This is a genomic window from Rhizobium zaerense, assembly GCF_051810725.1.
GTDB classification, from domain to species: Bacteria; Pseudomonadota; Alphaproteobacteria; order Rhizobiales; family Rhizobiaceae; genus Rhizobium; species Rhizobium leguminosarum_I.
The window spans coordinates 1-55783 of record NZ_JBPWQY020000003.1; the positions used below are offsets into that span (position 1 = coordinate 1).

Below are 55783 nucleotides of genomic sequence, written 5' to 3' on the forward strand. Positions count from 1 at the left end.
ATGCCGACCAAGGCCGCGATTGTTGAGAAAGCCAAGAGAGCGAGTCGAGTTTCGATCGACGAGACGATCGCGCAGGACTCGACGATGCTCAGCAGTCAATTGCAGGTGTTGTTCGAGCGGTTGTTTTCGCCCGATGCCCGCAAATCGCTGCGGCGGTTCAGCAGCACAGAGACTGCCAAGCTGCTCGGCGTTACCGACAGCTATGTTCGCCACCTCGCCGCCCAAGTGGAAAACATCAATCCGGAAAAGACGGCGGCCGGTCGACGGGTGTTCTCGCTTGAGGAAATCCATGCAATGCGCCACCATCTCGGGCGCACCAAACCTTCCTATCTGCCCATGCGCAGGCCGGGGGACCATCTCCAGGTGATCGCCGTCACCAATTTCAAGGGCGGTTCCGGCAAGACGACGACATCAATTCACCTCGCGCAGTTCCTGGCTCTTCGCGGCTACCGCGTGCTCGCCGTCGACCTCGATCCGCAGGCGTCGATGTCGGCGATGCTCGGGTACCAGCCCGAATTCGATGTCGGCGAAAACGAGACGCTTTACGGTGCCATCAAATATGACGAAACGCGCCGCGACGTAGCCGACATCGTCCGCCAGACCTATTTTCCGGGGCTCGATCTCATCCCCGGCAATCTCGAACTGCACGAGTTCGAGCACGATACTCCAAAGGCGCTCGCCGACACCAATCGCGACGACAAGGACATGTTCTTCATGCGGGTCGGCAATGCGCTGCATTCGCTGGAGCAGAGCTATGACGTCGTCATCATCGATTGCCCGCCGACCCTCGGCTTCCTGACGCTGTCTGCTCTCTGCGCTGCCACCTCCGTCCTCATCACCGTCCATCCGCAGATGCTCGACGTCGCGTCGATGAACCAGTTCCTGACGATGACTTCCGACCTTCTGGCCGTGGTGAAGCAGGCAGGCGGCAATCTCGATTATGATTGGATGCGCTATCTGATCACCCGCTATGAGTCCAATGATGGACCGCAGGCGCAGATCGTCGCCTTCCTGCGCAGTCTGTTCGGCGAGCGCGTGCTGACCTCGATGATGGTCAAGTCCACAGCGGTCTCGGACGCGGGCCTGTCCAAGCAGACAATCTACGAGGCGGGACGCGAGACGATGCATCGCCAAACCTATGACCGCGGGGTGGAATCCGTCGACAGCGTCAATGCCGAGGTCGAGCAACTCATTCGCAGCGCATGGAGCAGGACATGAGCCCAAAAGGACGCGACATCCTGAAGAGCATGGTCGGTGCGGTCGAGCCGACACGGCCGGAGGTGCCGAGCGTTCAACAGCCGCATCGGCCATCGGGAGCAGTCAAGGCGATGAACCTGTCGCTCGGACGGCTGGGAGAGGAAGCAGCGGCCGCCAAGGCGCTGCGCGAATCGCTGGCCTCCGGCGACAAGGTGCTGGAGATCGATCCGGCTGCCGTCGAAATGTCCTTCATCCGCGACCGTATCCCGGTCGACAAGGATGCCGAGTTCGAGCGATTGAAGCAGTCCATCCAGGAAAGCGGACAGCAGGTTCCGATCCTGGTGCGGCCGGACCCGGGAAGGGCCGGGCGCTACCAGGCCGCCTATGGCCACAGGCGCCTGCGGGCCGCCGCAGAGATCGGGCTTCCTGTTAAGGCCGTCGTGCGAAAGCTCACAGATGAAGAGCTGATCCTTGCACAGGGTCAGGAAAATGGCCCCCGTGTCGACTTAAGTTTTATCGAACGGGCATTGTTTGCTCGTCGCATGGATGAACATGGCTTCAGCCGCGACATGATTGCCAAGGCGCTGGCGACGGACAAGCCGGAAACGTCAAGGCTCCTGCAGGTGGCACAGACGATCGACCCCGAGATCATTCTCGCCATCGGCCCGACCCCCAAGGTCGGTCGTCCACGCTGGTTGGCGTTTGCCGAGAAATTCAGAGAGACGGGCGGACAGAAGAAGGCGCGGGCTGCAATCAGTGCCGCCGGTTTTGACGCGTTGGAGACCAACAGCCGCTTCGATGTCATCTGGAAGGCACTGGAGGAGAAGAGCGCACCGCAGCGGGCCGAGCAGACGCTCCGGACCCAAGGCGGCGCGCCGCTTGCTTTGGTAGCCCGTTCCGGCAAAACCTTTCGCATCACCGCCAGATCGGCGGCGTTTTCGGAATTCCTGGCTCAGCGGTTGGTAGGCCTCGCCGCCGAGTTCGAAGAGGAAAATGAGGGAAAATGAGGCAGTTAGACCGGTTGTCAGCTGACAATCCGAATAGGAGATAACGCGCAAAAGAAAAAAGCCCCCGAACGTCACCGTCACGGAAGCTTTCCTCGTAGTCTTGAACACCTCCGAGAATCGCACTTCCGAGAATCGCTGTCAAGAGTATTTGGCGCCGTTTTGGTGAGTGGATTTCTTTTGCCTCGTTGAGGTGGAAGATATGGAAACCGGGAATGTGACGACGCCTTTCGGGCGGCGGTCGATGACGCTTGGCATGCTTGCAAATCAAGTCATGGCCGGGGAGATCAAGCCGGATCAGTCGGTCGATAAGTGGAAATTGTTTCGCGCGCTATGCGAAGCAAAGCCGCTGCTCGGCATCGGCGATCGAGCGCTTGCCGTGCTCAACGCTCTTTTGAGCTTTTATCCGAAGAATGAGCTGGCCCAGGGAAACGGTTTGATCGTCTTCCCGTCGAATATCCAGCTTTCGCTCAGAACGCATGGCATGGCCGAACAGACTGTGCGGCGTCATCTCGCCGCGCTCGTCGAGGCAGGTCTTCTGCTGCGCAAGGATAGTCCCAATGGCAAGCGTTATGTCCGCAGAGACAGGACAGGGGAGGTCAACGAGGCTTTCGGTTTCTCGCTTGCGCCGCTGCTTGCCCGTGCCGAGGAGATCGAACGGCTTGCGGCCGAGGTGATGGCTGAGCGGCTGCATGTCCAGCGTCTGCGTGAACGCATCACTCTTTGCCGCCGTGACATTGCAAAACTGATCGAAGCGGCAGTTGAAGAAGACATCCCTGGGGATTGGCAAAGCCTATACCGCGAATTCCGGGACCTGATCGAAGGCCTGCCGCGATCGCCGACAACAGCGCAGCTTGAACTGATGCTGGGTGAATTGACGGGCCTGCGCACAGACGTTCTTAACCAGCTGGAAATTCGAGTTAAATCAACAAAACAACGCGGCAATGCCGATTATATCGAGCGTCACATACAGAATTCAAATCCCGACTCCATCTCTGAACTTGAACCACGCTTCGAAACGAAGCAGGGCGCGACAGCTGAGCAAGACAACGACCGAGGGGCCGTGACGCCAAAGAAGGGTGGGGGTGAGACTGCCCATCCGCACGGTCAGAAGAAGGAGGAAGAGCAAAGTCGACGGGCGGGCGTCCGCAATGATGGTGGCGGACTGAAATCCTTCCCACTCGGCCTGGTTCTGCAGGCCTGCCCGGAAATCCTTACCTATGGGCCGGCTGGCGTAATCCGCAACTGGCGTGATCTGATGGCCGCGGCCGTCATCGTTCGATCGATGCTGGGCGTCAGTCCGTCGGCCTACGAAGAGGCGGCCAATGTGATGGGTCCGGAAAACGCCGCGACCGTGATGGCATGCATCCTGGAGCGCGGCGGCCACATCAATTCGGCCGGTGGCTATCTTCGTGGCCTGACGCGGCGAACCGAAAAGGGCGAATTCGCGATCGGGCCGATGCTGATGGCGCTTCTGCGGGCAAATGTGCCGGCCGGGCGGAAAGTTGGATAGGTCTTCGGCTCCGTGCGGCGGGCGCCCGTAGCTCGCGGCTTTGAGCGGCCGGGTAGCGATGTCGATCTTAATCTTAAAACGCCATCGGAATGGCAGGCGCTCGCAGGCGACCGGATGATCGGAGCGATCATGAAAGAGGAGAGGAGGGGCCTTGATCCTAAAACGCTACTCGTCTGACGTTTGAAGATACGGAATCCGCACCCCGCATCGATCGCCTACCGTACCATTCATGCGTTCGCACCCCATCGCTAAATGACGACTCGATCTTGCGAAGCTCGCTCCCGCTCATGGTAGCCGTCCAAGGGGCGGGCGTCTTCGTAGTGATCGGGTTAGGAGGCCTCCTGGAAATGTTGGCGGAACCGGGCCGACGTTGAGGTAAGTTGTGACGAGACGACGGAGAATCTCGCTCTACCGCGCCCGGCGAGAAACACGTGCCAAGCCGCGTCTTTGGCAACCTGACGTTGTGAAGGCGTGATCGATGCCATCCTTTTGTGCAGTCGTCAAAGACGGGGCCAGGTCTGCGACTCACAGACGACCTTAAGGACGCAGCCCTTCATCTTCAGCGCGTCGCCGGAGACCGTCAGGGAGCCGTCGTAAGTCTTTTTCGCATCTGGATCGGTGATCTTGCCCTCGTAGCTTCCGTCCTTGCCATTGAAGTTCCCGATCTGCTCGCCGGCATGCTTGCCGGATTTCAACGTGATGCAGTAGCCACTGCCACAGGGAGCGATCGCGGCGGTATCGCCAAGTTCGGTCTTCCAGTTCCCGACGATCGGGTCTTGTGCATAGGCGATGGCTGCGGAGGCTGCGAGTGCGGCGGCAGCGAAAATTATGCGGTTCATGATGTGCTCCTCGGTTGAATTGGCCCGGAGTCTACGGCTTTGCGCCATGCGAGGCTCGTAGCTTCTGGTATGCTCTGTCCGATTGGGACCTGCACTTTTGCGGAACTACTGATCGTAAGAAAAGAACGCCCAAAGCCAATCCGGAGAGGCATTGCCGGTTCGTCTCGAATACCACGACGTTCCTTTACGATGAGGGACGTTCACTTCGGGAAGAGGAACGTCAGCGCCACGCGGCAGCCGAGCCCTTGAGGTCCGTCCGTTCACGGGGGCATCCGCCCGATACCGGATCCCGGCCACGCGGCTGATTGGCTGCTGCAGATTGAAAGTCATTATTGCCGTCCGCAGTTCGGCGTCGGTCGTCCTTCCTCGCAGTGTTTGACTGCTGGCTGCGCCCCATTCGTGCCCGCCAGGTTGTTGACGTGGCTCGCATAGTTGTCTCGCGTATCCTGATCGAGCGCGGCAACGGGCGCGGCTAGAACCAGACCAGCGACGTTGCCCGCGGCGGTCGCCGCTCCGGTGGTCGCAACCAAGATCTGATCGCCAAGTCCGACGTGACTGTCGGTCAGCGTCTGCCCCTCCGAAATGCGCTGGCCAATGAGCTGCACGATTTGTGGCGATTCCGCGAACTTGCCGTGGTTCATGCTGTCGCCCGATTTGATCTTGGTAAGGTCGATCACCATGATCTTATTGTCCTCGAGCTCCTTCTTATACGGGGCCTGCTCCGGGTCGATGGCGCCGAGCCGGGAGACGTCGCCCCAGACCCGGCGCGAAAACGCCAGCGCCTTGTCGTCACGGGAGACAAACAGCGTGAACTGTGGGTGCTGCTTTCCCATATCGGCAATCTGCTGCCGGAACACGTCCACGTCGACGTCGGGAGCCGCCAGCATGACGTTCTTGAATTTCTCCGGCAGCCGGCCGTTGCGGATAGCCATCTGGCGCAAGGATTCCAGAGCCAGCCAATTGCCCATCGAATGCGCGAGGATCGAGACTTCCTTCACCTCGGGATCCTTTGCCAGATACTGGAAAAGCGTCTCGAGGGCGTTGCGGGTGTAGTTGGTGCTTTCGCGGTCATAGCCGTAGGCGAGCAGGCTGCCGCGCGACGGCCATGTCACCAGGACGGGCGCGCTATGGACGCCGGAGTCGTGAACGATCTGTGCGAAGCGGTAGACCGCATCCTCGAACCGGTTGTTGAAACCGTGAATGAACACGAGAACGCTGCCGTCAGGAGTTTTCCTGACGGTCGCGCTCAGCCACTTCTTGGCTTCGTCGACGTTAAGATCGTCGGCCTTCACGGTGGCGAAGTCCGTCGCCGGATTGGACGGCAATCTCTTCGGCCAGGCGACCTGTCCTTCCTTGCGAACCTTGCTGGGCGGAATCGAGATCGTCATGTCGGCGAAGGCCGGGGCCAGCGCACGTTCTCCGTTGAACATCTCGCCCGGAACGGTCGACCGGGTGCGGGTCGTCGCGATCAGCATGTCGACCTTCGGCGACTGCGGTGACGTGTCGGCCACGGGTGTCAGCACGTCCTTTGGATGGCCGCCGCATCCGGGTAGTGCCATGATCATTGAACATACAAGAAACCAACGAAGCCAGCTCGTTTGAGCCGATACCGGCGCTACGCCACTTTGACTGCTCACAGATCACCCTCATCAAAAAAATGTCTACAGACAGCCCCTCGATCGCCTCGTCCTAACAGTAGTAGACGCCGACCGCGCAGCGCCTGACGGTGCGCCGTGCCACTCCGGCGACGCTGACCGGCGTCAGCGGTCGGCCGATCCGGGCTTCGGCCGGGGTTACGATGCCGTCTGGCACGGGAATTGAAAATTTCTCAGCGACCTCAAGCCCGGAAATGCCAACGACCGCGGCAATGAGGAGCACTCTCACGCGTCTGAACAGGGTCATTGCTTCGCTCCTTTTGCGAGGTGATCGGGAAGTTCGTCAGTGTCCTTGAGCTTCGACAGATCGATCTTCTTGGCGTCCGTCGTATTTTTGAACGTGTAGTCCGCTGCCAGGACGTCGGCGCCCGTCTTCCAGTCGCTGATCTGGATGCTGTACTGCGGCCCCTGGTCGACCTGGTTCGCGGTGATCACGTAGCGGCAGGGATAGGGATGGTCGCCCTGAGCGATCCAGATCTGCCAGTCCACCTCCTTGGTGCGAAAGGCCAGATGATCGCATTCGACGCCGCCGATGACCCCACTGCCGAGATCCTTCACGTCGGTCACGCCGTCCATCAACGTGCCGTAGACGTCGGGCATTAGGAGGTCTGCACCGGGAACGGGGCGATGCAGTTTGTCCCGCATTTCGTCCACGAGGTGATCGATCGTGCCGGGCACCTCGGCTTGCGCATAGAGATTGGCGTCCTTGCCGAACATGGTCGCCGTCTTGCCATCGAATGTCATCTCGACATTGGCAAACCCGCCATGCCGGGTGACGCGGAGCTTGTCGGGTCGGCCCATCTCCATCTTGCCGGAGCTTGCAAGCAGGATCTTCTGATGGTCGGCGGTTACGACCTCGAGATTGGTGTCGTAGTCGAATGAGATCGTCTTCTGGGAGGCGAGATAGTCCGACATCGCCTTCACCAGCTTCTTGGCATCGGTTTCATCGGCACGGGTTGCCGACAAGGATCCGGACACAAACATGGCGAGCGCCCCCGCCGCGAGTACGGTCGCGAACTGCTGAGATCTTCCTGATGGTCTGGTCATCGATGCATGCCCTCCCGAGCGGATCGTTGCAATCCGGCGAACTCTACAGTCGGGCGACGGCAAACGCCCGTAACATCTGGTAGCATCTGTGCCGAAACGGCTCGGTGCGCTGCCCTCCCGCGGCGCTATCGTGGGACTAGCACAGCCGATCCTTGAGGCCGCCACAGCATCGACGCCTCCACCTCGTCGGACGCGGGAAGGCCAGCCTTTCTTATATCCGCGATCAGTCTTGCCCTGTCAGCGGGTCGGAAGTTTCTTGCCTTGAGTTCGGCCACCACGTTGGGAATGAAATCCGGCCGCATCGCCTCGAAACTGGAAGCCTCGCGGCGCGCGTCGTCCATCATCCCCGCATTCACGTAAATGACCGCGGCGACGGCATGGAAGAGCGGAAACTTCTGCAGATTCGCCTGCTTGATCTCGATGACCGCAGTCTCGTCGTCATGCAGCATATAGGCGGCGAGTGCGCGGGTGCCATGGTAATAGCCGCCGCCGCCTGGGTTGAGGGCAAGAGCGCGGTCGAGCAGTTCGGCACCCCGTTGCCATTCCCCACTCATCGCGACACGCGTACCAAACTCTCCAAGCAGTTCGGTATCGTTTGGATTGGTTGCCAATGCCTGTTCGCCGACGTGGAGGGCTTCGGAAACCTCCTGATGGAAGAACAACGCCGTCATCAGCGCCTGATGGGCGCGCGTGTTGTCCGGATCCAGTTGCACGGCGCGACGAGCCGCCTGCAGGCTGCGATCAATCGGAGCCGACCCGTTGGTGCTCGGATTGAACCGGAACCGGTCCTCGTCGAGATAGATGATGGAAAGCATCGCCCATGCGGTGGCAAAGGATGGATAGCGGGCGACGGCTCTTTCGAGGCACTGCCGCACGTCCAAGTGCCGTGTGGCACTCAATTCCGCACGGTATCCATAGAAGCTCAGCGTGCAGGCGTAGGCGCCAAGATCGTCAGGGGGCGGATTGGAGACGTCAGCCTGAGCCATGATGCCGTAGGGCTGGGCCACTGCGCTCGCCACCTTGTTTGCGACATCAGACTGAATGCCGAACAGATCGCCACTCTTGATGTCGTCGTCGTAGGTCTGCGACCACAGGATTTCGTCATTTTCGGTATCAAGCAGGCGCGCCGTCACGCGAATGCGGTCACCCGAAACACGAACGCCGCCCGCAAGGAGGAAGCGAGCGCCCAGCTCGCCACGCACCTGGGACGCCTCGACGCCGGATGGCAAGGACTTCGATGTCTCACGACCAAAAACCCTGATCTCCTTGAAGCGAGGAAGGGCGGTCAGAAGCTCCTCGGTCAGCCCCGCCGTATAAAGGGCAGCCTGCGGCCCGTCTCCGAGATTGGCGAACGGGGCGACGACGAGCGTCGGGCCTTCCTCGATGGATCCCTGCGATGTAGAGTCCAACCTTATGGGTAGCAAGTAGGCAGAAACGGCCAGCGCCACCATGACTACGCCGAGCATGATGCCAGCTCCAAGACCGAATGGCATCAATTTCTGAAATCGTTGACGCAGTGTCGCAAGCCGGTCGTCAGAAGACGCCGGGACCTCTTCATTCCAGACGAAAGATGGCGCGTAACCGCCTTTGGGGATGTCGATCCTGATCGGATCATTTTGTCCGGCGACCAAATAGTAGCGCTCCAGCGTGCGACGCAGCCGACCAGCCTCTATACGGACTACGGGATCGTCCTGCTTGAACCCTTCGCGCCGCTTGAATACTTCGATGGCAATCGAGTAGCCCTTGATGCGCTCGGCGCGGCCCGCAAGCGCCTCTTCCGTGACATAGGTGAGGAAGGCGGCGCTTCGGCCCACCTTCGGAAACTCATGACTGCAAAGGATACGTTCGAGTTGCGCGCGAATCTCGTCCTGGTTCGGTGGAGCACGAGACAAACACGGCGCTGCATCGCGCGCCGGTGGCGATTGATTCTGCATGGCCTTCTCCTCACCCGCTCTTGAGGCCGCGTATGCACGAAGTGGCTTTATTTTCCCAACGGACTGTAACCTACACTAGAAATTGAATGGCGTCCACAGAGGTAAGACCGTTGGGTTGTAGTCACTCCACGTCGGAACCGAACTATCCAGATTGTGTAGTACTGCCCCGATCACCGCACCATGTGTCCGCGCCGCCCGGCGCCGTACTGGTATGTTACAGTTACATACTTGCGCTTTTACAGTGCCCGGCGACGATCGCGGCCGCAGGCAACTCTGGTTGGATGGGGCGGAAGTGCTGCCGAAGGGGATTCGACAACTCATCGAACAATAGGAGTACGACAAATGTTGACGAAGCGAGATCTACTTCGCTCCGCCGCGGCGATCGCCGCCGGCGCCGCGATTGCAAGGCCAAGCCGGCTGATGGCGCAAAGCTATCCCGGCATCATCGAGGCCAAGAACATCGCTGAGGAAGGCTTCATCTACGGTCTGCCGCTGGTGATGAATTATGCAGTCATGAACGAGTTCGCCGTCGATCCGAAGTCCAGCCAGTTCAAGGCGCCGTTCAATAAGATCGACAACCTCAACCACGTGGCAACCTACGAAGATACGGCGGTCATCACGCCGAACAGCGACACGCCGTACTCCATTCTGTGGCTGGATCTGCGCGCCGAGCCGATGGTGATCTCCGTGTCGGCGGTGGAGAAGGAGCGTTATTATTCGGTGCAGTTGATTGACGGCAACACCTATAACTTTGGCTATATCGGCAGCCGCGCCACGGGCAACGTTCCGGGTTCCTATCTGGTTGTCGGACCCGACTGGAAAGGCGAGAAACCGGCCGGCATCAGCCAAGTCTTTTCCTCGACCACCCCATTCGTGTTCGCCAATTTTCGGACTCAGCTTATCAACGTCGAAGATATGCCGAACGTGGAAAAGGTGCAGGCTGGCTACAAGGCGCAGCCGCTTTCCGCTTTCCTGAAGCAACCCGCCCCGGCGACCGCGCCGAAGATCGATTTCCTGCCGGCCACCACTGCCGGAATCAAGGACAACTTCTTCCAATATCTCGACGCGGCACTGCAATACGTCCCCGAGACGCCAAGGGATAAGGAAATCCGCGCGAAACTGGCGAAGATTGGCATCGGTCCAAGCAAGACCTTCGAGTTGAAGGATCTATCGCTCGAACATAAGGCCGAAATGCTGATAGGCATGAAGCAAGGCGACGATAAAATCAACAAATGGCTCGCCAGCGGAAACAAACCCATCAACGGCTGGAACGTCAGCTCGCTTCTTGGCGACGAAGCCTTCTACAACGGCGATTGGTTGCTGCGAGCCGGAGCTGCAAAGGCAGGCCTCTATGGCAACGATGCAGCAGAGGCCATGTATCCTTTCACCAGAACGGATGCGACCGGGGAGCCGCTCGACGGCAGCAAGCACAACTACACTCTCACCTTTCCGGCCGGGCAGCTCCCGCCGGTGAACTCCTTCTGGTCGGTGACGATGTATGACGGCAAAAGCCAGCTCCTGATCAAGAACCCGATCAATCGCTACCTCATCAACTCTCCGATGTTGCCGGGCATGAAGAAGAACGAGGACGGCTCGCTCACCCTCTATATCCAGAAAGACAGCCCCGGAGCGGACAAGGAAGCCAACTGGCTTCCGGCCCCGGACGGCACGATCTATCTGGTGATGCGCCTGTACTGGCCGAAGACCGAAGCGCCTTCGATACTGCCGGCCGGCGAAGGGACGTGGCAGCCGCCCGGTATCAATGTGGCGTAATATTAGTACAGACCATGAATTATCTCGACCGGCCTGGTGTCGGATGTCGATGAGGGAAAAACAATGATACGCATGACGCGACTGATTTGCGCCACCGCCGCGATGGTGTTGATGGGCCTGGGCACCGCTTCCGCCGATACGGCCGCACGGTCCTACAAGATGACGACGCCTATCGCACCGGGCGTCGCCGTGCCGGACAAGATCGAGTCGTCGATCGGGACGCTGAAGCTCCATTACGGCTACCCATCGGAAGATACGGTCGACAAAATCTACGACAACCTGGACCGTTCGCGTGCGTTGCAGGCTTATCTGCTGGCAATCCCGATCGTCAATCAGGCCGGCATGCGCGACTCGCTGCGCAAGTTCGGACCAGACAACCAGACCAACGTGATCTGGGAAAGTCTGATGGATTCGAAGACCGTCGCGCTGACTGGCAACGACAACACGATCTACAACTTCATGTGGGTCGACACGAGCAAGGGACCGGTGGTGGCCGAGATTCCGCCCAAGGTACTCGGGACGGTCGACGACTTCTGGTACAAGTGGGTGGGCGACATCGGCATCACCGGGGCCGACAAGGGCGAGGGCGGCAAGTACCTCCTGTTGCCGCCTGGATTCAAGGGCGACATACCAGCCGGGTACCACGTTTTGCGGCCGAGCACCTTTGGCAGCTACTTCGTCTTTCGCGCTTTCCTTGTAGACGGCTCCACCCAACCCGCGGTCGATTCGGTCAAGAAGAACCTGCGGATCTATCCCCTGGCCGATGCCGCCAACCCGCCGCCGATGAAATTCGTCAATGCCTCTGGAATTCCTTCGAACTTTGTCTCACCGGGTGACTACTCGTTCTGGACCCTGTTGAACCAGGTCATCCAGGAAGAGCCGGCGGGCGGTTCCGATCCCACCACCTTGGGCCTGTTCGCCTCGATCGGCATCGAAAAGGGCAAACCCTTCGCACCCGACGAGCGGATGAAGAAGATCCTCGCCGACGCCGCCAACATCGGGGCCGTGACGGCACGGACGATCGCCTTCAAGATTCGCCCGAAGGATGCGTATTTTTATCCGGATAGTGCGTGGCGCCTGCCGTTTTTGGGCGGCTACAAGTTCGAGACAGCGCCCGGTGTCAGCAACTTGGACGGTGCCGTCTTCTTTTACTACTTTGCCATTGCGGTGACTCCGGCGATGGAGGAAAAAATGGTGGGCCAGGGCTCGCAGTATCCCTGGTCGGTGCAGGATGCGAGGGGCAATCCCTTCGATGGCGGCAAGAACTATAAGCTACGCCTGCCTCCCAACATCCCGGTCAAGGATTTCTGGTCGGTCATCGTCTACGACAACCAGACCCGCTCGATGGTCCAAACCGACCAGCAAGCCCCGAGCGTCAGCAGCCAGAGCAAAGGCGTCAATGTCAATGCGGATGGCTCGACGGATGTCTACTTCGGACCCAAAGCGCCGGCGGGGATGGAGAACAACTGGGTGGAGACGATTCCGGGCAAGGGCTGGTTCATGCTCCTTCGCCTCTACGGGCCGTTGGAGCCGTGGTTCAACAAGACCTGGAAGCCGGGCGAGATCGAACTGGTGCAATAGGGGAAACAGTCGAATCGAGCGGATGGTTCTCCATCCGCTCGATCTTCAGAAAATAGGCATAATCCAGATTCGGATCCATAACGGTCAGTCGAGCATCACGGCCGACCCGGCCTTGAATGGTCGCCCTGCGCGTTTGGACTGCTGCATGGACTGGGCTTCGCGGGTGCGCTTTCGGCGCTGGCACTTCCGGCTGGAGACATTCCACTCGCCCTGCTGTTCTTCAATGTCGGCGTCGAGGTCGGCCAGTTGATGTTCATTACCGTGGCAATCGGCCTGATCGCAGTTGTGAGGTTGGCGAGATATCCGGCTTGGCTTGGTCGTCATGCCTTCACGACGGCGACCTACGCGATCGGAGCGGTGGCGGCCTTCTGGTTCGTGGAGCGCGCAGCGGCGTTCTAGCAGGTGTGTCGGCCGCGGGGCCGTTGGTTACGGTAACATACGCTCCGATACGAGAGATTTGTATCATCATGTCCTGAGATCGCCTGCAGTCAGACGATCCACGTGAATGGATGAAACCGGATGGCAAACGGTGTTGGTTTCGTAAAGAGCTGCTTCAAGGACCGCGCTGATGCGATCGAGGAGTTCGCTTTGCGCAGCGAGGGGTTTCGCGACCTTTGCGACGACTTCGAGATCGCGAACAACGAGGAGGTGAGATGGCAACAGTCAACCGCTCCAGAGCGCGACGAGCGCCTCGCCGAATATAGGGAGCTAATCGACAGCATGCGGACCGAGATCGAGCAGTCCCTCGATAGAGCCGCAGTCGTCCCATTCAAACCGCGACGACGATAACCGCCACCAAGCATTCGATGTACTTCAGATCAATCGCTTCAGGAGGAACAATGATGATGAACAGACTTGGTATCTTCGCAGGCGCGGCGCTCGCCGGCTTCCTCGCGCTCACCGCGGGCGGGCGCGCCGACACTATGAGTTACGCCGATGCGGTCACGACTCTTGCCAAGGAGTGTGGGCCGGACATCAAGAAGCTCTGCAACGGCGAGAACCTCGGGAACGGCCGCATACAGGCCTGCCTCGAGAAGAATTCGTCGAAGGTCTCCCCGACCTGCACGGCGACCCTTGGCAGCGTTATGTCGTCGATCGCCCAGCGCCAGGAGGCGCAGGCGTCGGCGTTCAAGGTCTGCCAGCATGACATCTCCCAATACTGCAACAGCGTGAAGGGCGACGGGAACATCCTCTCCTGCCTGGTCGAGACGAAGCGCGTGGACAACAAGGCTTGCAACCAGGCAATCACCGACGCTGGATGGCGGTGAACCATGACCGGAAAAAGGGAGAACAAGATGATGGTTCACGGCCATCGCATTTCGCTGGCACTCGGCCTGTTAATGGCTCCGTGCATCGCCTCGGCCCAGCAGATCGACAACACGCAGATCATGACCACTCTCGGACAGGTCAAGGCGGCGGCTCCCGCCGTCGACGTCGCTCTGCTTGTGGAGGAAGCCAGTGCCAATGTCGGGAAGGGCGTCGCCACCCTGCCCAACTGGAACAAGTTGTCACAGCTATCGCAGTTGATCGTCGAGATCGATTTCGAAAACAACTCGACTGCCATCGAGCCAAAATCCTACCGCACTGTTGGGCTCATCGCCGACGCCCTGCACCATCCGGACCTGTTCCGGTACAAGTTCCTGATCGTCGGACACTCGAGCGCGACGGGGACCGCCAAGCACAATCTCGAACTCAGTCAGAAACGCGCCGACGCGATCAACGAAGCGCTGTCGACCACCTTTGCGGTTTCGCCAGATCGCCTTTTTTCAGTCGGAGCCGGCGAGGAATGGCCGATCGATCCGGGTCACCCGGAGTCGGCAGACAATCGACGGGTTCAACTAATCAATCTGGGACTGTTGAAATAACGCCACTCAGTGGAAAAAAGGGAGGAAGCAGATGCTTAGAATCTCCGACATGTGCCTAATCGCAATCGCAGCAGGTCTTCTATCGTCAACGCCGGTTCTCGCGCAGGACGCCATCTCGGCGCCCGCTCAGAAGACCATCGGCGCGCCTAAGTCAAAAATGGTGCCGTCGCTCGCCGTCCTCAACTCCGGAGGGGCGAGGCTCGAGAACGGCAAACTGACGATGAGCGGCATCTCGGCCGTGTCTATCGTGTTTGCCGACCGCCCGGTGCGCTCTGCCGGTCATGTGCTGACCTCCGAGTTCATCAAGCAGTGGGGCGAGGGGGCAGATAGCTTCGCCAAGGATCCTCCGAACGCGACGATATCGGTCCTGAGCGGCAAGGGCGACACAGTCGCTGATGCGGTCGTCGTCTTGAAGACACCGAAGCTCGAGGGAACAAATCTCACCTTCGAGGTGGCTGTGCTCGAAGGTGATCTCGCCGGAGCCGACGGCCCCGCATCGCTGTTCATCGACTGGTTTGCGGCACGTGGTCCTTACGGAGGGGTCGCCGTCGGAGGCGCTGGTTTTCGCGCCCCCGTCTGGCGTGGCGGATGGTATGCCCATCCGGGCGCCTATTACGGAGCGGGCGTCGTTGCGGGGGCCGCAATCGGTGCCGCAGTCGCAGAGGATCGTCGCTATTATCCGCCTCCGGCTTGCGGATATTACCCGTATCCACCCTGCTACTAGCACCAGGGTATCGCAACATGGCAGTGCTGGTTTCGGCGCGTTGGAAGGCTGACGGTCCTTCCAGCGGGCGTTGCAAGACCGAGGACGTCGCAGTTGGACCATCTATCGAATCCTGATCCAGTTCTGGAAATACTCGTCGGCACTGTGTTTCTCGTTGCGGTCATCTTCGTGCACGGCGCTGGTATCCGGAGCATCAGCCTTCAATTCAGCAAGTCATGGGCAGGCGTCACGAGGGCCACGCCGCACTGGCGTCTGAACTTGATGCTGGCCGCGACGATCGCCGCGCTGGCGATTCTGCATTTCGCAGAAACGCTGATCTGGGCGATGCCTCTCTATGTCAGGGCCATCATCCCCTCGATGCGTGACAGCTACTACTACGTGCTTGAGAGCTATACGACGCTGGGCGAGGGAACCGTCACCCTCCCGGATCGCTGGCGTCTGCTCGGCCCGATCATTGGCATGTCGGGCCTCTTCACCTTCGGTTGGACGGGTAGCGTCCTGGTCAGCATCATGACCGACTTCGGCAAGTTCGACCGCCTGCGGGCGAGGCAGGAGCGTGTGATAGAGGCAAAAGCGGAGTATCAGGATGCTCGCCCACTCGCTCACGACGTCGCGAGATTTCCAGAAGGCGGGTAAATCTGCCGGGCCGCGTCTTCCCAGACCTGTATACGGGCAAGATTATGGCAGCGCTTGACCGGCACAAGCCGTAGATCCGAAGCGCTCAACAACGACATGCCGGACATCAGCGGATAAGCCTTCGCTCCAGAAAACTCTGCATGTCGCGCCGTCCGTCTACCACGCAGTAGACGACGACATCCGTGCCCAGGATGCGATAGATCATGCGCCACGGCTTATGGTGCAGTTCCCGATATTCGGAAATTCCGATACCGGCCAACTCCTTCGGAATATTTCCGCGGGCGGGGAATTCTTCAAGCTCGGCGCAGGCACTCTCGATTTCCGTCAGGATGCGCTCTGCCGTCTCAGAGCCGTCGCGGCTAGCGATGAAGCGATAGAGATCCTCGATGTCGCGTTCCGCGTCCTCAGCGAAAAGAACACGATATGGCATCAGGATCGGCTGTCCGCCAGACGTTGGCGGATGCGGGCGAAGGATTCCGCAGCGGGGCGCAGTTTGCCCTCCTCGACCTTCCGGTTGGTGAGCGCCAGCACCTTCAGGAGCGCCAGCGTCTCCTGTGTTTCTTCGTATTGGCCGACATCCTGAAGGATGGCTTTCGCCTCGCCGTGAAGCGTAATGACGACCGGCTGCGGGTTATCCTTCAGTGTCCGGATGATCTCGGGCGCATGCGCCTTGAGATAGCTGATCGGCTTGACCTGTTCTGACAGCTTCATGCAGTTACTCCCTATCGACCAGAATATAGACCATCAAGTGGTCGATTGAAAGAAGCCTTTCAATGCCGGCGGCACACATTCCCGGCATCCGATTTTCCATCTTCGGTGCGGCCGCTTTTTTTACTCAACGCGTTCGAAAGAGAATGCCATTTCTTATAACGAAGTGTGTCTACTGATTTTATAGACTAAGCTTTGCAACCAGGGATCGGATCGTGGTGCCATGACCTACCTCCTCAGTCTTCTCGACAAAAGCCCGATCGAACAGGGTCTAACGGCCGCAGATGCGCTGCGGGCGACGGTAAAGATTGCCGCCCGGGCCGAGGAACTCGGTTATCACCGTTTCTGGGTCGCCGAGCATCATGCCATGTCCAATCTGGCGAGCTCGGCGCCGGAAGCGCTGATCGCCTATCTCCTTGCCAGGACATCGAGGATCCGCATCGGCTCCGGCGGTGTCATGCTGCAGCACTACAGCGCCTATAAGGTTGCCGAGACCTTTAATCTTCTGGCATCGCTTGCGCCCGGCCGCGTCGATCTCGGTGTCGGCAAGGCGCCGGGCGGCTTTCCGCTCTCGACGCGCGCCCTGCAGCTTGGCGTCGATCCGGCTAGGAAGCCCGATTTCGCAAGCCAACTTTCCGATCTCAACACATATCTCGCTGCCGACCCGAATTACGAGGGGGCGCAGGCAACGCCTTTCCCGCCGGCTGCTCCCGAACGTTTCCTCCTCGGCGCCAGCGTCGAAAGCGCCGAGCTCGCTGCCGAGAAGGGTTGGGAACTCGTTTTCGCCGGTCACCTGAACGGCGATCCTGACAATTTGCGCAGAGCCTTCGAGGCGTATGAGCGGGCATCCGGCGGCAAGCGCCCGATCCTGGCGCTCGCAGCCTTCGCCGCCGAAAGCGAGGACTATGCCCGCGAGCGCGTCGGCAAGCTGCGCATCGTCAAGGTGTTCCTGCCGAACGGCCAGACCGTTAATGTCGGCAGCGAGGAGCAGGCGGCCGAATTTGCCCGCCAGGCCGGCGTCACCGATTACCGCATCGAGGAAAAGGTGCCGAGCGTGCTGCATGGCACGGCGGAGCAGATCCGCAAGAAGCTGGACGAACTTCACCGCCGCTACGGGGTCAAGGAGTTCGTGCTCGACACGCCGGCGCTTTCGGCCGCCGAGCGCCTGGCCTCCATCGAGCTGCTCGCCAAAGAGCGGCTTTCCCTCGTCGCCTGACCGTTTCCAAAAAGGATTGATCCCATGGCTCAAAGACACGTCACGTTCGGCATCATGCTGCAGGGTCCCGGCGGTCACATGAATGCCTGGAAGCATCCAAGCGGACCGGCCGATGCCAGCGTCAATTTCGAGTTCTTCGTCAAGACGGCGCGCAAGGCGGAGGCGGCCGGCATCGCTTTCGCCTTCGTTGCCGACGGGCTCTACATCAACGAACAGTCCATTCCGCATTTCCTCAACCGCTTCGAGCCCATCGCCATTCTCTCGGCGCTCGCCGCCTCGACCTCGAAAATCGGTCTCGTCGGCACGGTTTCGACCTCCTACAGCGATCCCTTCACCATCGCCCGCCAGTTCGCCTCGATCGATCTCATCAGCGGCGGCAGGGCAGGGTGGAACGCGGTGACCTCGCCGCTCGAGGGCTCGGGGCGCAATTACAGCCGCGAACATCCCGAGCACGAACTGCGCTACGAGATCGCCGAGGATTATATCGATGCGATCAAGGGCCTGTGGGATTCCTGGGACGACGACGCCTTCGTCCGCAACCGCGAGACCGGCGTCTTTGTCGACAAGACGAAGATGCATCGCCTCAACCACAAGGGCCGCTTCTTCCGCGTCGAGGGGCCGCTCAATATCGGCCGTTCCAGTCAGGGCCAGCCGGTCGTGTTCCAGGCTGGCGCCTCGGATTCCGGCATCCGGCTCGCCGGCAAACATGCCGATGCCGTCTTCACCAATGGCGGGCCGTTCGAGGAGGCGCAGGCCTTCTACCGCCAGCTCAAGGACAGCGTAATTGCCCATGGCCGCAGTGCCGCGGAAGTCGGTATCTATCCCGGTATCGGACCGATCGTCGGTGCGACGCAGGAAGAGGCGGAAGCCAAGTATCAGGCGATCCGCAACCTCGTCACGACAGAGGAGGCACTGCTCTATCTCGGCCGCTTCTTCGATCATCATGATTTCAGAGTCTATCCGCTCGACGAGCCATTCCCGGAACTCGGCGATATCGGCAGGAACAATTTCCGCGCCACCACCGACCGCATCAAGAAGACGGCGCGGGAGAAAGGCCTGACGCTCCGCCAGGTCGCGCTCGATTCAGCAACGCCGCGCACGGCATTCATCGGCACGGCCGAGCATATCGCCGACGAGATCATCCGCTGGGTGGACCATGGCGCCGCCGACGGCTTCATCCTCGGTTTCCCTGTCATCGCCGAGGGCTTCGACGACTTCTCCAGATACGTTCTGCCGATCCTCACGGAACGCGGCTATTTCGATCCGGTCCTGAAGGGCGAGACGCTGCGCGACCATCTCGGCCTGCCCTTCCGCGAAAGCCGCTATGCGGCGGGCGCGGACCAGGTCGAGCGCGGAAAGGCTGTCGGCGCTTGAGGCGCTGACGAACCGCAATGAACATCATCGCTCAGAACTCGCACAGCAACGATCCGGTCGAGAAAGGTATCGCCGCCTATCTCGACGAGATCATCGCGCTTCGCCACGACCTGCACCAATATCCGGAGCTCGCGTTTCAGGAGCTCAGAACCAGCAAGCTTGTGGCATCCCACCTTTCCTCCTGGGGCTATGAGGTGGCGACGGGCATTGCCGGAACCGGCATCGTCGCCACCCTCAAGCGCGGCGATGGTAAAAAGCGGATCGGCATCCGCGCCGACATTGACGCGCTGCCAATCGAGGAGGCGACCGGTCTGGCTTATACCAGCAGCAATCCTGGTGTCATGCATGCCTGCGGCCATGACGGGCATACGTCGATCCTGCTCGCCGCCGCCCGTTATCTCGCCGAAAGTGGCAATTTCAGCGGCACGCTGCGGCTGATCTTCCAGCCCGCCGAGGAAATCGGCGCCGGCGCCCGAAAGATGATCTCGGAGGGCCTGTTCGAACGTTTTCCTGTCGATGCGGTCTTCGGGCTGCACAATTGGCCGGGTGTGCCGACGGGCCAATTCGGCTTCGTCGCCGGCCCGGCCATGGCTTCGGTCGACAAGGCGATCATCAAGATCATCGGCAAGGGCGGCCATGGCGCTGAACCGCACCGGACAGTCGATCCGGTGCTCGCTTCGGCCTCCTTCATCACCGCGCTGCAGAGCGTCGTTTCGCGCAATGTCGATCCGCAGGAGATGGCGGTCGTCACCGTCGGCTCGATCCATGCCGGCTCCGCCTCGAACGTCATCCCGGAAAGCGTCGAGATGCAGCTGACCATGCGGGCCTATAACGAGACGGTCCGCCAGCTGTTGCGAGAGCGCATTCCGGCACTGGCCCGCGCCCAGGCCGAAAGCTTCGGCGCTGAGGCGGATGTGAATTACCGCCTCGGCTTTCCGGCGCTGATCAACCATGCGGCGGAGACGGCCTTTGCCCGCGACGTCGCCGACGACGCACTCGGCCCCGCGGCGATCGAGAAGGATTTCCGGCCGAGGACAGCGAGCGAGGATTTTGCCTTCATGCTGCAGGCAAATCCCGGCAGCTATCTCTTCGTCGGGAATGGCGACAGCGCTCCTCTCCACAGCGCCCACTATAATTTCAACGACGCGATCATCGCGCCCGCCGCCCGTTACTGGGTGCGGCTCGCCGAAACCTTCCTCACTGATGACAACGGGTGATGAACGATATGAGCGATACGGTTCTCTATACCAGCCCTCTCGACCCACGCGCCAAACCGCTGATCGATGAATTGATCCACGAATATGACAGCCGCTACGGCAACTATTTCAATGCCGAAGGGGCTGCGGCCGAGCTGAACCGCTATCCTCCCGAAGCTTTTGCGCCGCCTGACGGCAATTTTCTCCTGTTGATCCGTGATGGCGAAACCATCGGCGGCGGCGCCTTCAAGAATTATGACGAACGCACGGCGGAGTTCAAACGCATCTGGACGCGCTCCGATCTGCGCCGTCAGGGCCTTGCCCGCAAGGTGCTGGTGGAACTGGAGGCCCAGGCCGCCCGCCAAGGCTATTCCAGCATCTACCTGACGACCGGCTTTCGCCAGCCCGAAGCCGTCGGCCTCTATCTGAACTACGGCTACACCGCTCTCTTCGACACCTCCGCCGATCCCGAGATCTACAAGAGCCTGCCCTTCGAGAAGGACATCAGCCATCTCGCTGACCCTGCGCACGAAGATGCCGAACCGCGCCTGCGCGTGGCCGGTGAAAATTTCTGAAAATGGCAAAGACCGACAATCATAAAAGGGAAGCACAATGGCACTGACAACGGATTTCGTGGGCATCGACCCCGGCAGCAGGACGGCAGGATCGAAGGATTATTCCCGTTATCACATCGTGCCGGCGCGTCATCCGGGCCGCCTGGCAGGCACGATCTTTGCTGCCGTCGTCATCATCGCCGTGCTCTATTCCATCTTCACCAATCCGCGCTGGGGTTGGGGCGTCTTTGCTGAATGGTTCTTTGCCGAACCAGTGCTCGTCGGTCTCGGCAGGACGCTGCTTTTGACCGTGCTTGCTGCCATATCCGGCTCCATCCTCGGAACGGCTCTGGCGCTTGCCCGCGTTTCCAAGTCGCCGCTGCTCTCCGGTCTCTCCTGGGGCTATATCTGGCTGCTGCGCTCGATCCCGGTCATCGTGCTGCTGCTGATCCTGAACAATCTCGGCTACCTCTATGAGACGATCAAGATCGGCATTCCCTTCACCGATACCGTCTTCCTCGACTATCCGACAGTGCAGCTGCTGACTCCCTTTGCCGCCGCCTTCCTTGGCCTGACGCTCAACCAGTCGGCCTTCTTCGCCGAGATCGTGCGCGGCGGTATTCTCTCGGTGGATCACGGACAGCTGGAGGCCGCCGCCGCACTCGGTCTGCCGCGCCGCCGCCAGGCCTTCCGCATCGTGTTGCCGCAGGCCATGCGCTCGATCCTGCCGACCGGCTTCAACGAACTCATCGGTCTGGCGAAGAGCACCTCCATGGTCTACGTGCTGGCGTTGCCGGAACTCTTCTATACGGTTCAGGTGATCTACCGCCGCAATCTCGAAGTCATTCCGCTGCTGATGGTCGCGACCGTCTGGTACCTGATCATCATGACGGTGCTGTCGATCGCTCAGCGCTATATCGAACGCTATTTTTCCAAAGGCGCCGTGCGCAATCCGACGCCATTGCCATTCCAGGTATTTTTCGAGCGTTTCCGCCGGCCGCTGCCTGTCCTCGAGACGGCGACCGACACGGTGCGCAAGATCGGTTTCCAGGATGCGGCGACGCTGCGGGCCGCAGGCGGCGCGGTGCGCATCCACGGCATTTCCAAAAGCTTCGGCTCGCTGAAAGTGCTCGATGATGTCGAGCTCAGCCTTCCCGCCGGCAGTGTGACCGCCATCCTCGGTCCGTCCGGCTCGGGCAAGTCGACGCTTCTGCGCGCCATCAACCATCTGGAGCGTGTCGATGAAGGCTTTATTTCGGTCGACGGCGATTTCGTCGGTTACAGCAGGAAGGGCGACACGCTCTACGAGCTCAAGGAGAAGGATATCCTCAAACGCCGCGCCGATATCGGCATGGTCTTCCAGAGCTTCAATCTCTTCCCGCATCTGACCGTGCTCGAAAACCTCATCGAGGCACCGATCCAGGTTCGCGGCGCCGGCCGCGAGGACGCCGTGCAGCTGGCGCAGGAGCTGCTGGCACGCATCGGCCTCAGCGACAAGATCAACGCCTATCCGCGCCAGCTTTCCGGCGGCCAGCAGCAGCGTGTGGCGATCGCCCGCGCACTGGCGCTCCGCCCGAAGGTGCTGCTCTTCGACGAGCCGACATCGGCACTCGATCCGGAGCTCGTCGGCGAAGTGCTCGACGTCATCAAGGAACTTGCCCGCACCGGCACGACGCTCGTCATCGTCACCCATGAGGTCGGTTTTGCCCGCGAAGTCGCCGACAGCGTCGTCTTCATGGAGAGCGGCCGCATTCTGGAGGCTGGCCCGCCGGCCCACATCTTCACACAAGCGGAACATCCCCGCACGCGGGAATTCCTCGCCAAGGTTCTCTAGCGCCTGATAGCGCTGGCGAAATGCCGGGCCGCGACGGGCTGCTCCGGCCGAATAACAATAACCACAACCTAAAGATGAAATGGAGAAGGGGCATGACATTTACAGATAGGGCAAGGCTTCTGATAGCGGGAGCCGTCACCATGGCCGCGATCGGTTTCGGTTCAGCGCAGGCGCAGCAGAAGTTCGATCTCAGCCCCGAGCAGCCGAACCGGCTGCGGGTGGAAAAGAACGAAAAGCGCATTGCCGAAGTCAAGGACTTCAAGTTCGTCGAAAACGGTGTCTTCACTGTCGGCATCAGCTCGAGCGGCAATCTGCCGCTGCATGATTATGCCTCCGATTCCAAGACGGTTATCGGTTACGACGTCGATCTGGCGCAGGCCATTGCCGACAGCCTGGGCCTGAAGCTCGAATTGGTTTCTGTTGCCTGGGCCGATTGGCCGCTGGGGCTGACCTCCGGAAAGTTCGACGCGGTGATCTCCAACGTGACGGTCACGGAAGAGCGCAAGGAGAAATTCGATTTCTCGACCTACCGCAAGGACGAACTTGGCTTCTACGTCAAGGCCGACAGCTCGATCACCTCGATCAAGCAGCCGAAGGATATTGCCGGCCTGAAGGTCATCACCGATGCCGGCACCAACCAGGAGAAGATCCTGCTGGAATGGGATCGCGAGAACGTCGCCGCCGGCCTGAAGCCAATCGAGGTGCAATATTATGACGACGACGCGGTCAAGGATCTCGCCGTTCAGTCCGGCAGAGCAGACACCGTCTTCAGCGTGAACGCGACGCAAGCCTATTCGGCGGGGATCAACGGCAAGACCAAGCTCGTCGGCACCGTCAGCGGTGGTTGGCCGATCACGGCGGAAATTGCCGTCACCACACGCAAGGGCAGCGGCCTGGCAGCGCCCTTGACCGATGTCGTCAACGATCTGATCGCCAGCGGCGCCTACCGGAAGATCCTCGATACGTGGAACCTCGGTCCCGAAGCGATCGACAAAGCCCAGATCAACCCGCCCGGCCTGCCGAAGAGCGGCTCCTGATCGATCCCTATTGGGCCGGCGGCAATGCTGCCGGCCATTCCTCCCTGACAATTTGGAGATTGAAGACGATGATTGCCTTTCCGGCATTCCGGACCCTGCTGATCGCCGCCATAGCGTCAGCCCTTTCCTACGGCGCAGCTCATGCAGCCGAGGATTTCGACCTCAGCCCAGAGCAGCCGGGTCGGCTTCACGCCGCCAAGAACGATGCGGCGATTGCCGCAATCCCCAAGGATTTCAAGTTCGTCACACCAGGCAAGTTCACCATCGCCGTCAGTCCCGGCGGCCCGCCGCTTGCCACCTATGCCACCGACGCCAAGACCGTGGTCGGGGCAGATCCCGACTATGCCTATGCCATCGCCGACAGCCTCGGCCTGACGCTGGAGATCGTGCCGGTCGCCTGGATCGACTGGCCGCTCGGCCTCGCCTCGGGCAAGTATGATGCCGTCATCTCCAATGTCGGTGTCACCGAGCAGCGCAAGGAAAAATTCGATTTTTCCACCTACCGCCAGGGCCTGCATGGTTTCTTCGTGAAATCCGACAGCCCTGTGACCTCGATCAAGGAGCCCAAGGATGCGGCGGGCCTCAGGATCATTGTCGGGGCCGGCACCAACCAGGAGCGCATCCTGGTGAAGTGGAGCGAGGAAGATGTTGCCGCGGGCCTGAAACCGATCGAGCTGCAATATTACGACGACGAGGCGGCAAGCCTTCTCGCGCTGCGTTCCGACCGGGCCGATGTCATCGTCCAACCGCATGCACAGCTCGTCTTCATCGCCGCGCGCGACAAGAACATCAAGCGCGTCGGCACGCTGAGCGCCGGCTGGCCGGATCGCTCGGACGTCGCGATCACCACCCGCAAGGGAAGCGGGCTGGCCGATGCGCTGACTGTCGCCACCAACGGGCTGATCAAGGACGGCACCTACGCAAGAATCCTCGACCACTGGCATCTTGCCGAGGAAGCCTTGCCGGCATCGGAGACCAACCCGCCCGGCCTGCCGAAATACTGATCATCGGATGGCACGAGTGGAAGGGACGACATGAGCGGCCGCAACATATCCATCAGCCATATCGGCTTCCTCACCCCCGGCAACTATCCCGACGACAATCCGTTGTCAGGATTGGAGCAAACGCTTGAGCAACTGCAATATGGCGAAGATCTGGGCTTCGCCAGCGCCTGGGTCCGCCAGCGGCACCTGGAGCCCGGAATCTCTTCCGCGAGCGCCTTCCTGGCGGCGGCGACGCAGCGAACCAGCCGGATCGAGCTTGGAACCGCGGTCATCCCGATCGGTTACGAGAGCCCTTACCGGCTAGCCGAAGATCTCGCCACCGTCGATGTTCTGTCGCGCGGACGGCTGAATATCGGCGTCAGCGCCGGCCGGCCGCTGCACGCCGAGCTGATTGCCCCGCTCGTCTTCGACGGCGACTGGACGGGGTACGATTTTTCGCATGATCGTGTGTTGCGCTTTGCCAGCAATCTGCGTGGCACTTATCTTGGCGACGAGCAGACCTTGATCAAAACGCCCTTCGGCCCGCAGCGGCCGCGGCTGCAACCTTATGCGAAGGGCCTGATCGACCGGATCTGGTATGGCGGCGGGTCGCAGCGCTCGGCCGAATGGGCCGGCCGCAATGGCTTCAACCTGTTGACCGGCAATGTGATAACGGGTGAGGGGACCGATGATTTCTTCACCGCGCAATCGCAGCTGATCGAAACCTATCGCGCGGCGGGCACGCAGCGCCGGGTCGCGCTGGGCCGCGTCATCGTGCCTTTCGATAGCGCCGATGCGGCAACGCGGCGCCGGTATCGAGACTATGCCGATGGCCGTGAGGAGCGGACGCTTTCGCCGCAGGGCGAGCGGTGCGCGCTGTTCGCCCGTGATGTCGTCGGCACATCGGACGAGATATTGACGCAGCTGTTTGCCGATCCGATCCTGCCCGAGGTCAGCGAGTTGAGGCTGGAGCTCCCCTACGAATTCGAGCACGAGGAGTATCGACAGATTCTCCACGACTTCGTGACGCTGATCGCACCGGAGCTCGGATGGAAAGCGCCATCCGACATTCGGGCCGCTTCCTGAAAATGCCGTCGCCCATTCGACGCCAGAACAATCACCTCACAGGGAACATTCATCAGTGACCAAATCGGTAGAATATTTCTTTTCGATCGGCTCGCCCTGGTCGTATATCGGCTTCGATGCCTTCGCCGAACTTGCGGCGAAGAACGACGTCGTCATCACGCCCTACCTGACGACGGTGGTCGAGGAAAATGGTGGTATCTTTTCGCGCAACCGCCCGGAGATCCGGCGCGCCTACTGGACGCGAGACCTCAAGCGCTGGGCGCGCTTGCGCGGCAAGGAACTGCGGCTCGAACATCGCCCGGATCTGAGCGATCCGACGCCGGCGTCCCTCTTCGTGATTGCGGCTTACCTCGACGGACAGGATTGGATCGGCGTTGCCCGCGCCCTGCAGCACGCCTTCTGGAGCGAGGCGAAGGATATCGGCAAGCCCGATGTGCGCGAAGCAATCGTGACATCAGCAGGTTTCGATGGCGCAGCACTCCTCAGACGACAAGCCGATGACGATGTCCAGAACAAATGGTCGGCGGACCGCGTGCATGCGCGCGACAGCGGCGTCTTCGGCTTTCCCACATATGTCTTTGACGGCGAGATCTATTGGGGGCAGGACAATTTGCCCTTCCTCGAACGTCATCTTCACGGCGACAAGCCTTAGGCTTGATCAAGCAATGTGACCGCAATGAATTGCAGCGTCCCGAGGTCTGAGATGTCGATGGCGGTCAGCTTGCAGCTTATGCGTGCCGAAGCGGCGGCGAACATTTTTTTCAACCAGGCGAACAAGGAGAGATGCACGTTCCTTTAATCTATCAATTTTGTAGACAATAGTTGGGGCAACGCAAAGAGAGGAAAAACCATGTCAGGTTTCAAACTCGTCGGCATCGCTGGCAGCTTCAACCGTCCATCGAAGACATTGGCACTTGTGCGGCACGTCGCCGAACGTGCGAGCATTCGCTACGGATTTACCAGCAAGAGCTATGATCTCAATGATGTCGGTCCGTCGCTGGGCAGCGCTTTGTGGCGAAAGGATCTCGACGCGCAGGCCAGGCATGTCATCGACGAGATCGTGCAGGCCGATGCCCTGATCATCGGCTCGCCGACCTACAAAGGCTCTTATCCCGGCCATTTCAAGCACCTCATCGACCTGATCGACCCCCACGAACTTCGGGGCAAGCCGATCATCATCACGGCGACCGGCGGCGGTGACCGGCATGCGTTGATGGTCGAGCATCAGCTTCGGCCGCTGTTCGGTTTTTTCATGGCCCATACCTTACCGACCGCCGTTTATGCGTCCGATCGCGATTTCACAGACTATGCGGTCTCATCCGATCCGCTTTTGGCCCGCATCACCGACGTGATCGGCGAATTGGCGGCTTTCTTTCCGGGCGCAAATCCGGCTCTGGCGGCAGCCGAGTAGGGATCGTCGCGATGGCTTGATCTCAGGAAGCGACGATCACCGATGCGGAAAGGCCGGGGCCAAGCGATCAATTGTGGAGCGTCTTCGAATTCGCCCGACGATATCGTCTCGCCAAACGCGAAGAGAACCGCCTGCTGATGCTCTACGGACCGACGGCATCGCTTCACGTTCTACTCGCCAATGCACAACGTCATTCGCTGATTTCCTAACCGAAGAATACCGGTTCCCGACAGGAGGTTCGCATGAAGCTTGATTTCCACTTCTGGCCAAAACTCACGATTGGCCGGCTGCTAGAGCCGAAGACGCCGGCTGCGCGCGAGCCTCTAAACGGATTGTTCGCGCGGGATGAAGAGCGCGACCGGTCCGCCCGCGAATACGAACTCCACTATTGGGGCGCGATGCCCGGCCTTTGGTATTGAGGAGAATTGTGTGATGGCGATTGTCGTTGAGACCGACCTGCGTCGGCACGGTGCGAGAAGAGCGGAAGGCAGCATCATGCCGCATTTCAGGCATGCGGCCGGAATCTGCACGATCGTCAGCTCCTTTACATTCCTGTTCGCCCTGGTGATCGGGTGGATCTGATGAGTGATGTCCGATGTTTGCCCCGATCGGGAAAAAGACCGACGCGCAGCTTCAGAGAGGATGCCGTCAGATGATCGATGTACTTATTCTTCCCGGGCTTTTCGGCTCGGGAGAAGGGCATTGGCAACAGCACTGGCTGCAGGATCAGCCTGGCAGTCGTTGCGTCGCTCAGGACGACTGGGATCATCCGAACCTTGACAACTGGCTGCTGCGATTGGAAGGCGCGCTTGAAGAGGCCGGCGAGGCCTATCTGGTTGCCCATAGTCTCGGATGCCTGCTTGCCGCCCGCTTGGCCGGGCGAAGTGCAGCGCGGCGCGTCAAGGGAGCATTGCTCGTTGCTCCATGCGATCTGCCGGCCACGGAAAACCTGCATCCCGGGCATATCTCGTTTGGCGCCATGCCGACGGCGCCTTTGCCTTTTCCGAGCATCGTCGTCGGCAGCATGAACGATGCCTACATGACGGTCGATCGGCTGACCCTGTTCGGCCGCTTGTGGAACGCCGAGACCAGGAATATCGGCCTTGCCGGGCACATCAATGTCGCCAGCGGCTTTGGCCGCTGGCGCAACGGCTACCGATTGTTGGAGGGCTTGAAGACGCAAACGCGCGGTCGAAGGCATGTCGTTTCCATGCCGCCGGCTTTTGCTATGTGAGTGGAATCGCAATGTCCGACATTGTCGCCGACCTGCTGCGCCTTAGCGAAGATCCGAATGCCGACCCGAGGACCAGGCGCCGCCAAACCATGGAGCGGCTGGTGCAGACGCTGCTCGCCATGGCAGCTACCGAAATGGGATCGGAAGATCCGCAGCATCGCCATTCCATCATTCATTTGACGACGATCATCCGCGAGATGACGGGAAGGATCGCCGAGGCAGATGATGCGACGTTTTCGGCAATCGTCAGGGAGGCCGCGATGCTGATACGCAGCCTGCAGCGGCGCCAGGCCGATGCGGCCAGATTTACGGTGCACTGACGCATGGCGGAGATTCGGGAGCACAATCAGTCGGCGGTCCACGGAAGCAAACTTTTGATGACCGGATCAACAATGGCTCTGACGGACGAACTCGTATCGCTGAGCCTTCGCCCCGCGATCGATGTCGGCCCCGAGCCACATCGAAAACCGCTGACCGAAGCCGAGGTGGAGATGCTCGCCAACCGGCTTCTCCATGAGTCTACCGGCGCGCCGCTTTGGATCTTCGCCTATGGATCATTGATATGGAAGCCGGACTTCGACGCCGTCGAATCGCAGCATGGCGCAACAAGAGGCTGGCATCGCTCCTTCTGCCTGCAGATGACCCGCTGGCGGGGAACCCAGGCCCAGCCGGGTCTGATGATGGCACTTGACCGCGGTGGACGTTGCAACGGCATCGTCTTCAGGCTTGCCGATGATGATCGCCTTGGTCAGATTCGGCGGTTGATCCGCCGTGAAGTCGGCACGATCGAAGACGCTGCGACGGTTCGTTGGATCCCTGTCGCGACCGCACACGGGCTCGTGCGCGCGCTGGTCTTTTGGGCTGGCCCGAAGGGCGAGCGCGTTTCCCGAAAATTGCCGCTGGAGACGGTGGCGCAGGTGCTTGCGAGAGCCTGCGGCCACATGGGTTCCTGCGCCGAATATCTGTATCTGACGGTGAAACATCTGGAAGAACGTGGCATCCGGGACCGCAATTTATGGCGGCTTCAGAAGCTGGTCGCAGCCGAGCTCGTCGCCATACACGGGCTGAACGCGGCGGCGGGAAACCATTGAATATCGCTCCCTGCCGCCCTCCGGTCAGAGCTTGCCCTTCCAGGGCACGAGGTACGCCTCCAGAAACCGGATGGCGGCCGAGAAGGTGAACGCGCAGATCGCGATGATGCCGATACCGACGAAGACGACGTCGGTCGCCAGGAACTGTGAAGCCGACATGATCATGAAACCAATCCCGCGCGTGGAGGCGATCAATTCAGCCGCAACCAGCGTACCCCAGCCGACACCGAGCGCAATTCGAATGCCGGTGAGAATCTCGGGCAGGGCCGACGGGAGGACGATGTCCAGGAAGAGCTGCAGCCGGCTCGCGCCCAGCGAACGCGCGGCATTGACGCGCTCGATCGGCAGCGCACGGACGCCGGCCTGGGCCGAGAGGCAGATCGGTGCGAACATCGCAAGCACCAGCAGCGTGATCTTCGACGTCTCGCCGATGCCGAGCCAGATGATCATCAGCGGCAGGTAGGAGAGCGGCGGAAGCGGCCAGTAAAACTCGATCGGCGCATCGAGCACCCCTTTTGCCCAGCGATTCAGGCCCATGAGCAATCCGAGAGGGATGCCGGCGGAGACGGCGATGAGGGCGGCGACCACGATGCGGAACAGGCTTGCAAAAACATGCTCGGACAGCGACGCTCCTGCGTAACCGTCGCGATAGATGGCGCCGATCTGTGTCAGCACCTCGTCAGGACGCGGCAGAAACAGGTGTGGAACGACACCGAGCGCGGAGACGACCCACCACAGCAGCAGTATGGCCAGCGCTGTCGCAATGCTGATGGCCACCGTCGATTTCTCGCCGGCTCCAAAGCCCGCCATTTTCACCAGCTTGACCTGATGGTCCTCTCTATCCGCCGCAATCGGCGGGGCCTGCACTATATCGCTCATGCGGCGCTCCTGAGGTCTTCGGTGCTGTGGAGAATGGCGCGGATCTCCTCGCGCAGCTCGGCAAATTGCGGTGACGCCTTGATCGATCGGGCGTCGCCGGTTTCTGCGAAGCGGCGAACGAAATCCAGATCGAAGCGTGCAACGACGCGCCCCGGTCGAGGTGACATGACCAGGACCTGCGTGCCCAGGAACAAGGCCTCTTCAATAGAGTGCGTGATGAAGAAGACCTTCTTTGCCGTCTTATCCCAGATGGAAACCAGCAGTTCCTGCATCTGCTCGCGCGTCAAGCTGTCGAGCGCGCCGAACGGCTCGTCCATCAGCAGGATGTCGGGATTTGTCGCCAGAGCGCGTGCGATGCCGACACGCTGGCGCATGCCGCCCGACAGCTCGTAGGGAAAAGCGCCGGCGAATTCGTCGAGACCGACAAGCCGGAGCAGCTCCAGGGCGCGTGCTTCGCGCTCCTTGCGCTTGACCCCGGCGAATTTCAAACCGAGGGCGACATTGTCGACCACCGATTTCCAGGGTAGCAGCGAGTCTTTCTGAAAAACGACGCCGCGGTCCGCGCCGGGTTGTTCGACCGCGCGGCCATCGAGCGTGATCCGGCCGTCCGAAAGCGGAAGGAAACCGGCAATCGCGTTGAGGAGGGTTGATTTGCCGCATCCCGACGCGCCGAGCGCGACGACGAAGCTCCGTTCGGGAATATCGAAGGAAACGCGATCGAGCGCGTGAACGGTCCGCCCGTCGCGGGCTGCGAAGTAAACGCTGGCGTGATCGACTTTAAGCATATTGCCGCTCGCACGTTAGACACCGGCGCGGCAAGCCGCGCCGGTGTCGGGGAGGATCAGTTGCTGACGCCGGTGAGGGCATCTGCGGTGACGAAGGCGCCGTAATTCGCCAGCACGTCGGAAACCTTGCCCTGCTCCTTCAGAAACGATGCCGTGTCCTTGAGGATCTTGCCGGCACCCGCCTTTTCGCCGCCGCCGAGCCATGCATCCGATGCCTGGACCTCAGGTGTCAGAAGCGTGAGGTTCTCCAGGGCCGAGGCCTGCTGATCGGCCGTTCCGCCGAGAAGCTTGGCAAGCGACTTGGCGTTGTCGCTGTCGGGACCCCAGGCGGATTTGTCCGATGCGAAGGATGCGTAGTATTTGTTGATGACCGAAGCGAAACCCTTCAGAAAGTCCGGGTTGTCGGCGGCAAACGTCGAGGTCGCGACCCAGGCGGAGAATGTTGGCGCACCCTTGTCTGCCACCTCCTTGGAGGTCACCAGAACCTTTCCGTTCTTCTTCAGTTCGGTCAGCGCCGGATCCCAGACGAAGCCGCCGTCGATGTCGCCGCGATTATAGCTGGCGACAATCTCAGGCTGAGGGATTGCGAAGACCTGAACGTCTTTTTCGGTCAGGCCCAGCGATTTGATCAGCGCCAGGAGTTGATAGTGGTCCGTGGATACTGGCGCGGCCGCGAGCTTCTTGCCCTTCAGATCATTCAGGCTTTCGATGCCGGAACCGTTGCGGACGACGAGGGCCTCGTCGATGCCCGAGATCGAGGCGAGGTAAAAGGCCTTGACCTCGAGCCCGCGTGACACAGCAGCCGCAAACGGGCTGGAGCCGACATAGCCGACCTGGACGTCGCCGGATGCAATGGCCGCAAAGATTTCGGCGCCCGAATTGAACCTGCGGAAGTCGATCTTGTATCCCGTCTCCTTGGCGAATTCGCCATTGGCGATCGCTACGGAAGACGGCAAGGCGTCGGTTTGATAGGCGACAACGACCTTCTTGTCCGCCGCTTCGGCGACAACAGCCGTTGCAAGAGTGCCGACGCCGACGGCGATTGCTGCAACCAAATTCCTGAAATTCATCTTGAGCCCCTTTGTTCAGGGCCGCATGGCCCTTGATCTCACCCTCAAAAGCCTAATGGTTGGGGAGGGGCTAGCGGGAGAAATAACAAACTATATTTATAGACTATAAGGATAATTGTTTTCGTGATTCTGCCGCTCGTGCGATCAGCAGGGACCGGTGAGCGACACGGGGCTTGAATGACGAAATGTCTCGATGACGTTCTGAGCTTCAGGGAGAATGCATTTGACATATGATGTTATCGTGGTCGGATCCGGTTTCTCAGCGATAGCGGTTACCTGCAATCTCATCGAGCAGCTTCCCGTTTCGGCGACGGTCGCCGTCGTCGGCGACGATCCCGGCTTCGGCCGCGGGACGGCGTACCGGACGGAGCTCTATCTCCATCGCCTCAATGTTCCCGCCGGCCGCATGAGCCTCTTGCCGCATCAACCCGATGACTTTGTCGACTGGCTGAAAGGTCATGGACGCCAGCTGCAGGCCGGCGATTTTGCCTCGCGCAGCGATTACGGTCTTTATGTCCGCGATACGCTTGCGCGGCTGCTTCGAGAACGGAACGGCCGTTGCCGGGTCGATTTCATCAAGGCCAAGGCGGCGGGATGCGTGGAACGGTACAGCAGTACGCTGACCTTCCATCTCGGCAACGGCGACGAGATTGCCGGCAAGAACGTGGTGCTCTGCCTCGGCGTCGGGAACGCGACCCTTCCGGTCGCTCCGGATGGCGTCCCGGCATCGCTGCGATCGCGGATCATCGAGAACCCGTGGCGGCTTTCCTGGCTGAGGCGCGTCGCACCATCCGATGCGGTGTGTATCCTCGGATCCGGTCTGACGATGATCGATCAGGTCCTCGCGCTTCGCGCCCATGGCCACAGCGGCAAGATCGATGTGCTTTCGCGGCGCGGGCTTGCACCGCTCGGACACGCGCGGAAGCCGCCGGCGCCTCTGCCGATCGACGTTCACATGCTTCCGGACACGATCAGCGGCATATTGAAGACCCTGCGGGCAAAGAGCAGGACGGTTGCCGACTGGCGAGCCGTGATGGACGGTCTGAGGCCTGCAACGCAGGCTCTCTGGCAACGGCTTTCGAGCAGGGAGCGGGCACGCTTCCTCAGGCATGCGCTTCCCTGGTGGAATATTCATCGTCACCGGGTCGCGCCGGACGTATACGACAGGTTTGAGAAACTGGTCTTGGACGGAACCGTTCGTTTCCACGCGGGCTTCCTGAAATCGCTCGGGGCCGAGGAGGGCCTGCTCGTTGCCAGCTACAGGGTCAGGGCGGCGCGCGAGATCGCCGAGATCAGGGCGGACTGGCTCGTCAATTGCACCGGAATGGAGCGGGCCGGGATCAGTCATTCACCGCTTTTGAAGGAAATGAGCCGCTTTGAGTTGATCGTCCCCGATCCTCTTGGCCTCGGGATCCAGGTGGATGCCGCTTCCGAGGTCATAGCCCCGTCCCGGATCTCGCCGGCCCGACTGTTTGCGGTCGGCGCCCTGACGGCGGGGCAATTCTGGGAGATCACCGCCGTTCCGGATATCCGGGTGCAGGCCAAGGCCGTGGTCGAGGAGATCGTTTCAAGAGGCTAGCTCCTGACGTGCATGCAGCAGAGCGTCCTTTGCGTGCCTGTACGGCAGGTGGCACGGCGCTTGTTGAATTGCCGGCCGCCGACAGCTACAGTATCTGGTACGCCATAATACGATTCTTGCATTCGGCCGCGGCGGCGGAAGTTGAGCGTGCAAAGTCCAACACTGAGGTAGACAATGAGCGGTGCTCTGAAGGACGCAATTCGAGTCGAGCGTCCTGCAAAGACCTTGCGGGAACTGGCACTCGACAAGGTCCGCGAAGCCATCGTCAACGGATATTTCCGTCCCGGAGATCGCCTTGTCGAGCGTGACCTCTGCGCCCAGCTCGGCGTCAGCCGAACGGTCGTGCGCGAGGTTCTGAGGCATCTGGAATCGGAAGGGCTTGTCGCCAATCTGCCGAACAAGGGGCCGATCGTCGCGCAGCTCGATATCGACGAAGCCAAACAGATCTATGAGATCCGTGGCGCGCTGGAAGGCATGGCGGCGCGGCTGTGCGCGGAGCGCCGCAGCCCGGAGATCGTCGCCGCGCTGGAGGAATCGCTGGCCGGGATCCGCAAGAGTTATCGCGACAACGACATGGCGGCTGTGCTGACGAACACCTCTTCCTTCTATCAGACGCTGTTCACCATGGTTGACAGGAACGTTGCCTGGGGTGTCGTCAATCTCCTCACCGTGCGCATAAACCACCTGCGCTCGATGACGATCAAGACGGAGAGACGTGGCATCGAAGGCCCGCTGCAGATGTCGAAGATCGTCGACGCCATCCGCCGCGGCGACGGCGAGGGCGCTTACCGGGCCGCGATGGATCACGTCGCCGCCGCAAGCGCGATCGCAGAAGCGGTGCTCTCCGCCAAGAAGCCTGCAGAATAAGCACGAGCGAGCCCTGCGGCTTCCCCGTAGGCCCCGGCAATGCACTCACCTCGGCTGTCGATATCACTCCATTCGCGATGATGTTCCGCGCTATTCAAATACTCCGCGCTTGACACCCCACTTTCTCCAATGTGATGGTATGCCATATTAAATAATATGTAAGGCGGTACCATGAACTGGGATGACCGTGACGTCTGGACTCAGCCTGCCTCCGCGGGGCGCCTCGTCGTTTGTCAGCTGACAACGCGTTGATAGGAAGAAAGCGTCGGCTGAGAGGCGAGAGCGCACATCCAAACCAAATCTCCGCCTTGGCCTGAGCTGAGTTCTCGCAGCAACCAGCTTGACACTCATATATTATGGTATACCATAATACGAAACTGAGAAATGAGGTGCTCGATGGCCATTCAAATTCGCAAGACGGGACTGCAGATCGAAACGACGCTGATCGAAGGCGGCAAGGCCGCGGCGGTGCCGCTGAAGCTGTTTACCGCCTTCGCGGTCGTGAAGAATCCCTGGGCCGGTCGCGGCTTCGTCGACGACCTCAAGCCCGAAATTCACGCAAGCGCTCCGGCCCTCGGCGAGTTGCTGACCAAGATGATCATCGATGCGGTTGGGTCCGGCGAGGCTGTCGAGGGATATGGAAAGTCCGCCGTCGTCGGCCTGGACGGCGAGATCGAACACGGGTCCGCGCTCATCCACACGCTACGTTTCGGCAATTTTTATCGCCAGGCCGTCGGCGCCAAGTCCTATCTCGCCTTCTGCAACACACGCGGTCCTGCCAATGCACCGATCATGATCCCGTTGATGGACAAGAACGATGAAGGCCGCCGTTCGCACTATCTGACCATCCAGACGTCGATCCCCGACGCGCCTGCTGCCGACGAGATCGTCGTGGCTCTCGGTGCTTCGATAGGCGGGCGCCCGCATCACCGCATCGGAGACCGCTACCAGGATCTGAAAGACCTGGGGCAGGATGTTGCCAATCCTGCGGGCGTTTAAGGGAGCTCTCTGAGATGCTGACAGCCGGATCGACCACACGCACCGCTGCAGCAACCAACGCCGCCGGTGCCTTGCCCCGAAAGACGACGGCAAGCGGAACTGCCTATCACGAGGTCGGCAGCGGTGAGCCGCTGGTTCTCATTCATGGCGTCGGCATGCGGCTCGAGGCCTGGGCTCCGCAGATCGCATTTCTGTCTGCAGGCCATCGCATTATCGCTGTCGACATGCCCGGACATGGCGAGAGCGCAAAGCTCCCAACGGGCAGTCGGCTCGAGGAGTTCGTCGACTGGTTCGCACGCTTTCTCGACGAGATGGCAATCGACAGGGCAAATGTTGCCGGGCACTCGATGGGCGCACTGGTTTCAGGAGGGGCAGCCGCAACATTTGGCGAGCGGATCAGCCGCGTCGCCTACCTCAACGGCGTCTACAGGCGTGACCCTGAAGCAAAGGCCGCCGTCCTTTCGCGCGCCGCGGCCATTCCGGTATCGGGCGTCGACAAGGAAGGTCCTCTGGCCCGCTGGTTCGGCGAAGATGCGGACAGCGTCACCGCGCGTGAATTGACGCGAAAATGGCTAAACCTCGTCGATCCCCAGGGATATGCCGTCGCTTACGCCGCCTTCGCGGGAGGAGACGCCACCTATGCTGACGGCTGGAAAGACGTGGCTGGCCCGGCCCTTTTTCTGACGGGATCCGATGATCCGAACTCGACGCCCTTGATGGCGACACAAATGGCCGAGCTTGCGCCGCGGGGCTACGCCCGCATCGTCGAAGGCCATCGTCATATGGTGAACCTGACCGCACCTGATATCGTCAATTCGCTGCTCGCTGAGTGGCTATCGTTCGGGGAGGATGAACGATGACAATCCAGACTGTCGACCCAAGAGCACTGCGAGATGCATTCGGGGCTTTTCCGACCGGGGTGACCGTCGTCACCGCCTGCGACGGGGAAGGACATCCGATCGGCTTCACAGCGAACTCCTTCACCTCGGTCTCGCTCAATCCACCGCTTCTCCTCGTCTGTCTCGCCAAGACGTCGCGCAATTTCGCCACCATGACCGGCGCACAGCATTTTGCGATCAACGTGCTTTCGGAAATGCAGAAAGACGTGTCGAACACCTTTGCACGCCCGGTCGAGGACAGGTTTGCGGCGGTCGAATGGGCGAAGGGATCGGCAGGCTGCCCGATATTCTCGAACGTTGCGGCTTGGTTTGAATGCGCCATGGAAGAGGTTATCGAGGCTGGCGACCACGTCATCTTGATGGGCCGCATCGAAGCTTTCGACAATAGCGGCCGCAACGGTCTCGGCTATGCGCGTGGCGGTTATTTCACGCCGACGCTCGCAAGCAAGGCGGTGTCGGCGGCAAGCGAAGGCAATATGGAACTTGCAGCCGTTGTCGAACGCCGCGGGGAAGTTCTGCTGCTCGGCGAGGATGTGCTCTCCCTGCCGAGCGTCGACGCCCATGACGGCAGCCCGACCGAGGCACTGCAAAAATACCTGGAAACGCTCACCGGCTTGAAAGTCAGCATCGGTTTTCTCTATTCGGTTTATGAGGGCAAGAGCGACGGCAAGCAGCACATCGTCTATCACGCCGTTGCCGGAGAGGGCGAGCCTGCCGGCGGCAGGTTCCTGAAGCCTGACGCATTGGTTGCGGCAAAGTTCAAGACCAGCTCGACTGCCGATATCGTCAACCGTTTTGCGATGGAAAGCTCGATCGGCAATTTCGGCGTCTATTTCGGCGACGAGACCGGCGGCACCGTTCACCCAATTCCAGCCAAGGACGCAAAAGCATGAAGTTCTCCCTCTTCGTCCATATGGAACGGCTCGACGCCAGCCAAAGCCATAAGAGCCTCTACGAGGAATTCGTCGCGCTCTGCGAGATCGCCGACAAGGGCGGCATGCACGCGATCTGGACGGGCGAGCACCATGGCATGGATTTCACCATTGCGCCCAATCCGTTCGTGACCATTGCTGATCTCGCGCGCCGCACATCGCGGGTGCGGCTCGGAACGGGGACGGTGATTGCCCCCTTCTGGCATCCGATCAAGCTTGCCGGCGAGGCGGCCATGGCCGACATCATCTGCGATGGAAGGCTCGATATCGGTATCGCGCGGGGGGCCTATTCCTTCGAATATGAGCGCCTGCTGCCCGGGCTCGATGCCTGGGGTGCCGGCCAGCGCATGCGCGAGCTCATCCCGGCCGTCAAGGGCGTATGGGCCGGCGACTACGCGCATGATGGGGAATTCTTCAAGTTTCCGTCGACCACCTCGGCGCCGAAGCCGCTGCAGCAGCCGAACCCGCCCATATGGGTGGCGGCGCGCGATCCGAACTCGCACGAATTTGCCGTCGCCAACGGCTGCAACGTTCAGGTCACGCCACTCTGGCAGGGCGACGACGAGGTTCGATCGTTGATGGAGCGCTTCAACGACGCCTGCGCGAAGAATTCCGAGATCGAGCGGCCCAAGATCATGTTGCTGCGCCATACCTATGTCGGCTCGTCAGAGGACGATGTCGCCCAGGCCGCCCATGAGCTCAGCGTCTACTACAATTACTTCTTCGCCTGGTTCAAGAATGAGAAGCCGATTGCCCAGGGTCTGATCGAGCGCATTCCGGACGAGCAGATCAGAGCAAACGCCATGCTGTCGGACCAGGTCATGCGCACCAACAATGTCGTTGGCGACGCTGAGACTGTCATCACCCGGCTCAAGGCGTATGAAGCACTCGGCTATGACGAATATTCCTTCTGGATCGACACCGGCATGAGCTTCGAGCGCAAGAAGGCGTCGCTCGAGCGCTTCATCACCGAGGTCATGCCAGCATTTCAGGAGTAAGACCATGCGGCGCTTCCAGCACTATATCGACGGCGAATTCTCAGATGGCGAGGCTAGCTATCCGAGCATCGATCCCGCCTCCGGCACGGCCTGGGCTGAGATGCCCGAAGCGCGCGAGGGGGATGTCGATCGGGCTGTCAACGCGGCCGACAAGGCACTTTACGACGGCGCCTGGCCGAAAATGACGGCCACCCAACGCGGCAAGCTGCTCTACAAGCTGGCCGATTTGGTTGCCGCCAACGCGCAGGTGCTGGCTGAACTGGAGACGCGCGACACCGGCAAGATCATCCGCGAGACATCTGCGCAGATCGCTTATGTCGCCGAATACTATCGCTACTATGCCGGCATCGCCGACAAGATCGAAGGCGCCTACCTGCCGATCGACAAGCCTGACATGGATGTCTGGCTTCGCCGTGAGCCGATCGGCGTCGTTGCGATGGTCGTGCCGTGGAACAGCCAGCTCTTCCTGTCCGCGGTGAAGATCGGCCCGGCGCTGGCGGCCGGTTGCACGATGGTGGTCAAGGCTTCGGAAGACGGGCCGGCGCCGCTTCTCGAATTTGCACGGCTCGTGCACGAGGCAGGCTTTCCTGCCGGCGTCGTCAACATCATCACCGGTTTCGGCGCCTCCTGCGGCGCCGCCCTCGGCCGGCACCCGAAGGTCGCGCATGTGGCCTTCACCGGCGGCCCTGAAACCGCCCGGCACGTCGTTCGCAACTCGGCCGAAAACCTCGCCTCCACCTCGCTTGAACTTGGCGGCAAGTCGCCATTCATCGTCTTTGCCGATGCAGACCTCGAGAGCGCGGCCAACGCCCAGGTCGCGGGCATCTTCGCCGCGACAGGGCAGAGCTGCGTTGCCGGGTCACGGCTGATCGTCGAACGCAGCATCAAGGACAAATTCGTCGCCCTGCTTCGGGATAAGGCGGAAGCGATCCGGATCGGTGCTCCGCTCGATATGGCGACCGAAGTCGGCCCGCTTGCCACCAAGCGCCAGCAGGACAGTATCGGTGCCCTCGTCGCCAAGTCGATTGAAAGCGGCGCCCGACTCGTCACGGGAGGACGCAAGATCGACGGCGAAGGCTATTATTTCCCGCCGACGATTCTCGACTGCGACGATGTCGCCTCGCCCTCGCTGATCGAGGAGTTCTTCGGGCCGGTCCTGTCCGTCGTGTCGTTCGAGACGGAGGCCGAGGCGCTGCGGCTTGCCAACGATACCCGTTATGGCCTGGCTTCCGGCGTTTTCACCCATAACCTGACCCGGGCGCACCGGCTGATGAAGGGGCTCCGTGCTGGGATCGTCTGGGTCAATACCTACCGCGTGGTCTCTCCGATTGCGCCATTCGGCGGTTTCGGCCTGTCGGGCCATGGTAGGGAAGGCGGTATGGCCGCGGCGCTCGATTATACCCGTACCAAGACGATCTGGCTCAGGACATCGGACGATCCGATCCCCGATCCCTTCGTGATGAGGTAGCGCCGATGTTTTACGAAATCCGCACCTATCGGCTGAAGAACGGCACCATCCCGCAATATCTCAAGGCCGTCGAGGAAGAGGGGATCGAGATCCAGAAGAGCCATCTCGGCACGCTCGTCGGTTACTTCTTTTCGGAGATCGGGACGATCAACGAGATCGTCCACATCTGGGCCTTTGCGAGCCTGGACGACCGGGAGGCGAGGCGCCAGAGGCTTCTTGCCGATCCCCGGTGGCAAGCCTTCCTGCCCAAGATCCGCGATCTGATTGAGGTGGCGGAAAACAAGATTATGAAGCCAGCTAACTTTTCTCCCAGGAGCGAGGCGCACTGACGGCATAAGGCATACCCGTAGGACAAACCAGAACAAGGATAAGGGAACATGAAAACAACATTTGCTTTCGCGGCAGTTGCCGCATTCGTGGCTGTGTCCGCACCGGCGCACGCCGACAACATGGTCTTTTCGAGCTGGGGAGGAACGACCCAGGACGCGCAGAAAGCCGCATGGGCCAGCCCGTTCACGGAGAAGACCGGTATCACCGTCGTACAGGACGGGCCGACGGATTACGGCAAGCTCAAGGCGATGGTCGAGGCTGGCCAGGTTACCTGGGACGTTGTCGACGTCGAAGGCGACTATGCCGCTCAGGCCGGCAAGAACGGCCAGCTGGAAAAACTCGATTTCTCCGTCATCGACAAATCCAAGCTCGATCCGCGCTTCGTGACCGACTATTCGGTCGGCAGCTTCTATTATTCCTTCGTGATCGGCTGCAATGCCGATGCCGTCAGCGCCTGCCCGAAGACCTGGGCGGATCTGTTCGACACGACGAAGTTTCCGGGAAAGCGCACATTCTACAAATGGTCGGCTCCCGGCGTGATCGAAGCGGCGCTGCTTGCCGACGGCGTGGCCGCCGACAAGCTCTACCCGCTTGATCTAGACCGCGCCTTCAAGAAGCTCGACACGATCAAATCGGATATCGTCTGGTGGTCGGGTGGCGCACAGTCGCAGCAGCTTCTGGCATCCGCCGAGGCTCCCTTCGGCAGTGTCTGGAATGGTCGCATGACCGCGCTTGCGGCGAGCGGTATCAAGACCGAGACCTCGTGGGAACAGAACATCACCGCTGCGGATTCGCTCGTCGTGCCGAAGGGTTCGCCGAACGCGGAAGCCGCGATGAAGTTCATTGCAATGGCGACCGCGGCCGAACCGCAGGCCGCCCTTGCAAAGGCCACCGGATATGCACCAATCAACGTTGACTCGGCCAAGCTGATGGATCCGGAGACGGCCAAGACCCTGCCGGATCGGCAGACGGCCAGCCAGGTGAATGCCGACATGAACTACTGGGCTGATAATCGCGATGCCATCGGCGAGAAGTGGTACGCCTGGCAGGCGAAATAGCCTGAAACTTAAGACGGATGGGCACGGCGAATGTTCGCCGTGCCTCCCGCAGCGTCGGTGCCCATTTGTTGGACCTCGGCGCCTGCGGAAATTGACGGGTGGGAAGGACTGTCATGGCGACATATAGCGATGCCTCCGGCGCAATTGCGCCCCTGCCAAAGGTGCGCAGGGCAACAGGTTTTGGCGGGGTCCTTCCGGCTCTCGCCTTCGTGACGATCTTTTTCATCGCGCCGGTGGCGGTGCTCTTGTTGCGAAGCGTTCTGGAACCCGTGCCGGGCTTTGGAAACTATGCGCAGCTGATCGGGTCCGCGACCTATCTCAAGATCTTCGCCAATACCTTCATCGTCTCGGGTCTCGTCACGGTGATTTCGCTGCTGATCGGATTTCCCGTTGCCTGGGCGCTGGCAATCATGCCCGGGCGCCTGACCTCGGTGATCTTTGCGATCCTGCTCCTGTCAATGTGGACCAACCTGCTTGCCCGCACCTATGCCTGGATGGTGCTTTTGCAGCGGACGGGGCTGATCAACAAGATGCTGATCGGAATGGGGCTGATCGACAAGCCCTTAGCACTCGTCAATAATCTGACCGGGGTCACGATCGGCATGACCTATATCATGCTACCCTTCATCATCCTGCCGCTCTACGGCGTGATCAGGAAGATCGACCCGTCGACCCTGCAGGCGGCAGCACTTTGCGGCGCCAATCGGTGGCAGTGCCTGACCCGTGTCCTGCTGCCTTTGGCCATGCCCGGCATGGCAGCCGGTGCCCTCATGGTTTTCGTCATGTCGCTTGGTTATTTCGTCACGCCATCGCTTCTCGGCGGCACTGCGAACATGATGCTCGCAGAGCTGATCGCGCAATTCGTGCAGTCGCTGGTCAACTGGGGAATGGGAGGTGCCGCGGCGCTGGTGCTCCTCGTGGTGACCCTGCTGCTTTATGCCGTGCAGCTGCGCTTCGTCGGCAACCAGAACCCGGGAGGGCGTTGACATGTTGCTCAATTTCGACCGGCTCGGCTGGTGGAAATATATCCTGCTGGCGATCACGCTTCTGACTGCGGCCTTTCTGCTGCTGCCGATCGTCTTTATCGCGGCGCTCTCCTTCGGCTCCTCGCAGTGGCTGATCTTTCCGCCGCCCGGCTGGACGTTTCAGTGGTACAGCCAGCTCTTTGCCGATCCGCGCTGGCTGGAATCGGCCTGGACGAGCTTCAAGATTGCGGTCATCGTGACGATCCTGTCGGTGCTCCTCGGGCTCGTGACTTCCTTCGGGCTGGTGCGCGGTTCGTTCCTGTTCCGCGATGCGCTGAAAGCGCTGTTTCTGACGCCGATGATCCTTCCCGTCGTGGTTCTTGCGGTCGCCCTTTATGCCTTCTTTCTGAGGATCGGCCTCGGCGGCACGTTGGCAGGCTTCGTCATTTCGCACCTCGTTCTCGCGCTGCCCTTCTCGATCCTCTCGATCTCAAGTGCGCTGGAGGGCTTCGACAAGTCGATCGAGGACGCGGCGGTTCTGTGCGGTGCCTCGCCTCTGGAAGCAAAGATCAGGGTCACCCTGCCGGCGATCAGCCATGGGCTGTTTTCGGCGGCAGTCTTTTCGTTCCTGACATCCTGGGATGAGGTGGTGGTGGCGATCTTCATGTCCAGCCCGACCCTGCAGACGCTGCCGGTAAAGGTATGGGCGACGCTGCGGCAGGACCTGACGCCGGTTGTCGCCGCGGCGTCGACCCTTCTCATCCTTTTGACGATCATCTTGATGGCGCTGGTTGCCGTCGTACGTAAGGTACTGAAACAATGAGAGAACCATTCCTTCAGATCTGCGGAATACGCAAGGAATACGGCCCGGTCGTCGCCGTCCACGACGTCAATCTCGACGTTCGGCGCGGCGAGTTTCTGACCTTTCTCGGACCGTCCGGATCCGGGAAAAGCACGACGCTTTATATCCTGGCTGGTTTTGAAACGCCGACGAAGGGCGACATCACGCTGGAGGGCAACACCCTGCTCGCGACGCCATCGCACAAGCGCAACATCGGCATGGTGTTCCAGCGCTACACCCTGTTTCCGCATCTCACGGTTGGTGAAAACATCGCATTCCCGCTGAAGGTCAGGCGCAAGTCCAAGGCCGAGGTCGACAGCAAGGTGAAGGAGATGCTGCGCCTCGTCCGGCTCGAAGGCTTCGAGGATCGCAAGCCTGCGCAAATGTCCGGCGGTCAGCAGCAGCGCGTCGCCCTTGCCAGGGCTCTTGCCTATGATCCGCCGGTGCTTCTGATGGACGAGCCTCTGTCGGCGCTCGACAAGAAGCTGCGCGAGGAAATCCAGCATGAGATACGCCGGATCCACCAGCAGACCGAAGTGACGATCCTCTATGTCACGCATGACCAGGAGGAGGCGTTGCGGCTCTCCGACCGCATCGCCGTCTTTTCCAAGGGCGTCATCGACCAGATCGGCACGGGGCCGGAACTCTACGCCAATCCGCGGACCCGCTTCGTTGCCGAATTCATCGGCGACAGCGATTTCATTTCATGCGACCTGCTGTCATCCTCCGATGGGAAGGCCACCATTTCGCTTGGCGGCGGCAGCGTCTTCAATCATATTCCGGTGCATGGAAAAGGAACCTCCGGGACGAGGGCAGCCCTGATGCTGAGGCCTGAGCGCATTCGATTGTCGCGCGCCCAGGCGGTGGGAGCCGGTCTTGCCGCAACGGTCAGCGACATTACCTTCCTCGGCAACAATATTCACGTCTCGACCGAGACGGCGACAGGCGAGGCACTGGCAGTTCGCCTGCCGTTCGGTCACGAGGCTATCTCGGGGCTCAGTCGTGGCGATATAGTCCATCTGAATTTCGATCCCGGTGCCGCTCACGTATTCTGTTGAAAGTTGTCATATGAAGCTCAATGATCCCTCGCTGTTCCGTCAGGCATGCCCCATCGCCGATCGCTGGATCGAAGCGGAAGGCCGCAAGGCGGCGACGGTCCGCAATCCGGCGACAGGCGAGCCGCTGGGGGTCGTCCCCGACCTCGGTGCGGCGGAAACGGAGGACGCCATCCGCGCCGCCGTGATTGCCCAGAAGCTTTGGGCGAAGAAGACCGCCGGCGAGCGCGCCGCCGTCCTCAAGACATGGCACCGCCTGATGATCGAAAACCGCGACGATCTGGCGATGATCCTGACGCTGGAGCAGGGAAAGCCGCTGGCCGAGGCCAAGGGGGAGATCACCTATGGGGCGAGCTTCATCGAATGGTTCGCGGAAGAGGCGAGGCGCATCAACGGCGAGACCATCCCCGGGCATCAGGCCGACAAGCGGATCCTCGTCTTGCGTCAGCCTGCAGGCGTGGTGGCGGCGATCACGCCCTGGAACTTTCCGAACGCGATGATCACCCGCAAGATTGGCCCTGCGCTGGCCGCCGGCTGTGCCGTCGTTCTCAAGCCGGCGCTGCAGACGCCATTCTCTGCCATCGCCATCGCCATTCTCGGTGAGCGTGCCGGCCTGCCGCCGGGGCTTCTCAACATCGTCACGGGTGACGCAGCGGCAATTGGCGGGGCGCTGACGGGAAGCCGTGACGTTCGGGTCCTGACATTCACGGGCTCCACCCGGACGGGCGAGCTGCTTTACCGGCAATGCGCGCCGACGATCAAAAAGCTCGGTCTTGAACTTGGCGGCAATGCACCCTTCATCGTGTTCGACGACGCCGATCTCGACGCTGCCGTCGAAGGCGCCATCATCGCCAAGTTCCGCAACAACGGCCAGACCTGCGTCTGCGCCAATCGGCTTTATGTCCAGGACGGCGTCTATGAGGCATTTGCCGCCAAGCTCGCCGCGGCGGTTTCGGGCTTGAAGGTCGGCAACGGTCTCGACCGTGACGTCGTGCTCGGACCGCTGATCGACGACAATGCCGTCGCCAAGGTCGAAAGCCATATCCGCGACGCCGTCTCAAAGGGCGCCGGGATCGTTTCCGGGGGCAAGCGCCACGCGCTTGGCGGCCATTTCTTCGAGCCGACGATCCTGCGCGATGTCGCAGCCGGCATGCAGGTCGCACGCGAGGAAACCTTCGGGCCGCTCGCGCCGCTTTTTCGCTTCCGCGACGAACAGGACGTCATCGAACAGGCAAACGACACCGAGTTCGGACTTGCTTCATATTTTTACGCTCGCGATCTGTCGCGGGTATTTCGTGTGGCCGAAGCGCTCGAATACGGGATGGTCGGCGTCAATACCGGTCTTGTCTCCACGGCCGAGGCTCCGTTCGGCGGCGTGAAAATGTCGGGTCTCGGCCGCGAAGGGTCGAGGCACGGATTGGATGAATACACCGAACTCAAATATGTATGCCTGGGCGGCATTGCCTGAACTGGTCGATGTTTGCAGTTTGCCGCAAAGAAAGACGAGAACGCATCGGCAAACGGTTTTTCCGATGCGTTCCGTTAATCCTCAAAGCTCGGGGGTGAAATTTACACCCCTAAAGTGCGGAGTTCGCTTCCGTTTCGGCGAGGCGATGGGCGATGCGGTCGGCATTGGCCATGATCGTCATCGTGACGTATTTCGAAGACAGATCCGGAAGGATCGAACCGTCGACGATGTGGAGACCGGAATGGAGATTCAATTCGCCGTCTGAAGAGGTGCCGAACGGGCCGGACGCGCCCATAGGCAAGGTGCCGGCAAAATGGGCGTCGATGCCGGGCTCTGCCAGCGACGCGCCCGGAAGCTGAATGAGACCCAGCCGTTTCCATTCCCGGCGGAGCGTTTTTTTCAATGCCTCGGCGCGGATGTCGAAACCTTCCGCGAAGCCGCCGCGGACGGTCAGACCCTTGCCTGCCGTTTCGTCCCGACGGATGTAGCTGAAGCTTTGATTGCCGGGATAATAGATCGTCGCGACGAGGAGACTGCTGCCGATAAGTTCGAACGCCGCGCGCCCGGCTTTTCGACCGAGCGGCATCCTGTTGATGAAGCTCTGCGCCGGCAGAGTACCAACTTCATAGATCGCTCCCGTCACGTAATCGGATGCGCCGTCGCCGTAGCGCAGAGATATTCCGAGCTGCGCAAGGCTGTGCGTCGCCGTCGGCGAACGCAATATTCTTGCGGGAGAGAGCAGGGGAATGGCCAGCGTGGGACTGTTCAGAAGACGCAGCCCCTGCTCGTCAATCGGCAGGAGGTCCGACAGCAGGGCGGCCGTTCCAAGGACTCCTGCGGCCAGAATTATCCTTGGTGCGGAAAATGACGATCCGTCTGCCGCTCTGACCGTCCAGCCCGAGCTGCGTGTCAACGCGACGGCCCGCATGTTGTCGAGCAAACGAAAATGTGGAGACTTTCGCAACAGAAGCAGATCCTGCCTGCTGTTATAGATCGCGCCGGTCGGGCAGCCATAGAGACAGTCGCCGCGCAGATCGCATGCTGCGCGCCCGGACCTGGCCTCCGAAAGTATGGCATTGACGGCGGGAAAAAGCCGGAACGATTCATCAGCGGGCTTTGCGGCCTGATGCCGATGGAGAACGTGGGCCGCTGTCGCTCCAAGCGGCAGGACGGGCTCACTGTCAGCGCCTGTCGTAGAATCCGCATTCCTGCTGATGCCGATGCGCTTGGCGACATGCTCGTAGGATCTCTGCAAGGAGGCGATGTCGATCGGCCAAGCCGCGATGTCCTCGGCATCGAGATAGCTGATTTGCGCTCCCCAGATGTTGGAGAGACCGCCGCGGGCAAGGCTGCCGATCGGGAAGAAGCCGTCGCCGGTTATGCCGGATTGGTGTCGAAAAGGTTCGAGCATTCCTCGTGCAGCAGGGGTCTGCAATTTCGGCGAACTTCCGTCGTCCGTTCGCAGCGATTCCAGATTGCTTCCGAGGACGCGGACGCTGCGACTTTCCTCCTGCGATCCGGCATCATCCCCGCCGTCCAGCATCAGAACGCGGCGTCCGGCCGCGATTAGGGGAAATGCCGCGGAGACGCCGGCAGGTCCACTGCCGATGATGATGAAGTCGGCGTCCAGCCCATTCATCGATATCTCCCCGCTAAAAGCGCGCGGAGCGGAAAGAGCAGGACATCTCTGGAAATCGCCAGCATCGCTCCAAAAAATCCGGCCTTTTTGCCCGAGGCCCTTTCCGGTTCGCTCGCAAGGTCGGCCAAATAAAGGGCCTGCGCGAGGCGATGCCGTGTTCGATTGGCCGGCGGTTCAAAGAGGGCCAGCAAACCAGGATGCCTGATCATTGCCGGGGAGAGGCCGAGCGGCGATAATCCCTCACGCCGCAGCCCTTCGCAGAGTCGCTGCAGCTGTATTTCGGTGGGCGCGATGTCTAGATATCGCAGCAGCGCCTGTGCCTCCCGTCGCGATTGCTCCTCGTGTGTCTGGCCGAATTCTCCGGCAAGCGTAATCGCCGGGTCGGACAGGTTCAACTTCAGGAGCCTGAGGCTCTCGCTGCTCTCCATCGGTGCGGCGCCTGCAAGCCCGAGGACGCGTTCCGGATCGACCGTGGGAATCAAGGGGAGAATCTTCGTCATGCGGCAGGCGAGGAGTGCGGCGGTCAGGGGAACCGGTATGAAATGGAGGTTGCCCTTACCCTGGGTACGGCGGAGAATTCTGAGCCAGGCGGCAAAGCTTATTGGGTTTTCTTGCGCAAGTACAAATGTCTGCAGCGGCAGGTTCTCTCCGATCGCCAGCGCCAAAAGGCCTGCGGCGACTTCGTCGAGATGAATGGGCTGAACTTTTCGGCTGAGCCCTATCATCGGCAGGATTGGACTGAGCGCCGCCAATTTCGCCATCAGGCCGTACATCGCTGTGCGCGGGCCGCCATAAACGAGCCCTATTCGCGCAATTCTGGCGATCGGCGCTGCCTTGCTGGCAGCCAAATGCTCTTCGATCCTGAACTTGGTCCGGCCGTAGACATTGAGCGCTTCTCTTCTGGACGAGGTGGACGAGGCAAAAACGAAGCGCGGCACTCCGGCTGCCTTTGCCGCTTCCGCCAGCTTCAAGGTGCCTGATATATTGACGTTTTCTTCTTCGGCCGCCTCCGGCGAATTAGCCCAGGAATGCGCGAGATGGACGAGCCCAACCGCTCCCTCCAGATCGGATGCGGCAGGTTCATCGCCAATGCGCCACGCCGCGCCGGGCCGACGGCCGAGTTCAACCACGTCCAAGCCGCGCTCACGCGCCATCGCGACAAGTCTTGCACCGATATAGCCGGTCGATCCGGTGATGATGAGACGTGGTGCCATTCACACTCTCTACTGTGCAAAAGCGATGCGCGCGCCGCTCCAGTCAAAACGAAACTCGATTTCCTTGAGCTGCGACAGCGCCTGCCGCACCTTTTCCTGACGATCTCTAGGGCAATAGAGAACCAGGAAGCCCCCTCCGCCTGCACCCGCAAGCTTGCCACCGATTGCGCCGGCAGCACGTGCTGCCTCGTAAAACTCGTCGATCGCGCTGTTGGTAATCTTCGATGTCAGCGATCTTTTCATCATCCATCCGCGATGCAGGGCTTCGCCGAACGCACCGAGATCTCCAGCCATCAGGATGTCACGCATTTCGTAACTCAACTGCACCATGCGCTCGACGGTCCGGAATTTTTCCTCGTCGGCCTCCATGGCTTGCACCTGCGTCGACAGCACCGAGCGCGTATCGCGCTGGCTTCCTGTGAAAAACAACAGGATGTTGCTCTCGAGTTCCGCCATCCTTTCGGAGCTGAGAACGACGGGCTGGACGTTCACGCTGCCGTTGGAATTGAATTCGATGAAGTTCAATCCGCCATGTGCGGCCGCATACTGGTCCTGTTTGCCTATCGGCTCCTTCAGGATTTCAATTTCGAGCTTGCAGGCTTCTTCCGCCAGCTGATCCTTGGAGGCAAAGCGTGACCTGTGGGCGTAGAGCGCATTGATCAGCGCCACGGAAAAGGAACTGGATGATCCTAACCCGGTTCCCGAAGGAATGTCGGCGACCGAAGCAACTTCGATGCCAGGCTCGAGCTGATGCATCCGCAGGGCCTCGCGCAGCAGCGGATGCGCGATCTCCTCAAGCGTGTCGGCGAGCTCTGTGCGTGTATACTTGAGATGATACTTCTTTTCGTTGAAATAGCTATGCACGATAACGAAGCTGTACTTGGCGATCGCGCAGGACAATACCGCGCCCGCCTGACGGCGGTAGTAGGAGGCTATATCAGAGCCGCCTCCGGCGAAGCTGACCCGAAAAGGTGCGGATGAAACGATCAAAGGATTGCCTCCTCAAGATTGATGACGATATCGGCCGATGCCCGCTGCAGATCGATCCTCGGCCACTCCTCCTGTATCCGCGACGCCCAGAGCCCTTCGGCGTCAGCCGGCGTCAGGCCTTTCCAGGCGTAAAAATTGTGAAAGCGGCTGAGCAGTGCCTGCTGTGATGCCTCGACAAAGACAGCAATATCGACATCTTCGCGGATCGACCTGTGTCCGGCAAAGATGCCGTCCAGCAGAATGACTTCGGCATCACGCGCATCATAGGTAGTCGTATCCTTGCGCTGACTACGGCTTGCCGGGTCATAGCCGGGCGCCTCGACCTGTCCGGATTGGCGCAGCATGCTGACGATCTCAGGATAGACTTCGACCCTGTTGCGTTCCTCCGCAGTCATATCAGGACGGCGATATTCGAGCGGCAGTATCCAGCGATCGAGTTCCAGCCTCAGCACCCGGCGTCCTGATTCCGAGAGCATACGCTCGACCGCATGCGCAAATGTGCTTTTCCCGGAGCGGGAACGGCCGCAGATACTGACGAGCAGCGGGCCTGCTTTACTTGGAAGACGTTGATGAACGGCTCCGGACAGCCCTCGCCCGATATCTTGATAACCGCATTGAAAGCGAACGGCGTCATAAACCGTGTCGAAGACAAGATCGGCACGGGGAATATCTGCTTCCGCGGCAGGATAGGTCTTTTCATCCCGCAGGCCATAACCCGTTCGGACCCCATAGGCCCAGATGCCTGCCTTGCGGGCTGCACCTATGTCGCGCAGGCTGTCTCCGATGATGACGGATTTCGATTTTTCGACCGGCAATTCCGTCATTGCTTGGCGGATCATCAGGTCGCCCGGTTTGCGGCATGCACAATTGATCTTGAGTTCCGGGATCTCATTTGGAAATCCTTTGTCCGGATGGTGCGGACAAAAATAGATACGGTCCAGGACGCCGCCATCTTCGGCAAGTTCGGCCTCCAGGCGACCAAGAACATGATCCAGGCCGGATTCATCGAGCAGGCCTTTGGCGACCTGCGGCCTGTTGGTTATGGCAACTGTCAGGAAGCCGGCCTCGCGGGCGAGCCGCACCGCTTCGCCGGCTCGGCCGATCAGCTTCACCTGGTCGGGATGTATAACGCCATGGCCGCCGACATCTTCGTTGAGTACGCCATCGCAATCGAAAAATACCGCGGGTCTTGTCACTGACAGATGGACCGCATGAACCCGGTCCTGCCGAAGGTCCTCCTCCGCGGCAGCATGGCGGTTCGGCGAGCCGGTATCCTTGATGTATTCCGGCGTGTCGTAAATCGCGATCGGAATGGAACGCTCGAGGAGATCGGGAATAACGTCGTGAATCATGTCGGCCGCATGGCCCGGCACCAGCGCCTCAAAAAATTGGTCTGAGGCTACGTACAAACCGGCCGGCACCAGATTGCGCCAATCCGCATCCCGGGGCGTTTTGCGAGCCAACAGGCGCTGGAGATAACCGCTCTTCTGGACGACGAGATCGGATGTGCGGGGATGATCGTTGGGATGAGCGATGATGGTCAGAGCGGCTGGAAATTGATGACGGTGACGCGCCAGTGCCGCCAGGTCGATGTCAAAAAGCATGTCGCCGTAGACGATCAGTACGTCGCCGGCTGTCGTACCCAAAGTCGTCAAGCAGCCTGCCGTGCCAAGCGGAGACGTCTCGACCAAGACTTCGATCGTAATGCCGAGCCTTTCAGCTTCCGGACCAAGAGCAGGCTCCAGCTGGCTGCCAAGGTGACCACCAAGCACGCGCACATGTTGAACACCTTCGCGGGCGAGGACTCGAATCTGCCTGAGAACGATCGGGACACCGCCGAGCGGCAAAAGGGCCTTCGGAATGGCATCGCCTGTCATGCTGCGTGCGCGTGTTCCAAGGCCTCCGGCAATAATGACGGCCTGGCGAATAGCGTCTTCAGAACCCATTCGCCAGGATCCGCTCGACGGCAAGTTCAACGGCCTCGGTTGATTTTCGGCGTGGGGACCAGCCCAGCGCGACGAGCCGGCTTATGTCGTAGCTGAAGCGCGGCACATCGCCTAGCCAGCCGCGGTCCTCGCTGCCGTATTCGATGGCGGCTCCGGCTGCCACCTTCGAGACCACGATCTCGGCGATATCGCGGACGGACGTTTCGCCGATGCCACTGGCATGAAATACTTCATAGGCGCCGGGTGCCTTGTCCCATGCGAGGAGAATCGCATCCACCAGGTCGCCGACATAGAGATAAGGCTTCGTCTGCATCCCGTTGCCGAGCACCTGGAGTCTCGCCGGATCAGCCTTCAACCTGTTGATGAAATCGTAGATCGCTCCATGCGTAGAGCGCTCCCCAACGACATTCGGAAAACGCAGCACGAGTGTCTTGATGCCGAATGACAGCGCATAGACGGACAGATAGGCTTCGGCGGCAAGCTTGCTGGCGCCATAGAATGAAATCGGCCGCAAAGGGCCGTGATTTTCGCCGATGTTCCCTTCAGCTTCGCCGAACACGGCGGAAGTGCTGGCGAAGAAGAGCCTGTCGATCTTATGCTTGCGCATGATGGCAAGCAGCGTCGTCGTCGTCAGCTGATTGAGTTGCAGGTCCAGTTCCGCATTGGCATTGCCTGCGGCGATATCGGAATTGGCGGCAAGATGAAAAACAGCGTCGGGGCGGTCCGCCGCAATGAGCTGATCCATGCCTTCCCGATCGAGCATATCCAGCTCCTGAAAGCGAAAATCCGATCGATCCATCAGGTGATCTATGTTCCGCATACGGCCAAGATGAAGATTGTCGATCGCGGTGACCCGATAGCCCTTTTCCAAAAGGCGATCGCAGAGATGGCTGCCGATAAATCCGGCCCCTCCTGTTATCAAGGCATGCATGTCGGCGGCTCCATATGATCTGTTAAGGCTCATCAGAGCGCTTTGATCTTTCCCGAATGAGGACGCGAAAGGACGAATACACCACCGGCCAAGCCGACCACAAGCTGCAGCAGGCCGAAAACCACCGATAGCGTTGCCGCGTCCGTCGTGCCTATGCTGAACACGACAAGTGAAATGATCATGCCGCCTTCCCGGAGGCCCCATCCTCCAACGGAAATGGGAACCATCGCGATCAAGAGCACCGGCGGGAAAGCGGCTGCGGCCTGACCCCAATCGAGCGGAAGACCAAGTCCGAGAACGAGGATCTCAAGCGAGACGACGCTCAACCCGTGAATGGCGAGGGTCAATAGAAAGACGCCGACCATTCTTTGGTGGGTGACCAAAACCCGCAACGCGTCGGTCAACGCGTGCAGCTTTGCCGGAAAGAAACGGACGAATAAGTGGCGGCGCCAGCTGAACACCAGGGCTGATGCGACAGTTCCCGCAACGCCAAGCGCGGTGAGCTCTGTCAGATAGGGGATGGGAAAGTCGTGCCCGTAAACAGTGCGCAGGATGATCAGTCCGATCAGCGCAACGACCGCCAGTCCGAAAAGAGTAAGGATGCGGTCCATCACGACGCCCAGCGTGGCTTCTCCGATCGTCAGGCCATATTTGACGGCGCCAAATATGCGAGCGGCATCGCCTGGAATGGGACTTGGAAGGGCTTGATTGTAAAACAGGCTTTGCATGAAGAGTTTCATGGCGCCTGACATCTTCAGCCTTTGCCCTATCATGTCCGATAGAAGGCACCATCGCCACGCCGAAAGCAGGGCCTGCAAGAGCAGAAGAAAGATGCTGAGCGAAATCGTCGCCGCCGACAGGGTCCGGACCGCAGCCCACCCTTCCGAAAAATCTACCTTGCGCGCGATCCATAGGACGAGGCCAAGCGCAACAGTCAGTTTCAGAACCGGTATGCCAATGCGAAGCAACGCTGGGGGGGACGCAGTGGTCACGGTGTCCGATCCGCCTCAAAACGGTAGAGCTTCCAGCCGAACCGATCTGTCAATATCAGCGAGGAATGGGGCATCATGTGCGCTACGACGCTGTTGGCCATCACCACTTTATCTTCTCCAAGGCGTTCGGCGAGGAACGCGCTACCAGCGTCAGGGGTGACGATGAAGTAGCCTATATGATTGTACTTTATGAAAGCGTCGATATCCGAACCCGGTGCAGGCAGCACGTGGCGCGGCAATTGCCAACTGCCATCGCGGCCATCGTTGTAAGCCGTGGACAATAATGTGTTGGAGTTATGGAAAGGTTGGAAAACGGTTCGCAGGTCGTGATCTGCGATATAGCGGTACATGAAATAAGCTTCGCGGTGGCTCTTCATATATTCGTCGACGCTTATCATCCCGAGCACGACGTCGAGTTCTTTCGCCTTGACGGGATCTATGTCGCCGCCGCCGACTCGATACCAGTGCGAAATCCAGAGGCCCCCGGCCAGCAAGCTGACGACAACCGGGCTGGCGACCATGCATGCTGGCGAAGAGACGATTTTCGCAAGTGGGGCAATCTGCGGCAGGACTCGCCGGTCGAGCCATTTATCCAGCCGTTCGCGAACCAGGGAGGCGCCGATAAACCCGGTCGAAAAGAAAAGCAGATAGGCTGGCGTCGCCCACCGTATGTGATTGAACATGACGGTGTACCAAATCACAAACATGGCAGCGACAATCGCGGCCAGAAATGCAATGCGCCGGAAAGCCACTGCCAGGCCGGCCAGTATCAAAGCAAGAGCGACGAAAGCGTTCGGCTTGCGAGCGAGGAACCAGTCGTAAAAAACATAAAGGAAGTCGTGCCAACCCTGCAGAGTTGTGAGGTTCGTCACGAAATGTCGGTTGGCGGGATCGAAAGCCCGGCCCAATTCAAGCGTGTAATCCGCCATCCAAGCATCGGTGAGGCCCGGATGACCGAACAGGAAGGGATAGATCGGATTGCCGAGAACGATCAGGTTTTTCGCATACCAGTAGCCCGCGACAGCGAGAAATGCGCAGAGGCATGACAGAAAGAGCCGCAGTGATACCCTTCCCTTGAGTAGCGTCGGCATCAATGCCAGCCCTATAAGGCCAACCATTTGCAGTTCCGTATATTTTCCTCCGACCGCTCCCCCCAAGACGAGCGCACAATGAAAAAGCTCCGCCGGCCGCCGAGTTTCGAAATAGCGCCACAGAAAAAGCACGGCTGCGACTGAGAAACATGACCGGGCCAGATCGGTCATCGGTTCGCCGACACTCCCCCTGAAGAAGGGGATGCTGAGGATCAGAGCTGCCACCAGGAAAAACCCGCATGCCCGCCAACGACTGGCGCAGCTTGAAAGCAGGAACAGAAATCCGAAGAAAATTGCGATATTGATGGTCGCGGCGCCGGTCCAGTGACCGCTGACCATCATGACGAGCGCAAACAGCAGATTGAAGAAGAGCGGAATATTGCCGTAGAAGGGATGGTCGATCTGCGGAGACACAAAGCCGGCGTGCTCGATGATGCTGTTTGCGAGCGGGATGTGAAAAACCCACACATCGTCGACGCCTGATGGAAATAGCGCTTGGACGCTCCACACATAGAAATAGGCAATGCATACGAGTGCAGCGAGGACCGGAAACGGATTGCCGATCCTGGTTTCGGCCGCGATTTTACGAAAAAACGAACGCAGGTCGTAAAGAACGGCGACAAGATCGCGCCGCCGCCAGATCATCGAGACAGCCACGATAGGAAGAACGATTTCCCATCGCAGCCCATGAAATGCGCCAAGGATGGTAGCCGCGCCGCCTGATATCGCCAAGGCCGGCAAAATGCCGCTGAGCAAAAAGTCGATGCCGTCTCGAAAGGGCCGATCGCAACCTCGATTGAGCCAAACGACGATCCCCCGATCGATCACCAGGCCCCATAAGATTATGCAAAAAACCGTGCACCAGCCTACGATCATCAGCGCTCCCGTGGCTCCTATTCCGCGAGAGGCGGCGCAGGCTTCTTGATTGGCAGCATGACCCCAAGCGCTCGGATCATGAGCCCTGAAATAAAGACCTGGAACGCTGTGGTGATAAGCCAGAGCCCGAAGACGGCCCAGTTCGTTTCGACGCCAATCTCAGGCAGCAAGTATCCATTCCCGACATAGGAATCGAAGAGCGGAAACGCCAACAAAACGCCTGCAAGGACGGCCACGACCGTTCCCCAAATCGTTGCGTTATAAGGCAGGAGCCGCTCGAAACGAGGCTGCACGCGTCCCGAATAATCGAAGATAACCCGCCCGATCGCGGCCGAAACCAGCATTGATTGACCAAGGACGGCCAGGGCCATGGCAAACAGCATGGCATTGGACGAGAACCGCACACCGGCAATGGACAT

General features: G+C 60.3%; 56 protein-coding genes and 2 pseudogenes (1 of these 58 cut by a window edge). 39 read left to right on the forward strand and 19 right to left on the reverse strand.

What is annotated here, in order from left to right:
- From repA to repC, 3 genes are all read left to right on the forward strand, one after another.
- Positions 1 to 1218 (forward strand): plasmid partitioning protein RepA, encoded by a 1218-nt coding sequence (repA, locus tag ACS4RR_RS26385; RefSeq protein WP_260112087.1) that lies wholly within the window; start codon positions 1 to 3, stop codon positions 1216 to 1218.
- Entirely contained in the window at positions 1215 to 2204 is a 990-nt protein-coding gene (gene repB, locus ACS4RR_RS26390) for a plasmid partitioning protein RepB (protein ID WP_260112088.1), read from the forward strand. The genes repA and repB overlap by 4 nt, the downstream gene beginning before the upstream one ends.
- A 199-nt stretch (positions 2205 to 2403) precedes the next feature.
- The gene (gene repC, locus ACS4RR_RS26395; RefSeq protein WP_456190418.1) at positions 2404 to 3714 is read left to right on the forward strand and encodes a plasmid replication protein RepC; all 1311 of its coding nucleotides are present in this window, start codon (positions 2404 to 2406) and stop codon (positions 3712 to 3714) included.
- A gap of 500 nt (positions 3715 to 4214) precedes the next feature.
- On the opposite strand, the gene ACS4RR_RS26400 is transcribed toward repC, so the two are convergent.
- The 6 genes and pseudogenes from ACS4RR_RS26400 to ACS4RR_RS26425 all read right to left on the reverse strand — a co-directional run bounded on the left by ACS4RR_RS26400 (position 4215) and on the right by ACS4RR_RS26425 (position 9189).
- Complete coding sequence (locus tag ACS4RR_RS26400; protein WP_017968843.1) at positions 4215 to 4553, reverse strand: DUF2147 domain-containing protein; 339 nt, start codon at positions 4551 to 4553, stop codon at positions 4215 to 4217.
- A gap of 200 nt (positions 4554 to 4753) precedes the next feature.
- Positions 4754 to 4868, reverse strand: a pseudogene (locus ACS4RR_RS26405) (transporter); the annotation flags it as partial.
- Between the two features lie 14 nt (positions 4869 to 4882).
- Positions 4883 to 6112, reverse strand: a complete 1230-nt coding sequence (locus tag ACS4RR_RS26410; protein WP_170281418.1) for an alpha/beta hydrolase — start codon at positions 6110 to 6112, stop codon at positions 4883 to 4885.
- Positions 6113 to 6242: 130 nt separating this feature from the next.
- A complete protein-coding gene (locus ACS4RR_RS26415) occupies positions 6243 to 6455 on the reverse strand; it encodes a hypothetical protein (protein ID WP_064245806.1) in 213 nt (70 codons plus the stop codon).
- Positions 6452 to 7255, reverse strand: a complete 804-nt coding sequence (locus tag ACS4RR_RS26420; protein ID WP_409995344.1) for a DUF2092 domain-containing protein — start codon at positions 7253 to 7255, stop codon at positions 6452 to 6454. The genes ACS4RR_RS26415 and ACS4RR_RS26420 overlap by 4 nt, the downstream gene beginning before the upstream one ends.
- Before the next feature lie 125 nt (positions 7256 to 7380).
- The gene (locus ACS4RR_RS26425; RefSeq protein ID WP_222384947.1) at positions 7381 to 9189 is read right to left on the reverse strand and encodes an adenylate cyclase; all 1809 of its coding nucleotides are present in this window, start codon (positions 9187 to 9189) and stop codon (positions 7381 to 7383) included.
- Between the two features lie 342 nt (positions 9190 to 9531).
- Between ACS4RR_RS26425 and ACS4RR_RS26430 the strand changes: the two genes are divergently transcribed.
- From ACS4RR_RS26430 to ACS4RR_RS26465, 8 genes and pseudogenes are all read left to right on the forward strand, one after another.
- Positions 9532 to 10962, forward strand: a complete 1431-nt coding sequence (locus tag ACS4RR_RS26430; RefSeq protein ID WP_222385026.1) for a DUF1254 domain-containing protein — start codon at positions 9532 to 9534, stop codon at positions 10960 to 10962.
- Between the two features lie 63 nt (positions 10963 to 11025).
- A complete protein-coding gene (locus ACS4RR_RS26435; protein WP_260299762.1) occupies positions 11026 to 12543 on the forward strand; it encodes a DUF1254 domain-containing protein in 1518 nt (505 codons plus the stop codon).
- A gap of 67 nt (positions 12544 to 12610) precedes the next feature.
- A pseudogene (locus tag ACS4RR_RS26440) lies at positions 12611 to 12942 on the forward strand (HupE/UreJ family protein); the annotation flags it as partial.
- A 120-nt stretch (positions 12943 to 13062) separates the two neighbouring features.
- The gene (locus ACS4RR_RS26445; RefSeq protein ID WP_064245797.1) at positions 13063 to 13332 is read left to right on the forward strand and encodes a hypothetical protein; all 270 of its coding nucleotides are present in this window, start codon (positions 13063 to 13065) and stop codon (positions 13330 to 13332) included.
- Positions 13333 to 13382: 50 nt separating this feature from the next.
- Positions 13383 to 13811, forward strand: a complete 429-nt coding sequence (locus tag ACS4RR_RS26450) for a cysteine rich repeat-containing protein (protein ID WP_260112091.1) — start codon at positions 13383 to 13385, stop codon at positions 13809 to 13811.
- A 27-nt stretch (positions 13812 to 13838) separates the two neighbouring features.
- Positions 13839 to 14408 carry an OmpA family protein gene (locus ACS4RR_RS26455; RefSeq protein ID WP_260112092.1) on the forward strand — a complete coding sequence of 190 codons (570 nt, stop codon included), beginning with the start codon at positions 13839 to 13841 and terminating at the stop codon, positions 14406 to 14408.
- A 31-nt stretch (positions 14409 to 14439) separates the two neighbouring features.
- Positions 14440 to 15132 (forward strand): hypothetical protein, encoded by a 693-nt coding sequence (locus ACS4RR_RS26460; RefSeq protein WP_072637588.1) that lies wholly within the window; start codon positions 14440 to 14442, stop codon positions 15130 to 15132.
- 93 nt (positions 15133 to 15225) lie between these two features.
- Complete coding sequence (locus tag ACS4RR_RS26465) at positions 15226 to 15768, forward strand: two pore domain potassium channel family protein (RefSeq protein WP_222384950.1); 543 nt, start codon at positions 15226 to 15228, stop codon at positions 15766 to 15768.
- A gap of 106 nt (positions 15769 to 15874) precedes the next feature.
- Here ACS4RR_RS26465 and ACS4RR_RS26470 read toward each other — a convergent pair whose 3' ends face one another.
- Both ACS4RR_RS26470 and ACS4RR_RS26475 read right to left on the reverse strand, forming a co-directional pair.
- Positions 15875 to 16198, reverse strand: coding sequence for a type II toxin-antitoxin system RelE/ParE family toxin (locus ACS4RR_RS26470; protein ID WP_222384951.1), 324 nt, complete (start codon positions 16196 to 16198; stop codon positions 15875 to 15877).
- Positions 16198 to 16479 carry a type II toxin-antitoxin system Phd/YefM family antitoxin gene (locus tag ACS4RR_RS26475; RefSeq protein WP_222384952.1) on the reverse strand — a complete coding sequence of 94 codons (282 nt, stop codon included), beginning with the start codon at positions 16477 to 16479 and terminating at the stop codon, positions 16198 to 16200. The genes ACS4RR_RS26470 and ACS4RR_RS26475 overlap by 1 nt, the downstream gene beginning before the upstream one ends.
- Positions 16480 to 16699: 220 nt before the next feature.
- Between ACS4RR_RS26475 and ACS4RR_RS26480 the strand changes: the two genes are divergently transcribed.
- From ACS4RR_RS26480 to ACS4RR_RS26550, 15 genes are all read left to right on the forward strand, one after another.
- Positions 16700 to 17692 carry an LLM class flavin-dependent oxidoreductase gene (locus tag ACS4RR_RS26480; protein ID WP_260112093.1) on the forward strand — a complete coding sequence of 331 codons (993 nt, stop codon included), beginning with the start codon at positions 16700 to 16702 and terminating at the stop codon, positions 17690 to 17692.
- Between the two features lie 24 nt (positions 17693 to 17716).
- Positions 17717 to 19066, forward strand: coding sequence for an LLM class flavin-dependent oxidoreductase (locus ACS4RR_RS26485; RefSeq protein WP_260112094.1), 1350 nt, complete (start codon positions 17717 to 17719; stop codon positions 19064 to 19066).
- 17 nt (positions 19067 to 19083) lie between these two features.
- A complete protein-coding gene (locus tag ACS4RR_RS26490; RefSeq protein WP_456190419.1) occupies positions 19084 to 20283 on the forward strand; it encodes a M20 aminoacylase family protein in 1200 nt (399 codons plus the stop codon).
- Complete coding sequence (locus ACS4RR_RS26495; protein ID WP_260112096.1) at positions 20280 to 20837, forward strand: GNAT family N-acetyltransferase; 558 nt, start codon at positions 20280 to 20282, stop codon at positions 20835 to 20837. Before ACS4RR_RS26490 ends, ACS4RR_RS26495 begins: the two co-directional genes overlap by 4 nt.
- 37 nt (positions 20838 to 20874) lie before the next feature.
- Complete coding sequence (locus tag ACS4RR_RS26500) at positions 20875 to 22650, forward strand: amino acid ABC transporter permease/ATP-binding protein (RefSeq protein ID WP_311202899.1); 1776 nt, start codon at positions 20875 to 20877, stop codon at positions 22648 to 22650.
- A 92-nt stretch (positions 22651 to 22742) separates the two neighbouring features.
- The gene (locus tag ACS4RR_RS26505; protein WP_170255395.1) at positions 22743 to 23687 is read left to right on the forward strand and encodes an ABC transporter substrate-binding protein; all 945 of its coding nucleotides are present in this window, start codon (positions 22743 to 22745) and stop codon (positions 23685 to 23687) included.
- A 68-nt stretch (positions 23688 to 23755) separates the two neighbouring features.
- Positions 23756 to 24691 (forward strand): ABC transporter substrate-binding protein, encoded by a 936-nt coding sequence (locus ACS4RR_RS26510; RefSeq protein ID WP_170255396.1) that lies wholly within the window; start codon positions 23756 to 23758, stop codon positions 24689 to 24691.
- Between the two features lie 30 nt (positions 24692 to 24721).
- On the forward strand, positions 24722 to 25756 hold the full coding sequence (locus ACS4RR_RS26515; RefSeq protein ID WP_260112097.1) for an LLM class flavin-dependent oxidoreductase: 1035 nt from the start codon (positions 24722 to 24724) through the stop codon (positions 25754 to 25756).
- A gap of 55 nt (positions 25757 to 25811) precedes the next feature.
- Complete coding sequence (locus tag ACS4RR_RS26520; RefSeq protein ID WP_003555680.1) at positions 25812 to 26408, forward strand: 2-hydroxychromene-2-carboxylate isomerase; 597 nt, start codon at positions 25812 to 25814, stop codon at positions 26406 to 26408.
- Positions 26409 to 26606: 198 nt separating this feature from the next.
- Positions 26607 to 27167 carry an FMN reductase gene (gene msuE / locus ACS4RR_RS26525; protein ID WP_260112098.1) on the forward strand — a complete coding sequence of 187 codons (561 nt, stop codon included), beginning with the start codon at positions 26607 to 26609 and terminating at the stop codon, positions 27165 to 27167.
- 242 nt (positions 27168 to 27409) lie between these two features.
- The gene (locus ACS4RR_RS26530; protein WP_020047759.1) at positions 27410 to 27586 is read left to right on the forward strand and encodes a hypothetical protein; all 177 of its coding nucleotides are present in this window, start codon (positions 27410 to 27412) and stop codon (positions 27584 to 27586) included.
- 13 nt (positions 27587 to 27599) lie between these two features.
- Positions 27600 to 27749: a hypothetical protein gene (locus ACS4RR_RS26535; protein WP_456190420.1), complete on the forward strand. Its 150-nt coding sequence runs from the start codon at positions 27600 to 27602 to the stop codon at positions 27747 to 27749.
- Between the two features lie 70 nt (positions 27750 to 27819).
- The gene (locus ACS4RR_RS26540) at positions 27820 to 28401 is read left to right on the forward strand and encodes an RBBP9/YdeN family alpha/beta hydrolase (RefSeq protein WP_128460114.1); all 582 of its coding nucleotides are present in this window, start codon (positions 27820 to 27822) and stop codon (positions 28399 to 28401) included.
- A gap of 11 nt (positions 28402 to 28412) precedes the next feature.
- The gene (locus tag ACS4RR_RS26545; RefSeq protein WP_029873502.1) at positions 28413 to 28721 is read left to right on the forward strand and encodes a hypothetical protein; all 309 of its coding nucleotides are present in this window, start codon (positions 28413 to 28415) and stop codon (positions 28719 to 28721) included.
- Between the two features lie 3 nt (positions 28722 to 28724).
- Positions 28725 to 29492 carry a gamma-glutamylcyclotransferase gene (locus ACS4RR_RS26550; RefSeq protein ID WP_260112099.1) on the forward strand — a complete coding sequence of 256 codons (768 nt, stop codon included), beginning with the start codon at positions 28725 to 28727 and terminating at the stop codon, positions 29490 to 29492.
- A 24-nt stretch (positions 29493 to 29516) separates the two neighbouring features.
- Here ACS4RR_RS26550 and ACS4RR_RS26555 read toward each other — a convergent pair whose 3' ends face one another.
- Genes ACS4RR_RS26555 through tauA form a run of 3 tightly spaced genes read right to left on the reverse strand, consistent with a single transcriptional unit; the run spans position 29517 to position 32226 of the window.
- Positions 29517 to 30371 (reverse strand): ABC transporter permease subunit, encoded by an 855-nt coding sequence (locus ACS4RR_RS26555; RefSeq protein ID WP_029873500.1) that lies wholly within the window; start codon positions 30369 to 30371, stop codon positions 29517 to 29519.
- Positions 30368 to 31156 carry a taurine ABC transporter ATP-binding protein gene (locus ACS4RR_RS26560; protein WP_029873499.1) on the reverse strand — a complete coding sequence of 263 codons (789 nt, stop codon included), beginning with the start codon at positions 31154 to 31156 and terminating at the stop codon, positions 30368 to 30370. The genes ACS4RR_RS26555 and ACS4RR_RS26560 overlap by 4 nt, the downstream gene beginning before the upstream one ends.
- Positions 31157 to 31212: 56 nt before the next feature.
- Positions 31213 to 32226: a taurine ABC transporter substrate-binding protein gene (gene tauA, locus ACS4RR_RS26565; protein ID WP_260112100.1), complete on the reverse strand. Its 1014-nt coding sequence runs from the start codon at positions 32224 to 32226 to the stop codon at positions 31213 to 31215.
- A gap of 217 nt (positions 32227 to 32443) precedes the next feature.
- On the opposite strand from tauA, the gene ACS4RR_RS26570 reads away from it, so the two are divergent.
- The 13 genes from ACS4RR_RS26570 (at position 32444) to ACS4RR_RS26630 (ending at position 45685) form a co-directional block, all read left to right on the forward strand.
- Complete coding sequence (locus ACS4RR_RS26570; RefSeq protein ID WP_260112101.1) at positions 32444 to 33805, forward strand: FAD/NAD(P)-binding protein; 1362 nt, start codon at positions 32444 to 32446, stop codon at positions 33803 to 33805.
- 174 nt (positions 33806 to 33979) lie between these two features.
- Positions 33980 to 34672 (forward strand): GntR family transcriptional regulator, encoded by a 693-nt coding sequence (locus ACS4RR_RS26575; RefSeq protein WP_260112102.1) that lies wholly within the window; start codon positions 33980 to 33982, stop codon positions 34670 to 34672.
- Positions 34673 to 35068: 396 nt separating this feature from the next.
- Positions 35069 to 35671, forward strand: coding sequence for an amino acid synthesis family protein (locus ACS4RR_RS26580; protein WP_260112103.1), 603 nt, complete (start codon positions 35069 to 35071; stop codon positions 35669 to 35671).
- A gap of 14 nt (positions 35672 to 35685) precedes the next feature.
- The gene (locus tag ACS4RR_RS26585) at positions 35686 to 36531 is read left to right on the forward strand and encodes an alpha/beta fold hydrolase (RefSeq protein WP_260112104.1); all 846 of its coding nucleotides are present in this window, start codon (positions 35686 to 35688) and stop codon (positions 36529 to 36531) included.
- Positions 36528 to 37463, forward strand: a complete 936-nt coding sequence (locus tag ACS4RR_RS26590; RefSeq protein ID WP_170255408.1) for a flavin reductase family protein — start codon at positions 36528 to 36530, stop codon at positions 37461 to 37463. Before ACS4RR_RS26585 ends, ACS4RR_RS26590 begins: the two co-directional genes overlap by 4 nt.
- Positions 37460 to 38500 carry an LLM class flavin-dependent oxidoreductase gene (locus ACS4RR_RS26595; protein ID WP_162117473.1) on the forward strand — a complete coding sequence of 347 codons (1041 nt, stop codon included), beginning with the start codon at positions 37460 to 37462 and terminating at the stop codon, positions 38498 to 38500. The genes ACS4RR_RS26590 and ACS4RR_RS26595 overlap by 4 nt, the downstream gene beginning before the upstream one ends.
- A gap of 4 nt (positions 38501 to 38504) precedes the next feature.
- Entirely contained in the window at positions 38505 to 39968 is a 1464-nt protein-coding gene (locus ACS4RR_RS26600) for an aldehyde dehydrogenase (protein ID WP_260112105.1), read from the forward strand.
- Positions 39969 to 39973: 5 nt separating this feature from the next.
- Positions 39974 to 40297 carry an NIPSNAP family protein gene (locus ACS4RR_RS26605; protein WP_131715455.1) on the forward strand — a complete coding sequence of 108 codons (324 nt, stop codon included), beginning with the start codon at positions 39974 to 39976 and terminating at the stop codon, positions 40295 to 40297.
- A gap of 48 nt (positions 40298 to 40345) precedes the next feature.
- Entirely contained in the window at positions 40346 to 41356 is a 1011-nt protein-coding gene (locus tag ACS4RR_RS26610; protein ID WP_456190421.1) for an ABC transporter substrate-binding protein, read from the forward strand.
- Positions 41357 to 41469: 113 nt separating this feature from the next.
- Complete coding sequence (locus ACS4RR_RS26615) at positions 41470 to 42342, forward strand: ABC transporter permease (protein ID WP_162117476.1); 873 nt, start codon at positions 41470 to 41472, stop codon at positions 42340 to 42342.
- A 1-nt stretch (position 42343) separates the two neighbouring features.
- On the forward strand, positions 42344 to 43144 hold the full coding sequence (locus ACS4RR_RS26620; protein WP_260112107.1) for an ABC transporter permease: 801 nt from the start codon (positions 42344 to 42346) through the stop codon (positions 43142 to 43144).
- Positions 43141 to 44220: an ABC transporter ATP-binding protein gene (locus tag ACS4RR_RS26625; RefSeq protein ID WP_456190422.1), complete on the forward strand. Its 1080-nt coding sequence runs from the start codon at positions 43141 to 43143 to the stop codon at positions 44218 to 44220. Before ACS4RR_RS26620 ends, ACS4RR_RS26625 begins: the two co-directional genes overlap by 4 nt.
- A 10-nt stretch (positions 44221 to 44230) precedes the next feature.
- Positions 44231 to 45685, forward strand: a complete 1455-nt coding sequence (locus tag ACS4RR_RS26630; protein WP_456190423.1) for an NAD-dependent succinate-semialdehyde dehydrogenase — start codon at positions 44231 to 44233, stop codon at positions 45683 to 45685.
- Positions 45686 to 45794: 109 nt separating this feature from the next.
- Here the strand turns inward: ACS4RR_RS26630 and ACS4RR_RS26635 are convergent, their stop codons facing one another.
- The 8 genes in view from ACS4RR_RS26635 to ACS4RR_RS26670 are tightly spaced (at most 32 nt apart) and all read right to left on the reverse strand, a layout consistent with a single transcriptional unit that may run on beyond the window.
- Positions 45795 to 47324, reverse strand: coding sequence for an FAD-dependent oxidoreductase (locus ACS4RR_RS26635; RefSeq protein ID WP_170259993.1), 1530 nt, complete (start codon positions 47322 to 47324; stop codon positions 45795 to 45797).
- A complete protein-coding gene (locus tag ACS4RR_RS26640) occupies positions 47321 to 48538 on the reverse strand; it encodes an NAD-dependent epimerase/dehydratase family protein (RefSeq protein ID WP_456190424.1) in 1218 nt (405 codons plus the stop codon). Before ACS4RR_RS26640 ends, ACS4RR_RS26635 begins: the two co-directional genes overlap by 4 nt.
- Before the next feature lie 9 nt (positions 48539 to 48547).
- A complete protein-coding gene (locus tag ACS4RR_RS26645) occupies positions 48548 to 49528 on the reverse strand; it encodes a GHMP family kinase ATP-binding protein (protein WP_456190425.1) in 981 nt (326 codons plus the stop codon).
- Entirely contained in the window at positions 49525 to 51474 is a 1950-nt protein-coding gene (locus tag ACS4RR_RS26650; RefSeq protein WP_170259996.1) for an HAD-IIIA family hydrolase, read from the reverse strand. Before ACS4RR_RS26650 ends, ACS4RR_RS26645 begins: the two co-directional genes overlap by 4 nt.
- Positions 51464 to 52405, reverse strand: coding sequence for an SDR family NAD(P)-dependent oxidoreductase (locus ACS4RR_RS26655; RefSeq protein ID WP_170259997.1), 942 nt, complete (start codon positions 52403 to 52405; stop codon positions 51464 to 51466). Before ACS4RR_RS26655 ends, ACS4RR_RS26650 begins: the two co-directional genes overlap by 11 nt.
- A 32-nt stretch (positions 52406 to 52437) precedes the next feature.
- Positions 52438 to 53397 (reverse strand): lysylphosphatidylglycerol synthase transmembrane domain-containing protein, encoded by a 960-nt coding sequence (locus ACS4RR_RS26660; RefSeq protein WP_456190426.1) that lies wholly within the window; start codon positions 53395 to 53397, stop codon positions 52438 to 52440.
- Positions 53394 to 55364, reverse strand: coding sequence for an ArnT family glycosyltransferase (locus ACS4RR_RS26665; RefSeq protein ID WP_456190427.1), 1971 nt, complete (start codon positions 55362 to 55364; stop codon positions 53394 to 53396). The genes ACS4RR_RS26660 and ACS4RR_RS26665 overlap by 4 nt, the downstream gene beginning before the upstream one ends.
- A 17-nt stretch (positions 55365 to 55381) precedes the next feature.
- Positions 55382 to 55783, reverse strand: partial view of a glycosyltransferase family 2 protein gene (locus ACS4RR_RS26670; RefSeq protein WP_456190428.1) — the end only. It continues 837 nt past the right edge of the window; only the last 402 of its 1239 coding nucleotides appear in the window; its start codon lies beyond the right edge, outside the window; its stop codon occupies positions 55382 to 55384.

Excerpts from the sequence above, each read along its gene's own strand:
- repA (WP_260112087.1), top strand. The coding sequence starts at position 1 with ATGCCGACCAAGGCCGCGATTGTTGAGAAAGCCAAGAGAGCGAGTCGA.
- repB (WP_260112088.1), top strand. The coding sequence starts at position 1,215 with ATGAGCCCAAAAGGACGCGACATCCTGAAGAGCATGGTCGGTGCGGTC.
- repC (WP_456190418.1), top strand. The coding sequence starts at position 2,404 with ATGGAAACCGGGAATGTGACGACGCCTTTCGGGCGGCGGTCGATGACG.
- ACS4RR_RS26400 (WP_017968843.1), bottom strand. The coding sequence starts at position 4,553 with ATGAACCGCATAATTTTCGCTGCCGCCGCACTCGCAGCCTCCGCAGCC.
- ACS4RR_RS26410 (WP_170281418.1), bottom strand. The coding sequence starts at position 6,112 with ATGGCACTACCCGGATGCGGCGGCCATCCAAAGGACGTGCTGACACCC.
- ACS4RR_RS26415 (WP_064245806.1), bottom strand. The coding sequence starts at position 6,455 with ATGACCCTGTTCAGACGCGTGAGAGTGCTCCTCATTGCCGCGGTCGTT.
- ACS4RR_RS26420 (WP_409995344.1), bottom strand. The coding sequence starts at position 7,255 with ATGACCAGACCATCAGGAAGATCTCAGCAGTTCGCGACCGTACTCGCG.
- ACS4RR_RS26425 (WP_222384947.1), bottom strand. The coding sequence starts at position 9,189 with ATGCAGAATCAATCGCCACCGGCGCGCGATGCAGCGCCGTGTTTGTCT.
- ACS4RR_RS26430 (WP_222385026.1), top strand. The coding sequence starts at position 9,532 with ATGTTGACGAAGCGAGATCTACTTCGCTCCGCCGCGGCGATCGCCGCC.
- ACS4RR_RS26435 (WP_260299762.1), top strand. The coding sequence starts at position 11,026 with ATGATACGCATGACGCGACTGATTTGCGCCACCGCCGCGATGGTGTTG.
- ACS4RR_RS26445 (WP_064245797.1), top strand. The coding sequence starts at position 13,063 with ATGGCAAACGGTGTTGGTTTCGTAAAGAGCTGCTTCAAGGACCGCGCT.
- ACS4RR_RS26450 (WP_260112091.1), top strand. The coding sequence starts at position 13,383 with ATGATGATGAACAGACTTGGTATCTTCGCAGGCGCGGCGCTCGCCGGC.
- ACS4RR_RS26455 (WP_260112092.1), top strand. The coding sequence starts at position 13,839 with ATGATGGTTCACGGCCATCGCATTTCGCTGGCACTCGGCCTGTTAATG.
- ACS4RR_RS26460 (WP_072637588.1), top strand. The coding sequence starts at position 14,440 with ATGCTTAGAATCTCCGACATGTGCCTAATCGCAATCGCAGCAGGTCTT.
- ACS4RR_RS26470 (WP_222384951.1), bottom strand. The coding sequence starts at position 16,198 with ATGCCATATCGTGTTCTTTTCGCTGAGGACGCGGAACGCGACATCGAG.
- ACS4RR_RS26475 (WP_222384952.1), bottom strand. The coding sequence starts at position 16,479 with ATGAAGCTGTCAGAACAGGTCAAGCCGATCAGCTATCTCAAGGCGCAT.
- ACS4RR_RS26480 (WP_260112093.1), top strand. The coding sequence starts at position 16,700 with ATGACCTACCTCCTCAGTCTTCTCGACAAAAGCCCGATCGAACAGGGT.
- ACS4RR_RS26485 (WP_260112094.1), top strand. The coding sequence starts at position 17,717 with ATGGCTCAAAGACACGTCACGTTCGGCATCATGCTGCAGGGTCCCGGC.
- ACS4RR_RS26490 (WP_456190419.1), top strand. The coding sequence starts at position 19,084 with ATGAACATCATCGCTCAGAACTCGCACAGCAACGATCCGGTCGAGAAA.
- ACS4RR_RS26500 (WP_311202899.1), top strand. The coding sequence starts at position 20,875 with ATGGCACTGACAACGGATTTCGTGGGCATCGACCCCGGCAGCAGGACG.
- ACS4RR_RS26505 (WP_170255395.1), top strand. The coding sequence starts at position 22,743 with ATGACATTTACAGATAGGGCAAGGCTTCTGATAGCGGGAGCCGTCACC.
- ACS4RR_RS26510 (WP_170255396.1), top strand. The coding sequence starts at position 23,756 with ATGATTGCCTTTCCGGCATTCCGGACCCTGCTGATCGCCGCCATAGCG.
- ACS4RR_RS26515 (WP_260112097.1), top strand. The coding sequence starts at position 24,722 with ATGAGCGGCCGCAACATATCCATCAGCCATATCGGCTTCCTCACCCCC.
- msuE (WP_260112098.1), top strand. The coding sequence starts at position 26,607 with ATGTCAGGTTTCAAACTCGTCGGCATCGCTGGCAGCTTCAACCGTCCA.
- ACS4RR_RS26530 (WP_020047759.1), top strand. The coding sequence starts at position 27,410 with ATGAAGCTTGATTTCCACTTCTGGCCAAAACTCACGATTGGCCGGCTG.
- ACS4RR_RS26535 (WP_456190420.1), top strand. The coding sequence starts at position 27,600 with ATGGCGATTGTCGTTGAGACCGACCTGCGTCGGCACGGTGCGAGAAGA.
- ACS4RR_RS26540 (WP_128460114.1), top strand. The coding sequence starts at position 27,820 with ATGATCGATGTACTTATTCTTCCCGGGCTTTTCGGCTCGGGAGAAGGG.
- ACS4RR_RS26545 (WP_029873502.1), top strand. The coding sequence starts at position 28,413 with ATGTCCGACATTGTCGCCGACCTGCTGCGCCTTAGCGAAGATCCGAAT.
- ACS4RR_RS26550 (WP_260112099.1), top strand. The coding sequence starts at position 28,725 with ATGGCGGAGATTCGGGAGCACAATCAGTCGGCGGTCCACGGAAGCAAA.
- ACS4RR_RS26555 (WP_029873500.1), bottom strand. The coding sequence starts at position 30,371 with ATGAGCGATATAGTGCAGGCCCCGCCGATTGCGGCGGATAGAGAGGAC.
- ACS4RR_RS26560 (WP_029873499.1), bottom strand. The coding sequence starts at position 31,156 with ATGCTTAAAGTCGATCACGCCAGCGTTTACTTCGCAGCCCGCGACGGG.
- tauA (WP_260112100.1), bottom strand. The coding sequence starts at position 32,226 with ATGAATTTCAGGAATTTGGTTGCAGCAATCGCCGTCGGCGTCGGCACT.
- ACS4RR_RS26570 (WP_260112101.1), top strand. The coding sequence starts at position 32,444 with ATGCATTTGACATATGATGTTATCGTGGTCGGATCCGGTTTCTCAGCG.
- ACS4RR_RS26575 (WP_260112102.1), top strand. The coding sequence starts at position 33,980 with ATGAGCGGTGCTCTGAAGGACGCAATTCGAGTCGAGCGTCCTGCAAAG.
- ACS4RR_RS26580 (WP_260112103.1), top strand. The coding sequence starts at position 35,069 with ATGGCCATTCAAATTCGCAAGACGGGACTGCAGATCGAAACGACGCTG.
- ACS4RR_RS26585 (WP_260112104.1), top strand. The coding sequence starts at position 35,686 with ATGCTGACAGCCGGATCGACCACACGCACCGCTGCAGCAACCAACGCC.
- ACS4RR_RS26590 (WP_170255408.1), top strand. The coding sequence starts at position 36,528 with ATGACAATCCAGACTGTCGACCCAAGAGCACTGCGAGATGCATTCGGG.
- ACS4RR_RS26595 (WP_162117473.1), top strand. The coding sequence starts at position 37,460 with ATGAAGTTCTCCCTCTTCGTCCATATGGAACGGCTCGACGCCAGCCAA.
- ACS4RR_RS26600 (WP_260112105.1), top strand. The coding sequence starts at position 38,505 with ATGCGGCGCTTCCAGCACTATATCGACGGCGAATTCTCAGATGGCGAG.
- ACS4RR_RS26605 (WP_131715455.1), top strand. The coding sequence starts at position 39,974 with ATGTTTTACGAAATCCGCACCTATCGGCTGAAGAACGGCACCATCCCG.
- ACS4RR_RS26610 (WP_456190421.1), top strand. The coding sequence starts at position 40,346 with ATGAAAACAACATTTGCTTTCGCGGCAGTTGCCGCATTCGTGGCTGTG.
- ACS4RR_RS26615 (WP_162117476.1), top strand. The coding sequence starts at position 41,470 with ATGGCGACATATAGCGATGCCTCCGGCGCAATTGCGCCCCTGCCAAAG.
- ACS4RR_RS26620 (WP_260112107.1), top strand. The coding sequence starts at position 42,344 with ATGTTGCTCAATTTCGACCGGCTCGGCTGGTGGAAATATATCCTGCTG.
- ACS4RR_RS26625 (WP_456190422.1), top strand. The coding sequence starts at position 43,141 with ATGAGAGAACCATTCCTTCAGATCTGCGGAATACGCAAGGAATACGGC.
- ACS4RR_RS26630 (WP_456190423.1), top strand. The coding sequence starts at position 44,231 with ATGAAGCTCAATGATCCCTCGCTGTTCCGTCAGGCATGCCCCATCGCC.
- ACS4RR_RS26635 (WP_170259993.1), bottom strand. The coding sequence starts at position 47,324 with ATGAATGGGCTGGACGCCGACTTCATCATCATCGGCAGTGGACCTGCC.
- ACS4RR_RS26640 (WP_456190424.1), bottom strand. The coding sequence starts at position 48,538 with ATGGCACCACGTCTCATCATCACCGGATCGACCGGCTATATCGGTGCA.
- ACS4RR_RS26650 (WP_170259996.1), bottom strand. The coding sequence starts at position 51,474 with ATGGGTTCTGAAGACGCTATTCGCCAGGCCGTCATTATTGCCGGAGGC.
- ACS4RR_RS26655 (WP_170259997.1), bottom strand. The coding sequence starts at position 52,405 with ATGCATGCCTTGATAACAGGAGGGGCCGGATTTATCGGCAGCCATCTC.
- ACS4RR_RS26665 (WP_456190427.1), bottom strand. The coding sequence starts at position 55,364 with ATGATCGTAGGCTGGTGCACGGTTTTTTGCATAATCTTATGGGGCCTG.